The sequence below is a fragment of the Lentzea sp. JNUCC 0626 genome (genome assembly GCF_043632865.1).
Classification (GTDB): domain Bacteria; phylum Actinomycetota; class Actinomycetes; order Mycobacteriales; family Pseudonocardiaceae; genus Lentzea.
Genome location: NZ_CP171635.1, coordinates 5224267 through 5279818 on the forward strand (window position 1 = coordinate 5224267; position 55552 = coordinate 5279818).

Annotated in this window: 59 protein-coding genes, 1 tRNA gene and 1 pseudogene (1 of these 61 cut by a window edge); 24 read left to right on the forward strand and 37 right to left on the reverse strand. The window is 68.4% G+C overall.

Going from position 1 to position 55552, the window contains the following annotated elements:
• A protein-coding gene (locus JNUCC0626_RS23215) for an acyl-CoA dehydrogenase family protein (protein WP_394621873.1) crosses the window boundary here: on the reverse strand, positions 1-996 show its 5' portion. Its footprint begins 84 nt before the window's first position; only the first 996 of its 1080 coding nucleotides appear in the window; the start codon lies at positions 994-996; its stop codon lies beyond the left edge, outside the window.
• 23 nt (positions 997-1019) lie between these two features.
• Positions 1020-1445: a nuclear transport factor 2 family protein gene (locus tag JNUCC0626_RS23220; RefSeq protein WP_036013177.1), complete on the reverse strand. Its 426-nt coding sequence runs from the start codon at positions 1443-1445 to the stop codon at positions 1020-1022.
• Positions 1446-1605: 160 nt separating this feature from the next.
• Here JNUCC0626_RS23220 and JNUCC0626_RS23225 point away from each other — a divergent pair, with 160 nt between their 5' ends.
• Entirely contained in the window at positions 1606-2088 is a 483-nt protein-coding gene (locus JNUCC0626_RS23225) for an SRPBCC domain-containing protein (RefSeq protein WP_051768599.1), read from the forward strand.
• Between the two features lie 98 nt (positions 2089-2186).
• Here JNUCC0626_RS23225 and ilvN read toward each other — a convergent pair whose 3' ends face one another.
• The 3 genes and pseudogenes from ilvN to JNUCC0626_RS23240 form a co-directional block, all read right to left on the reverse strand.
• A complete protein-coding gene (gene ilvN / locus JNUCC0626_RS23230; RefSeq protein ID WP_394621874.1) occupies positions 2187-2453 on the reverse strand; it encodes an acetolactate synthase small subunit in 267 nt (88 codons plus the stop codon).
• Positions 2453-4171 (reverse strand): annotated as a pseudogene (locus JNUCC0626_RS23235) (acetolactate synthase large subunit); the annotation flags it as partial. The gene ilvN and the pseudogene JNUCC0626_RS23235, both read right to left, overlap by 1 nt.
• Positions 4172-4179: 8 nt before the next feature.
• On the reverse strand, positions 4180-4995 hold the full coding sequence (locus tag JNUCC0626_RS23240; protein ID WP_030474542.1) for an AfsR/SARP family transcriptional regulator: 816 nt from the start codon (positions 4993-4995) through the stop codon (positions 4180-4182).
• Between the two features lie 544 nt (positions 4996-5539).
• Between JNUCC0626_RS23240 and JNUCC0626_RS23245 the strand changes: the two genes are divergently transcribed.
• Positions 5540-6502 carry a sensor histidine kinase gene (locus JNUCC0626_RS23245; protein ID WP_394621875.1) on the forward strand — a complete coding sequence of 321 codons (963 nt, stop codon included), beginning with the start codon at positions 5540-5542 and terminating at the stop codon, positions 6500-6502.
• 50 nt (positions 6503-6552) lie between these two features.
• Here JNUCC0626_RS23245 and JNUCC0626_RS23250 read toward each other — a convergent pair whose 3' ends face one another.
• The 3 genes from JNUCC0626_RS23250 to JNUCC0626_RS23260 all read right to left on the reverse strand — a co-directional run bounded on the left by JNUCC0626_RS23250 (position 6553) and on the right by JNUCC0626_RS23260 (position 8785).
• Positions 6553-7158, reverse strand: coding sequence for a response regulator transcription factor (locus JNUCC0626_RS23250; protein WP_093600134.1), 606 nt, complete (start codon positions 7156-7158; stop codon positions 6553-6555).
• A gap of 286 nt (positions 7159-7444) precedes the next feature.
• Positions 7445-8128, reverse strand: a complete 684-nt coding sequence (locus JNUCC0626_RS23255) for an SDR family NAD(P)-dependent oxidoreductase (RefSeq protein ID WP_394621876.1) — start codon at positions 8126-8128, stop codon at positions 7445-7447.
• A gap of 66 nt (positions 8129-8194) precedes the next feature.
• Positions 8195-8785, reverse strand: coding sequence for a TetR/AcrR family transcriptional regulator (locus tag JNUCC0626_RS23260; protein ID WP_394621877.1), 591 nt, complete (start codon positions 8783-8785; stop codon positions 8195-8197).
• Between the two features lie 89 nt (positions 8786-8874).
• On the opposite strand from JNUCC0626_RS23260, the gene JNUCC0626_RS23265 reads away from it, so the two are divergent.
• From JNUCC0626_RS23265 to lipA, 3 genes are all read left to right on the forward strand, one after another.
• Positions 8875-9183, forward strand: coding sequence for a hypothetical protein (locus JNUCC0626_RS23265; protein ID WP_394621878.1), 309 nt, complete (start codon positions 8875-8877; stop codon positions 9181-9183).
• Complete coding sequence (locus JNUCC0626_RS23270) at positions 9180-10070, forward strand: oxidoreductase (protein ID WP_394621879.1); 891 nt, start codon at positions 9180-9182, stop codon at positions 10068-10070. The genes JNUCC0626_RS23265 and JNUCC0626_RS23270 overlap by 4 nt, the downstream gene beginning before the upstream one ends.
• A gap of 97 nt (positions 10071-10167) precedes the next feature.
• Positions 10168-11169, forward strand: coding sequence for a lipoyl synthase (gene lipA, locus JNUCC0626_RS23275; RefSeq protein ID WP_394621880.1), 1002 nt, complete (start codon positions 10168-10170; stop codon positions 11167-11169).
• A 69-nt stretch (positions 11170-11238) separates the two neighbouring features.
• Here the strand turns inward: lipA and JNUCC0626_RS23280 are convergent, their stop codons facing one another.
• From JNUCC0626_RS23280 to JNUCC0626_RS23320, 9 genes are read right to left on the reverse strand one after another with little or no spacing between them, the layout of a single operon-like run.
• Complete coding sequence (locus JNUCC0626_RS23280; RefSeq protein WP_394621881.1) at positions 11239-11778, reverse strand: alkaline shock response membrane anchor protein AmaP; 540 nt, start codon at positions 11776-11778, stop codon at positions 11239-11241.
• Complete coding sequence (locus tag JNUCC0626_RS23285; protein ID WP_394621882.1) at positions 11775-12293, reverse strand: DUF6286 domain-containing protein; 519 nt, start codon at positions 12291-12293, stop codon at positions 11775-11777. The genes JNUCC0626_RS23280 and JNUCC0626_RS23285 overlap by 4 nt, the downstream gene beginning before the upstream one ends.
• Positions 12290-12619: an Asp23/Gls24 family envelope stress response protein gene (locus tag JNUCC0626_RS23290; RefSeq protein ID WP_394621883.1), complete on the reverse strand. Its 330-nt coding sequence runs from the start codon at positions 12617-12619 to the stop codon at positions 12290-12292. The genes JNUCC0626_RS23285 and JNUCC0626_RS23290 overlap by 4 nt, the downstream gene beginning before the upstream one ends.
• Before the next feature lie 2 nt (positions 12620-12621).
• Complete coding sequence (locus JNUCC0626_RS23295) at positions 12622-12798, reverse strand: hypothetical protein (RefSeq protein ID WP_089922533.1); 177 nt, start codon at positions 12796-12798, stop codon at positions 12622-12624.
• Between the two features lie 11 nt (positions 12799-12809).
• A complete protein-coding gene (locus tag JNUCC0626_RS23300) occupies positions 12810-13253 on the reverse strand; it encodes an Asp23/Gls24 family envelope stress response protein (RefSeq protein WP_394621884.1) in 444 nt (147 codons plus the stop codon).
• Between the two features lie 57 nt (positions 13254-13310).
• On the reverse strand, positions 13311-13604 hold the full coding sequence (locus JNUCC0626_RS23305) for a hypothetical protein (protein WP_394621885.1): 294 nt from the start codon (positions 13602-13604) through the stop codon (positions 13311-13313).
• The gene (locus tag JNUCC0626_RS23310) at positions 13598-13945 is read right to left on the reverse strand and encodes an Asp23/Gls24 family envelope stress response protein (RefSeq protein WP_394621886.1); all 348 of its coding nucleotides are present in this window, start codon (positions 13943-13945) and stop codon (positions 13598-13600) included. The genes JNUCC0626_RS23305 and JNUCC0626_RS23310 overlap by 7 nt, the downstream gene beginning before the upstream one ends.
• Before the next feature lie 4 nt (positions 13946-13949).
• Positions 13950-14492, reverse strand: coding sequence for an Asp23/Gls24 family envelope stress response protein (locus JNUCC0626_RS23315; RefSeq protein ID WP_382439643.1), 543 nt, complete (start codon positions 14490-14492; stop codon positions 13950-13952).
• Positions 14483-15040 carry an RNA polymerase sigma factor gene (locus JNUCC0626_RS23320; RefSeq protein WP_394621887.1) on the reverse strand — a complete coding sequence of 186 codons (558 nt, stop codon included), beginning with the start codon at positions 15038-15040 and terminating at the stop codon, positions 14483-14485. Before JNUCC0626_RS23320 ends, JNUCC0626_RS23315 begins: the two co-directional genes overlap by 10 nt.
• A 187-nt stretch (positions 15041-15227) precedes the next feature.
• On the opposite strand from JNUCC0626_RS23320, the gene JNUCC0626_RS23325 reads away from it, so the two are divergent.
• Positions 15228-15434, forward strand: a complete 207-nt coding sequence (locus JNUCC0626_RS23325) for a CsbD family protein (protein WP_394621888.1) — start codon at positions 15228-15230, stop codon at positions 15432-15434.
• A gap of 124 nt (positions 15435-15558) precedes the next feature.
• Here JNUCC0626_RS23325 and JNUCC0626_RS23330 read toward each other — a convergent pair whose 3' ends face one another.
• From JNUCC0626_RS23330 to JNUCC0626_RS23350, 5 genes are all read right to left on the reverse strand, one after another.
• On the reverse strand, positions 15559-16584 hold the full coding sequence (locus JNUCC0626_RS23330; RefSeq protein WP_394621889.1) for a saccharopine dehydrogenase family protein: 1026 nt from the start codon (positions 16582-16584) through the stop codon (positions 15559-15561).
• A 10-nt stretch (positions 16585-16594) separates the two neighbouring features.
• Positions 16595-16888 carry a hypothetical protein gene (locus tag JNUCC0626_RS23335; RefSeq protein WP_394621890.1) on the reverse strand — a complete coding sequence of 98 codons (294 nt, stop codon included), beginning with the start codon at positions 16886-16888 and terminating at the stop codon, positions 16595-16597.
• 76 nt (positions 16889-16964) lie between these two features.
• Positions 16965-17468: a GNAT family N-acetyltransferase gene (locus tag JNUCC0626_RS23340; protein ID WP_394621891.1), complete on the reverse strand. Its 504-nt coding sequence runs from the start codon at positions 17466-17468 to the stop codon at positions 16965-16967.
• Positions 17469-17481: 13 nt separating this feature from the next.
• The gene (locus tag JNUCC0626_RS23345) at positions 17482-18684 is read right to left on the reverse strand and encodes a cytochrome P450 (RefSeq protein WP_394621892.1); all 1203 of its coding nucleotides are present in this window, start codon (positions 18682-18684) and stop codon (positions 17482-17484) included.
• 47 nt (positions 18685-18731) lie between these two features.
• Positions 18732-19094, reverse strand: coding sequence for a hypothetical protein (locus tag JNUCC0626_RS23350; RefSeq protein ID WP_394621893.1), 363 nt, complete (start codon positions 19092-19094; stop codon positions 18732-18734).
• 365 nt (positions 19095-19459) lie between these two features.
• Here JNUCC0626_RS23350 and JNUCC0626_RS23355 point away from each other — a divergent pair, with 365 nt between their 5' ends.
• On the forward strand, positions 19460-20014 hold the full coding sequence (locus JNUCC0626_RS23355) for a hypothetical protein (RefSeq protein ID WP_394621894.1): 555 nt from the start codon (positions 19460-19462) through the stop codon (positions 20012-20014).
• 37 nt (positions 20015-20051) lie between these two features.
• On the opposite strand, the gene JNUCC0626_RS23360 is transcribed toward JNUCC0626_RS23355, so the two are convergent.
• The 3 genes from JNUCC0626_RS23360 to JNUCC0626_RS23370 form a co-directional block, all read right to left on the reverse strand.
• Positions 20052-20126 (reverse strand) — tRNA-Val (locus tag JNUCC0626_RS23360).
• Positions 20127-20164: 38 nt separating this feature from the next.
• The gene (locus JNUCC0626_RS23365; protein WP_394621895.1) at positions 20165-20629 is read right to left on the reverse strand and encodes a peroxiredoxin; all 465 of its coding nucleotides are present in this window, start codon (positions 20627-20629) and stop codon (positions 20165-20167) included.
• A 75-nt stretch (positions 20630-20704) separates the two neighbouring features.
• Positions 20705-21136 (reverse strand): DUF3052 domain-containing protein, encoded by a 432-nt coding sequence (locus tag JNUCC0626_RS23370; protein ID WP_394621896.1) that lies wholly within the window; start codon positions 21134-21136, stop codon positions 20705-20707.
• A 319-nt stretch (positions 21137-21455) separates the two neighbouring features.
• Between JNUCC0626_RS23370 and aceE the strand changes: the two genes are divergently transcribed.
• Positions 21456-24215 (forward strand): pyruvate dehydrogenase (acetyl-transferring), homodimeric type, encoded by a 2760-nt coding sequence (aceE, locus tag JNUCC0626_RS23375; RefSeq protein WP_394621897.1) that lies wholly within the window; start codon positions 21456-21458, stop codon positions 24213-24215.
• 45 nt (positions 24216-24260) lie between these two features.
• Here aceE and JNUCC0626_RS23380 read toward each other — a convergent pair whose 3' ends face one another.
• Genes JNUCC0626_RS23380 through pnuC form a run of 3 tightly spaced genes read right to left on the reverse strand, consistent with a single transcriptional unit; the run spans position 24261 to position 26827 of the window.
• Positions 24261-25016: a GNAT family N-acetyltransferase gene (locus tag JNUCC0626_RS23380; protein WP_394621898.1), complete on the reverse strand. Its 756-nt coding sequence runs from the start codon at positions 25014-25016 to the stop codon at positions 24261-24263.
• Between the two features lie 18 nt (positions 25017-25034).
• Positions 25035-26207, reverse strand: coding sequence for a M14 family zinc carboxypeptidase (locus tag JNUCC0626_RS23385; protein ID WP_394621899.1), 1173 nt, complete (start codon positions 26205-26207; stop codon positions 25035-25037).
• The gene (gene pnuC, locus JNUCC0626_RS23390) at positions 26204-26827 is read right to left on the reverse strand and encodes a nicotinamide riboside transporter PnuC (protein ID WP_394621900.1); all 624 of its coding nucleotides are present in this window, start codon (positions 26825-26827) and stop codon (positions 26204-26206) included. Before pnuC ends, JNUCC0626_RS23385 begins: the two co-directional genes overlap by 4 nt.
• A 55-nt stretch (positions 26828-26882) precedes the next feature.
• Between pnuC and JNUCC0626_RS23395 the strand changes: the two genes are divergently transcribed.
• Positions 26883-27971 (forward strand): phytase, encoded by a 1089-nt coding sequence (locus tag JNUCC0626_RS23395; protein ID WP_394621901.1) that lies wholly within the window; start codon positions 26883-26885, stop codon positions 27969-27971.
• A gap of 9 nt (positions 27972-27980) precedes the next feature.
• On the forward strand, positions 27981-29024 hold the full coding sequence (locus JNUCC0626_RS23400) for a winged helix DNA-binding domain-containing protein (RefSeq protein WP_394621902.1): 1044 nt from the start codon (positions 27981-27983) through the stop codon (positions 29022-29024).
• Here JNUCC0626_RS23400 and JNUCC0626_RS23405 read toward each other — a convergent pair.
• From JNUCC0626_RS23405 to JNUCC0626_RS23415, 3 genes are all read right to left on the reverse strand, one after another.
• Positions 29021-30070, reverse strand: coding sequence for a glucose-1-phosphate thymidylyltransferase (locus JNUCC0626_RS23405; protein ID WP_394621903.1), 1050 nt, complete (start codon positions 30068-30070; stop codon positions 29021-29023). The two genes, JNUCC0626_RS23400 and JNUCC0626_RS23405, sit on opposite strands and share 4 nt — an antisense overlap.
• A 178-nt stretch (positions 30071-30248) precedes the next feature.
• Positions 30249-31025 carry a mechanosensitive ion channel family protein gene (locus JNUCC0626_RS23410; protein ID WP_394621904.1) on the reverse strand — a complete coding sequence of 259 codons (777 nt, stop codon included), beginning with the start codon at positions 31023-31025 and terminating at the stop codon, positions 30249-30251.
• A 233-nt stretch (positions 31026-31258) separates the two neighbouring features.
• On the reverse strand, positions 31259-32815 hold the full coding sequence (locus JNUCC0626_RS23415; protein ID WP_394621905.1) for an alpha/beta hydrolase: 1557 nt from the start codon (positions 32813-32815) through the stop codon (positions 31259-31261).
• Positions 32816-32934: 119 nt separating this feature from the next.
• On the opposite strand from JNUCC0626_RS23415, the gene JNUCC0626_RS23420 reads away from it, so the two are divergent.
• From JNUCC0626_RS23420 to fabF, 5 genes are all read left to right on the forward strand, one after another.
• On the forward strand, positions 32935-34143 hold the full coding sequence (locus JNUCC0626_RS23420; RefSeq protein WP_394621906.1) for a PucR family transcriptional regulator: 1209 nt from the start codon (positions 32935-32937) through the stop codon (positions 34141-34143).
• Between the two features lie 194 nt (positions 34144-34337).
• Entirely contained in the window at positions 34338-35267 is a 930-nt protein-coding gene (locus JNUCC0626_RS23425) for an ACP S-malonyltransferase (protein ID WP_394621907.1), read from the forward strand.
• Positions 35267-36256 carry a beta-ketoacyl-ACP synthase III gene (locus tag JNUCC0626_RS23430; RefSeq protein ID WP_394621908.1) on the forward strand — a complete coding sequence of 330 codons (990 nt, stop codon included), beginning with the start codon at positions 35267-35269 and terminating at the stop codon, positions 36254-36256. The genes JNUCC0626_RS23425 and JNUCC0626_RS23430 overlap by 1 nt, the downstream gene beginning before the upstream one ends.
• Positions 36257-36296: 40 nt before the next feature.
• The gene (locus JNUCC0626_RS23435; protein WP_030465146.1) at positions 36297-36533 is read left to right on the forward strand and encodes an acyl carrier protein; all 237 of its coding nucleotides are present in this window, start codon (positions 36297-36299) and stop codon (positions 36531-36533) included.
• Positions 36530-37765 carry a beta-ketoacyl-ACP synthase II gene (gene fabF / locus JNUCC0626_RS23440; protein WP_394621909.1) on the forward strand — a complete coding sequence of 412 codons (1236 nt, stop codon included), beginning with the start codon at positions 36530-36532 and terminating at the stop codon, positions 37763-37765. Before JNUCC0626_RS23435 ends, fabF begins: the two co-directional genes overlap by 4 nt.
• 537 nt (positions 37766-38302) lie before the next feature.
• Here fabF and JNUCC0626_RS23445 read toward each other — a convergent pair.
• Positions 38303-38875 (reverse strand): hypothetical protein, encoded by a 573-nt coding sequence (locus tag JNUCC0626_RS23445; RefSeq protein WP_394621910.1) that lies wholly within the window; start codon positions 38873-38875, stop codon positions 38303-38305.
• Positions 38876-39478: 603 nt separating this feature from the next.
• On the opposite strand from JNUCC0626_RS23445, the gene lanKC reads away from it, so the two are divergent.
• The 4 genes from lanKC to JNUCC0626_RS23465 all read left to right on the forward strand — a co-directional run bounded on the left by lanKC (position 39479) and on the right by JNUCC0626_RS23465 (position 45722).
• Positions 39479-42037, forward strand: a complete 2559-nt coding sequence (gene lanKC / locus JNUCC0626_RS23450; RefSeq protein ID WP_394621911.1) for a class III lanthionine synthetase LanKC — start codon at positions 39479-39481, stop codon at positions 42035-42037.
• A 40-nt stretch (positions 42038-42077) separates the two neighbouring features.
• Positions 42078-42245, forward strand: coding sequence for a SapB/AmfS family lanthipeptide (locus JNUCC0626_RS23455; RefSeq protein ID WP_382439618.1), 168 nt, complete (start codon positions 42078-42080; stop codon positions 42243-42245).
• Between the two features lie 142 nt (positions 42246-42387).
• A complete protein-coding gene (locus tag JNUCC0626_RS23460; RefSeq protein WP_394621912.1) occupies positions 42388-44004 on the forward strand; it encodes an ABC transporter ATP-binding protein in 1617 nt (538 codons plus the stop codon).
• A complete protein-coding gene (locus JNUCC0626_RS23465; RefSeq protein ID WP_394621913.1) occupies positions 44004-45722 on the forward strand; it encodes an ABC transporter ATP-binding protein in 1719 nt (572 codons plus the stop codon). Before JNUCC0626_RS23460 ends, JNUCC0626_RS23465 begins: the two co-directional genes overlap by 1 nt.
• A 49-nt stretch (positions 45723-45771) precedes the next feature.
• Here the strand turns inward: JNUCC0626_RS23465 and JNUCC0626_RS23470 are convergent, their stop codons facing one another.
• Entirely contained in the window at positions 45772-46275 is a 504-nt protein-coding gene (locus tag JNUCC0626_RS23470; RefSeq protein ID WP_030474501.1) for a DUF3145 domain-containing protein, read from the reverse strand.
• A gap of 200 nt (positions 46276-46475) precedes the next feature.
• Positions 46476-47798 (reverse strand): S8 family serine peptidase, encoded by a 1323-nt coding sequence (locus JNUCC0626_RS23475; protein ID WP_394621914.1) that lies wholly within the window; start codon positions 47796-47798, stop codon positions 46476-46478.
• Between the two features lie 143 nt (positions 47799-47941).
• Here JNUCC0626_RS23475 and JNUCC0626_RS23480 point away from each other — a divergent pair, with 143 nt between their 5' ends.
• The 3 genes from JNUCC0626_RS23480 (at position 47942) to JNUCC0626_RS23490 (ending at position 51085) form a co-directional block, all read left to right on the forward strand.
• Positions 47942-49174: a hypothetical protein gene (locus JNUCC0626_RS23480; RefSeq protein ID WP_394621915.1), complete on the forward strand. Its 1233-nt coding sequence runs from the start codon at positions 47942-47944 to the stop codon at positions 49172-49174.
• 12 nt (positions 49175-49186) lie between these two features.
• Positions 49187-49546 (forward strand): VOC family protein, encoded by a 360-nt coding sequence (locus tag JNUCC0626_RS23485; protein WP_394621916.1) that lies wholly within the window; start codon positions 49187-49189, stop codon positions 49544-49546.
• Between the two features lie 186 nt (positions 49547-49732).
• Positions 49733-51085 carry a dihydrolipoyl dehydrogenase family protein gene (locus JNUCC0626_RS23490; RefSeq protein ID WP_394621917.1) on the forward strand — a complete coding sequence of 451 codons (1353 nt, stop codon included), beginning with the start codon at positions 49733-49735 and terminating at the stop codon, positions 51083-51085.
• Here the strand turns inward: JNUCC0626_RS23490 and JNUCC0626_RS23495 are convergent.
• From JNUCC0626_RS23495 to JNUCC0626_RS23505, 3 genes are all read right to left on the reverse strand, one after another.
• The gene (locus JNUCC0626_RS23495) at positions 51056-51694 is read right to left on the reverse strand and encodes a TetR/AcrR family transcriptional regulator (protein ID WP_394621918.1); all 639 of its coding nucleotides are present in this window, start codon (positions 51692-51694) and stop codon (positions 51056-51058) included. The genes JNUCC0626_RS23490 and JNUCC0626_RS23495 overlap by 30 nt on opposite strands.
• Before the next feature lie 94 nt (positions 51695-51788).
• Entirely contained in the window at positions 51789-52007 is a 219-nt protein-coding gene (locus JNUCC0626_RS23500; protein ID WP_394621919.1) for a DUF6343 family protein, read from the reverse strand.
• A gap of 1 nt (position 52008) precedes the next feature.
• Positions 52009-52611 carry a hypothetical protein gene (locus tag JNUCC0626_RS23505; protein WP_394621920.1) on the reverse strand — a complete coding sequence of 201 codons (603 nt, stop codon included), beginning with the start codon at positions 52609-52611 and terminating at the stop codon, positions 52009-52011.
• Positions 52612-52746: 135 nt separating this feature from the next.
• Here JNUCC0626_RS23505 and JNUCC0626_RS23510 point away from each other — a divergent pair, with 135 nt between their 5' ends.
• On the forward strand, positions 52747-53175 hold the full coding sequence (locus JNUCC0626_RS23510) for a MarR family winged helix-turn-helix transcriptional regulator (RefSeq protein ID WP_394621921.1): 429 nt from the start codon (positions 52747-52749) through the stop codon (positions 53173-53175).
• 91 nt (positions 53176-53266) lie between these two features.
• A complete protein-coding gene (locus tag JNUCC0626_RS23515; protein ID WP_394621922.1) occupies positions 53267-55534 on the forward strand; it encodes a HelD family protein in 2268 nt (755 codons plus the stop codon).
• Positions 55535-55552 lie beyond the last annotated feature (18 nt).

A 55552-nucleotide genomic window follows, 5' to 3' on the forward strand; every position in this document is an offset into this window, starting at 1 on the left:
ACGCCAGAACCGTTGCAGCGCACCGCCTTCCGCGAGTCCGCTGGTGCCGGAGGCCCGCACCAGGCCCCCCACCGCGTCGACCAGGACCTCGGCCACGTAGGCGACGTTGCGCTCGTTGCGCGCCATCGCGGCCGGGGTGAACTCGCGTTCGTCGAGCACCAGGGCGTTCTGCTGCACGAGCAGACGCGCCGACTCGACCTGACCCGACGCGCGGACCAGGTCGACCGCGTTCGTCACGGACTGCTTCTTCCCCGACAGCACCGCGATGCACGCGTCCAGTGCCCCCATCGCCGCACCGACGGCCGGAGCGACGAACGTGAGGCCGCCGACCGCCTGGAACGGGACGTTGTGGCTCGGCACCGGCGACCAGCTGGTGCCCTTGAGCAGATCCACCCGGTCGAACGAGAGGTGCGCCGGCACGAACACGTCGTCCACCACGACCGAATGACTGCTGGTGGCCTTCATGCCGACGCTGTCCCACGTCTCCAGGACGGTGAAGTCCTTGCGCGGCAACGCGAAGAAACGGCCTTCGTCGCCGACCATGCCGCACAGCAACGCCCAGTCGGCGAAGTCCACGCCGCTGACGTAGAGCCAGCGGCCGCTCAGCCGGTGGCCACCGTCCACGACGGTGCCCTTGCCCATGGGCGGCTGGCCGGTCACGACGAACGCGTCCGGGCCGTTCGCCCAGATCTCGTCGTGGCCCTCCACCGGCAGAAGTCCCGCGAACCGCGACGACAACGCGGACAGCGACGCGCACCACGACGTGGACGCGCAGCCCTGCCCGACGGTGAAGACGGCCTCGGTCAACTCGGCGAAGGAACCTTCCGCACCACCGCGTTCGGCTGCGACGAAGTGCCGCGCGAACCCGGCGTCGCGCAGTGCCTCCACGACCTCGGGAGCCAGCTTGCGGGTGGCGTCGGCGTCGGCCGCGTGTTCCGCGGCGATCAGCTTCACCTTCTCCGCGGCCGCTGCCAGCCCGGTGTTTTGAGCAGTCACCTCGTCACCTCCTGGAGAAACGATTACGCGGCCTGGACCGGAAGGTCGCGGTGGATCGTGCGGGACTTGGTGTAGAGCTTGCCGTCGATGCGCACGAGCACGTCCTCGATGGAGAACGTCGGCTCGAAGCTGACGACGCCCTCGGCGGTCGTGCGGGTGACGAGCGAGGCGTAGCTGACGTTCAGCGTGTTCTCGTCGACCTCTTCGATCAGGTAGTGGTCGTTCCAGTGCCGCACGGCGACGCCCTTGTAGCGGGGCAACGCGGCGCTGGCGCCGGCGATCAGGGCCGCCCGGCCCTCGACCTTCTCGCTCCGGTGGGCGTGGTCGGTGACCCCGTCCTCGGTGAACGTCTGGGCGTAGCCCTCCACGTCCAACGCGTCGAGCAGCCGCATCTGCTGGGCGTAGAACGTCTGGACCTCGATGTGGACCGCAACATTGACAGGGGACACGACAACTCCTCGGTCTGCCGGTTTGGCTACCGCGAATATGGGTGCGGCCGCTTTACATCCGGTCGAGCCGTCCTGGTTCGACCGCCGTTTGAGGTCGCGTCGAGACGGCACCGGCACGGTCTGGGAGACATCTCCCTTTCTATTGCGCGAGGAGGGCCACATGGCCTCAACTCCCGATGTCGCCAAGTCGGTGACGGTCGAGGCGACGATCGAGCAGGCGTTCGCGATCTTCGCGTCGAAGCCGATCGAGTGGTGGCCGGAGTCGCACGTGTTCGTCAAGGACCGGCAGGCCATCACGATCGAACCGTTCGTCGGCGGGCGCTACTTCGAGCGCGGCGCGGACGGCGAGGAGATCGCCTGGGGCACCATCACCGAGTGGGATCCGCCGAAGCGCCTGGTGATGACGTGGCGGGTCGGCCCGTACTGGCAGCCGATCTTCGACGACGAGAAGGCCTCGTTCATCAAGGTGGACTTCGAGGTCGTCGGCCCGACGACGACGAAGGTCACGCTCACGCACGCGGACCTGCACCGCCACGGCGACATCGCCGAGGGCATCCACAAGGCGCTCGACGGACCGTCGCCGGGCGAGACGCTCGAGACGTACGCGCGCGTGATCGAGAAGCACATCCCGAAGGCTGCCTGACGAACCTCAGGGCACTGTGTTTGATTCCTGCAGGATCCCGTTCAGGCAAACGAAAACGGCCGCCCCAAGCCTCCGGGGCGGCCGTTTTCTCGTGTGTTCTAGGCGCCGAGTTCGAGCGCTTCGTCGTGGGTGCGGTCGACGACGTTCTTGACGTCGACGATCCGGCCGAGCTGCTTGATCAGCTGGCTGACCGTGCGGCCGTCCTGGAGCTCGACCACGACGTCGAGGCGGGAGAGGTCGCCTCGTTCGGCGGGGGCGAGGCTCAGCGACTCGACGTCGACGCCGCGGCTGGAGAACAGCACCACGATCCGTGCCAGCGCCCCCGGAACGTTCCGCAGCAACAGGGAAAGCGAATGTCTGGTCATCACACTTCCTCGTCGAACAGGGGCCGGATGCCCCGCGCGGCCATGATCTCGTCGTTGCCGGTGCCCGCCGCGACCATCGGCCAGACCTGGGCGTCCTGCCCGACCACGAAGTCGACGACCACGGGCCGGTCGTGGACCGCCATCGCCTCCAGGATCGTTCCGTCCACTTCGGACTTCGACTCGCAGCGCAACCCGACGCAGCCGAGCGCGTCGGCGAGCTTGACGAAGTCGGGGTGGCGGTTGTGCGTGCCGAGCCTGGTGTTGGAGTAGCGGCCCTCGTAGAACAGGGTCTGCCACTGGCGGACCATGCCGAGGTTGCCGTTGTTGATGATCGCGACCTTGATCGGGATGCCTTCGGCGGCGCAGGTCGCGAGTTCCTGGTTGGTCATCTGGAAGCAGCCGTCGCCGTCGATGGCCCAGACCGTGCGGCCGGGCGCACCGGTCTGCGCGCCCATCGCCGCCGGCACCGCGAACCCCATCGTGCCCGCGCCACCGGAGTTGAGGAACGAGCCGGGACGTTCGTACTTCACGTACTGGGCGGCCCACATCTGGTGCTGGCCGACGCCCGCGACGTAGATGGCCTCGGGACCGGTGAGCTTGCTGATCCGTTCGATCACGTACTGCGGCGCCACCATGCCGTCGCTCGGCCAGTCGTAGCCCAGCGGGTACGTGGTGAGCAGGCCGCCGAGGTAGTTCCACCAGTCCGTGAGATCGGTCTTCCGCGTGATGACCGCTGAGAGCGCGGCCATGACGTCGCGGCAGTCGCCGACGATGCCGACGTCCGCCTTGCGGTTCTTGGAGATCTCGGCGGGGTCGATGTCGGCGTGGATCACCGCGGCGTGCGGCGCGAAGTCGGGCAGCAGGCCGGTGACGCGGTCGTCGAACCGCGTGCCGAGCGCGATCAGCAGGTCGGCTCGTTGCAACGCGGCGACGGCGGGCACCGTGCCGTGCATGCCCGGCATGCCGAGGTGCAGCGGGTGCGAGTCCGGGAACGCGCCGCGGGCCATGAGCGTGGTGACGACCGGGATGCCGGTCTTCTCCGCGAGCTTCTGCAGTTCCCCCGCCGCACCGCTGCGGATCACGCCGCCGCCGATGTAGAACACCGGCCGCTTCGACGATCCGATCAGCTGGGCGGCGTTGCGGATCTGCACCGGGGAGAGCACCGGGCGGGCCTGCGCGGTGATCTTCGTCGGGGTGTAGGTGGTGGCGGTGGCCAGCACGTCCTTGGGCAGGTCCACCAGCACCGGGCCCGGCCGTCCGCTCGCCGCGAGCTGGAACGCCTCGGCGATCACGCGGGGGATGTCGGCCGGGTCGTGCACCTGGTAGCTGTGCTTGGTGATCGGCAGCGTGATGCTGCGGATGTCCGCCTCCTGGAAGGCGTCCGTGCCGATCACCGACCTCGCCACCTGACCGGTGATCGCGACGATCGGCACGGAGTCCATGTAGGCGTCCGCGAGCGGCGTGACCAGGTTCGTCGCCCCCGGCCCCGAGGTCGCCATGCAGACGCCCACCCGTCCGGTCGCCTGCGCGTACCCCTGGGCGGCGTGCCCGGCGCCCTGCTCGTGGCGCACCAGGACGTGCCGGATCTTCGAGTCGAACAGCGGGTCGTAGGCGGGCAGGATGGCCCCGCCGGGCATTCCGAAGATCACCTCGCAGCCGACGTCCTCAAGCGCCTTGATCAACGCACCTGCACCGGTGGTGTCCACGGTTGCTCCCCGAACTTCGATCAGCCCGCGAGCTGGCGCTCCAGCTGGCGCGGCGACAACGGCTTGTCGAGCGACGGCTCAGAGCTCAGGATGGCGCGCTGCAACTGACGGAGCCTTTCGGACGGCTCAAGCCCCAGTTCCTCGATCAGCGTGTCGCGCAGGGACTGGTAGGCCTCCAGCGACTTCCACTGCCGACCGGCCCGGTAGAGCGCGAGCATGTACTGCGCGCACAGGTTCTCGTGCATCGGGTGCTGCGCGGTGAGCACCGAGAGCTCACTCAGCAGCGACTGGTGCTTGCCCAGCTGGAGGTCGGCCTCGATGCGCGTCTCCAGCACGCCGAGCCGGCTCTCCTGCAAACGGGTGACCTCCATGCCGAGGCGCACGCCGATCTGGACGTCGACGAGCACCGGCCCGCGCCACACCTCGGCGGCGCTGCGCAGCAGACGGCTCGCGGATTCCAGGTCGCCGATCTCGAACGCGCGCTGACCGGCACTCGCGAGCCGCTCGTAGCTGCGGACGTCGACGCTCTCCGGCGGCACGTCCAGCATGTAGCCGCCGTAGCGGGTCACCAGAACGTTCTTCGCGACACCGGGTCCCTCACCCGGCATGGCCGCCTCGATGCGCCGGCGGACCTGCAGCACGTAGGTCTGCAAAGTCGTAAGAGCGCTGCGTGGCGGTGTCATTCCCCAAAGCTCTTCGATCAACGTCGGGACCGTGACGACGTGACCGGCCTGAAGGCCGAGCAGCGAGAGCACCTGCCTGGGCTTCACCGCGCTCGGTGCGATCGAAACGCCGTTCTCCCGTGCCTCCAGCGGTCCCAGAACCTTGATCTCCATTGGAGCCTCCCCTGCTCAGCGGCGGTCGACTTGGTCGTGCCATCAAGTTCACCTGAGCCGGGCTATCGGACGCCACGTATGCCGCCATGACTCTCGGATGGCGAACTACTGCGCCCGGCGTGAGAAATTCATATGCTCAAACGAACCCAAACCGTCCCGTGCCGTAATCGTCCGACCACATGCTGTGACGGTTACTCAAAAATACTCGTCCATTGGCGTGACAGTTCACTGCCGGTCAATGCGAATTCGCATTCTGAACCGATACAGTTGCCGTCCCGAACTGCCCTCGCTTGTCTAGTATTCGGCCTGGGCGCGCGCCGTGCGAGGTGTTTGACCGGCGTTGACGGTCAGACTTTGCTCTGGAGCAGCTGCTCTTGGGGGGCACGTGAATGCTTCGCCTGCGATACCGAGATACCGCGCGATCATCGTGGCGGTCTTCGCAGCGGTGTGCCTGACCGACCTGACCCGCGCTCTACTTCTCGCCGGCGAGATCACCGAATTGGCGGTGTCGGTCATTGATTTAGCGGTACTTGTCCTGCTGCAAGTGTCGTATTTCAGGCATCTGACCGCACTCCGCCGCCACCTCGTGCTGGCAGCCCAAGCGGCCCTGCTGGTCTTACCGTACGTCCTCTTCGGCCATTCCTGGGCGGGTGTCGCGGGCCTTGTCGCGGGCAACGCGCTGCTGGTGCTGCGACCTGTTTTCGGCTGGTCCGTCTTCGTCGCGACGGTGGTCGCCACCGGGCTCGCGCAGGCCGTTCACGGTGAGGCGATGATGGCCACCGCGGCCACCGCCCTGCTGCTCGCGGGCCTCGCCACCGGCTTCGCCACCCACCGCGACTGGCCGGCGGCCCCTGAGCCCGTCGCCGCCGCTCCACCGGCCGTCGACGTCGTCGTCACCACGACCGCGGCCGTGACCGCCGAACGCGTCCGGGTGGCCCGCGACCTGCACGACCTGCTCGGCTACAGCCTGAGCGCCATCAAGCTCAAGAGCGAACTGGCGAACCGCATCGTCGCCGACCGGCCGGACCACGGCTGGGAGTTCATGCAGGAGCACATCACCGATATATTGGATATCACCCACCACGCCCTGGCCGACGTGAGGTCCCTGGCGCGCTCCTACCGGCCGTTGTCGCTGGCGGACACGTCGGACTCGGCCAAGGCGATGCTGGCGGCCTCCAACATCGACGTCCGCGTCGAACTGGCCCACGACCCGCTCCCGGAGCCCGTCGAGACCGTCCTCGCCGCCGTCCTCTGCGAGGCCGTCACCAACGTCCTGCGCCACAGCGACGCCAGCACCTGCACCATCGGCGTGCACCAGCGCGGCGCGTCGATCCTGCTCGACGTCATCAACGACGGCGCCGCCGACCGCGCGCTCTCGATGGACTGCAACGGCGTCCGCAACCAGGCCGAACGCGTCAAGGCGGCGGGCGGCACGTTCAGCGCCCGCCACATCGGCGACGGCTCGTTCCACGTGCACGCGTCGATCCCGGCGGCCCCTGCGTCCTGACCCGCCAGATGAAAGCCCACAGGTCAGACGCAGGCGACCAACCAGATGACTCAGAACCAGCCGGACTTGCGGGCGATGCGGACGGCGTCGACGCGGTTGCGCGCGTCGAGCTTGGCCGTCGCCGCCGTCAGGTAGTTGCGCACCGTCCCGACCGACAGGAACAACGTCGTCGCGATCTCCATCGCGTCCGCGCCGTCCGACGCCAGCCGCAGCACTTCGAGCTCACGCGGCGTCAGCGGGCACTCGTCGGTGTCCCACGCGGAAAGCGCGAGCTGCGAGTCGATCACGCGCCGACCAATTGAGACGCCGCGAATGGCGTCAGCGAGTTCTCCAACCGGAGCATCCTTGAGGATGAACCCGTTGACGCGTGCGTTGAGCGCGCGCCGCAGAGTTCCCGGTCGACCGAGGCTCGTGAGAATGAGCGTGCGCGTCTCGGGAGCGGTGTCGTGGATCACCGTGGCGGCGGAAAGACCGTCCATACCGGGCAGGTCGATGTCGAGCACCGCGACGTCCGGTTTGTTCTTCTCGACCGCCGCGATGATTTCGTCACCTGTTGCTACCGATGCGACGACCTCAATATCCGGTTCGAGATTCAACAAGGCGACCAAAGCACCGCGGACCATTTGCACGTCCTCGGCTAGTAGCACTCTGATCATCCGACCCCCTTGCTTGCCCCCAGGTCACCATTTCGAGTCTTACACTCGGTGACCATGCAGGACAAGCATTGAGTCCGGCTACGGTGAGCGTTACTCCGAATGCGCTAGGAGCAATTAGTAAGGGTAATCGGCGCATGACTTGGGGTCACCACTCGCTCACAGATTGCTGACGAACCGAATCGCTGACCGGGCGGCTCCAGGACGACACGAGCACAAAACAGTACAAGCGATTCGATCCGTGCGGCAGGGTGCGAACAACCGACAGAGCCGATCTTCAGGCCGTCGTTCAGCGCGTCTCGCCCCACCGCTCCAGCAGTTCGAGTCCACCGTCGACGGTGATCACCTGACCCTGAATCCACGCCGCCTCGTCGGTGCACAGCAACGAAACCGCGTTCGCGATGTCCTGCGGCAGCGTGACGCGACCGGAGGGGCTCTTGATCGCGAGCCGGTCCACCAGGTCCGGGTCGATGTTCATGGGTCCGTTGTCCACGACGGTGGTGACGACGGCGTTCACGGCGACCCGGTACCACGCCATTTCCAGCGCGAGCGTCCGGATCACACCGTGCACCGGGGTGACCGTGTAGCCGGCGACGACCACGCGGCCACCGTCCACCAAGGCCTTCGCGAGCGGCTCCACGATGTTCAGCAACGGCGTGAGGTCCGGTGACACCGCGTGGTGCACGAACACGTCGAGCTGTCCGCGCTCCTGCTTGACCTGGTCGAGCAGCAACCGCACCGAGTGCTCGTCGTGGATGTTGAGCTGGGTGACGGTCACCGAGCCGGGCTTGCCGGCGAGCACGGTCTTGGCGCGCTCCAGGTCGACGTTGTCACCATCGGAAGTCGTCAGGATGACGTGGGCGCCGTTGTCGCAGAGCTTGCTCGCGATGGCGAGACCGAGCCCGTGCGTACCCGACGTGACCACTGCGATCTTGCCGTCGAGTCCCAGGCGCGTGTTGACAGGTTCGATCATGATGCTGACCACCTCGTTGTCCGCGTGGTGATCGACGTTCCGCCCGGCCACTAGGGCCGAACTCGACTACTTCTTGCGCAAACCCTCCAAAACACGCAGGATCGCGCGTTCGACCTCGCGCCCGGTGCGCTTCGGATCGGACGAACTGGCGATGGTGCTCGCGCCTGCGGACAGTGCTCCGAACAGCAGCCGCGCCATGATCTCCACCGGCGCCTCCTCGATCTCGCCGGCGTCGACGAGCAACTGCACGGCCGTGCGGAGAAGGCCGAAGCTGAACTGCTCCTCCGCTTCACGCCAGCGTTCCCAGCCCATCACCACCGGCGCCTCGTGGACGATGATCCGCTGGTATTCGGGTTCCAGGCACTTGCGGACGTACGCGCGCAGGCCCGCGACGGCGGTCTCCCAGGCGTCGCCGTCGGCCGTGATCAGGGCGGTCAGCGACGTGATCGACTTGGTCTCGACCTGTGCGAACGCCGCTTCGAACAACGCCTGCTTGCCACTGAAGTGGTGGTAGAGCGCGCCTTTCGTCACGCGGGCGCGCTTGACGACCTCGTCGAGCGAGGTGCCGGCGTAGCCGCGTTTGGTGAAGAGGTCGACGGCGCTGTCCACGAGCGCCTGCCTGGTCGACTCCGAGTACTCGGAACGTCGTGTTCGCACGACCGAAACGTATCTCACATACCGACGGTACGTACCGGTGGTATGGTCGTGTCATACCGAGGGTATGCGAGAAACCGGGGGTACGAGACATGGGCTGGGCAGACCACTACCGCCGCCGTGACGCGATCGACGCCGTCCTGCGCGACGCCCGCCGCGACCCGTCCGCGCCGCTGATCGTGGATCCGGACGTCTTCGGCTCGCTGCACGAACTGCTGCTGGCGCTCGACCACCGCTGGCAGAACAAGCTGACCGCACGCATGGAGAACGCGTCACTGGAGGGCCACGTCGACGAGGGCCGCATCACCGCCGAACTCGCCGCCGAGGAGCCCGTGTTGCGAGCGGTGCTGGACACACACCTATCGCTCGGCAGTTACCGGGCGGTAGGAATGACCCCATGAGTCGTTGGACCGAAGCCGACATCCCCGACCAGACCGGCCGCACCGTCCTCGTGACGGGCGCCAACTCCGGTCTCGGCCTGCGCACCGCCCAGGTGCTCGCAGCCAAGGGGGCCCACGTGCTGATGGGTTGTCGTTCGGTCCAACGCGGTGATGCCGCACGTCTGTCCGTGCCCGGCTCGGCTGAGGTGCTCGAACTCGACCTCGCCGATCTCGCGTCCGTGCGCGCCGCCGCAGGAAAGGTCGAGAAGCTCGACGTCCTCGTCAACAACGCGGGCATCATGGCCGTCCCGAACGGCCGGACCGCCGACGGCTTCGAGCGTCAGTTCGGCACCAATCACCTCGGGCACGCCGCGCTGACGTTCCTGCTGCTCCCCGTGCTGCGACGGAGCCCCGACGCGCGCGTTGTCACCGTGTCGTCGTTGATGCACCAGTACGGCCGCATGAACCTCGACGACCCGAACTGGGAGCGTCGTTCGTACAGCGCCCGTGGTGCGTACAGCCAGTCCAAGCTGGCCAACCTCTTGTTCATGCGCGAGCTGCAACGCCGTTCGCCGGACGTGACGTCCGTCGCGGCGCACCCCGGCATGACGGCCACCGACCTGGCCAACAACATGGCCGACGCGCACAAGTCCGCCGTGATGCGGGCCGGCAGCAAGTTCTTCGGTCTGTTCTCCCAGTCCGTCGAGATGGGGACGTTGCCGCAGCTCTTCGCCGCGACGTCGCCCGACGCCCACGGCGGCGCGTACTACGGTCCCGGCGGGTTCAACAGCCTGTGGGGCTACCCCGCCACGTCGGGGATGACCGCCGCGGCCCGTGACGACCTGGCCGCGAACCGCCTCTGGGAGCTCACGATCAAGCTGACCGGAATCGCTCCAGACCTTCCGTAGGCTTGTCCGCGTTCGAGCGGAAGCCAGTTCTGGACACTTACCCTGACCTGCGCATGCGTGACCCCGGACACTTGAGTGCGCAGCGTAGGGTGGGGACGTGACTGTGGTACCTGAGGGTCGAAAGCTGCTGCGGCTCGAAGTCCGCAACAGCCAGACCCCGATCGAGAAGAAGCCCTCGTGGATCAAGACTCGGGCCAAGATGGGCCCCGAGTACCGGGAGCTCAAGGGCCTCGTCAAACGCGAAGGTCTGCACACGGTCTGCGAGGAAGCGGGCTGTCCCAACATCTACGAGTGCTGGGAAGACCGCGAGGCCACGTTCCTGATCGGCGGCGAGCAGTGCACGCGGCGCTGCGACTTCTGCCAGATCGACACGGGCAAGCCCGCCGACCTCGACCGCGACGAACCGCGCCGCGTCGCCGAGTCCGTCCAGGCGATGGGGCTGCGCTACTCCACGGTCACGGGTGTCGCCCGTGACGACCTCGCCGACGGCGGCGCGTGGCTGTACGCCGAGACGGTCCGCCAGATCCACGAGATGAACCCGGGCACGGGCGTCGAGCTGCTGATCCCGGACTTCAACGCGGTCCCGGAGCAGTTGGCCGAGGTGTTCGAGTCCCGTCCCGAGGTGCTCGCGCACAACCTGGAGACCGTCCCGCGGATCTTCAAGCGCATCCGCCCGGCGTTCCGCTACGAGCGTTCGCTCGAGGTGATCACCAAGGCCCGCGAGTTCGGCCTGGTCACCAAGTCGAACCTGATCCTCGGCATGGGTGAGACCCCCGAAGAGGTCACGGAGGCGCTCTCCGACCTCTACGACGCGGGCTGCGACATCATCACCATCACCCAGTACCTGCGCCCGTCGCCGCGGCACCACCCGGTCGAGCGCTGGGTGAAGCCCGAGGAGTTCGTGCAGCACAAGGAGACGGCCGAGGAGATCGGTTTCCTCGGGGTCATGGCGGGCCCGCTGGTCCGTTCCTCGTACCGCGCCGGCCGCCTCTACGCGCAGGCGAAGCAGAAGCGCGGCGAGGAGCTCCCGGAGAACCTCCAGCACCTGCTGACGGTCTCGGCGTCCCAGGAGATCACGAGCCTGCTGGCCCCGCGTTAGAACCTCTAACCAACGCGACAGCTGGTCACCCTTGCGAGGGTGACCAGCTGTTTTGCGTTGACCGATATATCAGCGCACTCGCGCTTCGGCCTTCGTCGTCGACATCCGGAACTCGACGTCGGCGTGCAGGTCGGGTGCGTCGAGGGCTTCGCGCAGACGTGGCAGGCCCTCGTCGTCGATGCGGCGGCGGATCCCCCGCAGATCGGCGTCGCCGTGGGCGCGGACGACGAGGGCCAGGCGCGGGGCGGTGTGCGGGCCGGTCAAGGTGGCCTCGACCTTGCGCACGCCGGGGTACGCGGTGACTTCGTCGGCGAACGGCGCGGTGGCCGTCGCGGTGGAGAGGCGGGTGGCGCCCGCCTCGTCGGCCCAGCGCCACGCCGTCACCTTGCGGCGCGGAACCTGGGCGGTGAGCCAGCGCAGGCAGATCAGGGCGATCACGACGGCGCCGGCCGCGACGACCCACAGCACCCAGGTGGGTGGCAGTGCGGTGCCGGGCACCACCGGGTCGGAGCGGTCGACCCAGTGCACCAGGTCGAGGTTCACGACCAGTGCGGCGGCACCCGCGAGCAGCAGGACCAGGCCCAGCAGGCCGAGCAGGAATCGGTTCATCGCGCGCTCCTGAGTGCCTTGACCCGCACCACGACCTGCGGTGGCCGGGCGAGGGCGAACTCTCCGACCCGGCTTTCCACTGCCGTGCGGACGGCGTCGTCCAGACCGTCGACCACGGCGCGACGGGTGCGCACCACCGTGCGGACCCGACGGCGGCGCACCTTCACGGCCGCGGATTCGACGCCGTCGACGACCGCGGCCGAGCGCAGGGCGTTGCGCAGGCCGCGCACCGACACGGCGGTGTGCTGGTCCAGTGCTGCGGTGCGCGGGCGTCCGGGCACGACCGCGACGAGGAGCAGCAGGAGTCCGATGGCCGCGGCGACCCCGCCCGCCACGGCCACCTCCCTGGCTGACCAGGGCGTGCTGTGCAGCCGGTCGACCAGGGAGTCGTAGGGCAGCCACGGCGGTTCGCCGAGCGCCAGTTGGACGGCGGTCACCGCGACCAGCACCGACGCCGCGAGCAGCACCAGCGAGGTGAGCGTGGCCGGGAGGGCCCGGCGGGAGCGGCGGGTCACTGCACCCTCCTCACCTGCGGGGTGTCCGAGCGCAGCACGCCGACGGACACGTCCACCACGGAGACGCGCAGGCCCGTGAGGGCGGCGACCCGTGCCACCAGGTGCGCGCGAACGCTTGCGGCCGTGGACGCGACCGGCGCGGGGTAGCGCAGGTCGAGGCGGGCGTCGAGGGTGGCCACTCCCCCGGTGACCCGTGCGGTGACGGTGCAGTCGAGCACGTCCGGCACCTCCACGGCGGCCCGTGCGGCGATGCGGCCCACCGCGCGGTCCGCGACGGTGGTCAGACCCGGTTGTTCGGGACTCTGTTGTGCGGTGAGCGTGGTCATCGTCAGTCCCTGTCCCTGCCCAGGAGTTGCGCGAGGTCGAGCTTGCCCTCGGCGACCCGGCCCGCGATGAGGCCGAGTGCGCCGAAGACGAGCACGAGCAGGAACGCGCTGAAGCCCCCGAACGCGGCGGCCAGGCCGAGCGCGAGCCCGGTCAGCAGGCCCAGTGCGGTGGTGCTCATGGCGTTTCCCCTCACTGCACGCGCGCGGGTTCGGGCTTCTCTTCGCCCTCGTTGTCGCTCGGGATGTGCACGTCGTTGACGTTGATGTTGACCTCGACGACCTCAAGGCCGGTGATCTGCTCGATCGCGGTGATCACGTTGGTGCGCACGGACTTCGCGAGGTCCGCGATCGGCACGCCGTACTCGACGACGAGCTCCAGGTCGACGGCGGCCTGCTTCTCGCCGACCTCGACCGACACGCCCTGGCCCGCGCTCGCGGTGGCGCCGGGGATGCGGTCGCGCAGTGCGCTGAGCGCCCGCGTCGCGCCGCCGCCGAGGGCGTGCACGCCGCGGATCTCCCGCGCGGCGAGGCCCGCGACCTTCTGCACCACGACGTCCGCGATGGTGGTGGAACCCTTGTCGGTCACCAGCTTCCCGTTCGCGACGTTGACCTTCTCCACAGCCTGCGTGCTCATGGCGTTCCCTTCCTTCAAGGTGTTCACATCAGTTCGACACGGGTGGTGCCGGAAACGTCACGACCCGTTCAGGTGATCAAGCGCACGTTTGTCCACATCGGTCACAACGATGCGCACGACCGCGTTTTCCCATTGCGTGCCAAGCAGAACTGACCGCAGAGCCGCACCGGCCTCGTCGAGCGCCAGCGGCAGGCGGGTGGCGACGACCCGGACGCACACCAGTTCGTCCTCGACGTCGACGGCCAACGTGTCGACGTCCCAGGAGATCCACGACCGCGCGGGTTCCGGCACCGACGGCCGCAGTCCGTCGATCTTCTCCAGCGCCTTCAACAACTCCGTCACGATCACCATGCGACGTCCACCACCGTGACCACCACGGACTCCACCTCGACACCGGTCAGTTCCGGCACGAGCGCGCACACGGACCGTTGCACCGCACGGGCCACAGCCGCGGCCTGGTCCATCCCGGAGATCACCACGTCCACCTCCAGCTGTGCGACGGCACCGGTCCATCGCACCCGCACGCCTTCCACCGGCGCGGGCTGCAGTCCCTTGATCTGCTGCCGCGCCGCGCGCACCACCGAACTCACCAGGCCCGCCATCCCGGGCTGCACCCGCACGCCCGCGACTGTCTCGGCCGCGTGCACCGCGACCGCCGCCACCGCCGAAGCGGACACGACTGCTTCGATCACTAGCTCATCCTTCGAGAACGTCGGCCACGACGAGGTCCAGGCGGGCGAGCCGCACACCGATCCGGGCGGAGGCCGCGGCCAGCACCCGGCGCCGCACCTCCTCGTACGCCGCGTGCGTGACGAGGGACGCCGTGATCGCGATGCTCAGCTCCACCTCGATCACCGGGTCCAGTCCCGTCGACTCCGGCGCCTCCACGACGCGGCACCCCCGTGCCCGCACGCCGTCGACGCCGTCCGCCGCGTACCGCAGCACGGCCGCGACCGCGCGCGTGCTGATCCGAGCGAGCCCATCACCGGGCAGCGGCACGACGTCCGAGCGCCGCACGTCCGCCCGCACCGCCGACATCACCCGGCTGACCAGGTCGAACGGTGGCTCGACCTCTTCGCGTGCCATCTCGTCGGTCGCCGCGCGCAGCACCAGCAGGCTCTCCCGCACGGCCGCGCAGTGCGGACACGACCGCGTGTGCTCGTCCGAGAGATCGATCGCCTCCCAGACTTCTTCGACGTCCCGCCCGCACGGCAGGACGTAGTCGGACGTCACCGCCACGGCGCCATCACCTCCGCGAGTTGTGCCCGTGCCCGCGCGAGCCTGCCGCGCACCGACTGCTGGGTCGTGCCGATCGCCTCGGCGATCTCGTCGTAGGACCGGCCGTGGACCTCGCGCAGCACCCAGCACGCCCGTTGCTCGGGAGTGAGCCCGCGCAGTGCGGCCTGCAGCGCGTCGAGCTGCGCGTTCACCTCCACCGCGCGGTCGGGCCGAGTCCGCGGCGCCGGCGACTCGTGCTCGTCGAGCTCGGTGTCGGCGTGCGGTTTGCGCTTGCGCAGCACGTTCAGGCACTGGTTGGTGGTGGTGCGGTAGAGCCAGCCGAGGAACGCCCCGTCGTCGTTGAGCTGCCCGAGCCGACGCCACGCGGTCAGGAACACGTCCTGCACCGCGTCCTCGGCGTCGCCCTTGCTGCCCACGATGCGCAACGCCAGCCGGTACATCGGACCCTGATAACGCCGCACGAGCTGCTCATACGCCCTCATGTCGCCGTCACGGGACCTTGCCACCAGCGTGGCATCGTCGAGTGCGGCCGCCTCAGCCACGCTCATGCGCACACCCCCGCCCACTTTTTGCTTGGTCGCCCGAAGGACACGTTCGATCGCGGAACGTCACGCGGTTTGTCGATTTCCCACCCGTGACGACCCTCACCCGGTTTTCACCCGACGGTGGCGTGACGAAGTGGCGGGACGGGGTATCGAACAAGCGTCAGACGAACTCAGGCTTCAGGAGGACGCGATGTCGCTGTCGGACAAGATCGGCAACAAGGCGGAAGACCTCGGCGGCAAGGTCAAGGAGACCGCGGGCGAGGCCACCGGCAACCAGGAGCTCGCCAACGAGGGCCGCGCCGACCAGGCGAAGGCGGCCGTCAAGGACGGCGTGGAAAAGGTGAAGGACGCCGTCGGCGGAGTCGTCGACAGCGTCGCGAAGCACCTCAAGAAGTGAGCATCGCCCGTCAGGGCGTCACAACAGTGAGAGCCTCTAACCCGCCACGGGTTAGAGGCTCTCACTGTCACAACCGCTAGACCCTCTAACCATCGCGACACTCACGACTGTTAGAGCCTCTAACTCACGTGAAGCGGACCTCGCTCGCGACGACGCCGTCGAGTTCGCGCACGAAGTCGGCGCCGAACGCGCTCGACGGGGTGTGCGCTCCGGGCGCCACACCGTTGATCTTGGCGATGGCGCGGAGCACGGAGTCGGCGGTGAGGCTGTAGGCGTTCGGGGTGGTGATCGCGCACTCGACCTTCGTCTGCGCGTCCCACGCCTCGCCGAAGACCTCGGCCCTGGTGTTGGCGCGCTTGCGCTCGTCGGGGCCCTTGACCTTGCCGGCGACGGACTTGGCGACGTTCTGCACGAGCGGCGTCTGCAACACCGGCGCGAACACCTGCTGCAACTGGCCGAGCACGCCCGGCACGGTGGTGAAGGTCGTGATGTTCGGGATGCCGGTCGACCGGTAGGCGGTGCTCACGTCGCCCCACGGGATGCTGCCGACCTCGCGCGGCCCCGACCGGAAGTACGCGGTGCGGCGGCGATGGCCGATGCGGACGCTCCTCAGGTCGCCGTTCACGCGGATGCGCCCGCCCACGGCGGCGGCCTCGACGGACGTCTTGGTCGTGCCCGCGCTCGCCCCTCCCCCGACGACGAACGCCAGGTCGAGGTGGGTCGCGGACGGCAGCGCGTTCTTCAGGATCGCGGCGACGCAGTCTGTGGGGACGACGTCGAACCCGGCGCCCGGCAGCAGCACGACGCCCGCCTTGCGCGCGTCGACGTCCCTCAGCGCGACGGACTCGAAGACGTCGATCTCGCCGGTGATGTCGAGGTAGTGGGTGCGGGTCTTCAGGCAGGCGTCGACCATCGCGGTGGACGTGTGCGCGAACGGTCCCGCGCAGTGCACGACGGCGTCGACGTCCTCGAGGTGCGTCCGCGCCTCGCCGAGGTCGAACGCCCGGCACTCGAGTCCGAGCGCGGCGGCGATGGGCTCGACCTTCTCGTACGAACGCCCGGCGAGGACCGGCCGCTCCCCGCGCTTGACCGCGAGTTCGGCGATGAGACGTCCCGTGTAGCCGTTGGCGCCGTAGACCATCCACGTCATGCCGCGCACCTTACCGGCGAGTAGCCCCGCGGGAACCGACCAAAGAGCCGATCAGCAGCAGCACGCCCACCCCGAACACGGGCAGCCCCCAGAGCAGCCGGCGCTGCTTCAGGTCGGCGCACACGTCCACATAGGCCGGACCGATGGCGGAGACCCCGGTCTCGTCGAACCCGAGGCCGAGGCTGTTGCCGCACGGGATCAGCGACCCGCTCGGAGACTCGATGGCCAGCATCACCCCCAGGATCGCTCCCCCGCCGAGCAGGAACGCGAGACCGACCACGACGGCGAACGTGCGCACTGACATGAGCAAAAGTTACGTCTCAAATGGACTTTGGGATAGCCCTGGTCAGACGCATTGGGGTTGATCCCCTAATCCCCAGCTAAACGCTCTCGCGCCCCAGTTCCCGCGATGCGGGCGAAAACGCGTACCGCTGCTCCACACGGCCGTGGCGAGGATGCGGCACAGGGTCGCCGACCTTGATCCATCCGAGGCGTTCGTACAAACGCACCCCGGGAACGTTGTCGACGAAGACGAGCAGCTCGACCGTCTCGTATCCGTTCTTGATCAATGCGTCCGGCAGCTCCCGCAGCAACGCCTCGCCGACACCCCGCCCCTGAGCGTCCGGGTGCACCCCGACGTAGTTGAGGAACGCGCGGCGCACCCCGTCCGTCTCATGTGGACCGCCGGCCACGAACCCCACCGCACGCCCCTCTTCCACCGCGAGCAGCAGGAACGACCGCTCGTCGATGAGAGCGTTCTCCACCCCGGGCCGAGCCTCCGCGAGCGTCGGCACCTCGTCATACCCGTCGCGCAGAGCGACGGCATGCGCCCAGATCATCGCGGCGTCGTCGACGTCGCCAGGTCCCCCATGAACGATCTCCACACACCCCAGCGTGTCAGCGCCGCAACACGACCGGAAGCGATTTAAGGCTGGCCATGATGTCGTTGTGCGTCACCGCAGGCTGCTCGACGCCGGCGTAGGTGGTCCCCGGAAAGCGAGCCGCCAGATGCCGGACGACGGTCTCCGTCTCCAGCCGGGCAAGCCCCGACCCCAGACAGAAGTGCGGCCCGTGCCCGAACGTCGCGTGCCCGGTCGTCTCACGATCGAGCCGGTACTCGGCAGCGTCAGCGTGCGCGCGCGGGCACCGTCCGGCGGAGCCGAGGTTGATGAGCAACAGCGTGTCGGCAGGCACCACGACTCCGCCGATCTCGACCGGCTCAGTGGTGATCCGATGCGTGGCGCTGCGCACCGGCGAGTTGTGCCGCAACGTCTCCTCCACGAGCTGCGGCACCAACGCGGGGTCCGCCCCCGCCTTCGCCCACAGCCCGTTGTCCAACGCGTCGTGCACCACGTTCGCAATGAGGCTCGCCGACGTCTCATGCCCCGCCACGACAAGAAGGAACGCCATAGCCATCAACTCGTCGTGGCTCAAGTGGTCGCCGTCGTCGTCAGCAGCCGTGGCCAACGCACCGAACAACGACCGCGGATCCAGGTCGTTGCCCGTGAGCAGCCCGTGGAAGTACCCGCCCAACTCGTCGCTGGCGGGCTGCGACACCTCGGGCTCCATCGACATCATCGTCTCGATCAACAAGCGAACGCGCGCCTGATCCTCCGCCGGCACCCCGAGCACCTCGCCGATGACGTGCATGGGCATCGGCACCGCGAGCTCCTTGACGAGATCGATCTCCTCGCCCACCGGCAGCCGCTCGACCAACTCACCGGTGATCTCCTCGATGCGCGGCGCCAACTGCTGCACCGCCTTGCCGTTGAACGCCTTCACCGCAAGCGCCCGCAACCGAGCGTGCTGCGGGTTGTCACTGTTGAGCATGCTCGGCCCGAATAGCCCAGCAAGGTTCTCCTGCGTGCTCCCCAAAGCCGCGAGCTGCCGCTTGATCTCCCGCTGCAACGCCGCGCTGTCCTTGGACAGCCGCTGATCGGTCAGCAACTGCCGGGTGAGCTCCAACCCAACCGTGACGACCTGCATCTCCACACCGTTGGGCAACGTCACAACGTGCAACGGCCCTTCTTCACGTGCGCAGTCCTCAACCCGATGGTGCTCACGCGCGCGCAATTCGCCGCCGACCAACAAGTTCGACATACAGGTCTTCGCCTCCGTTTGGGTTCGACTAAGACCGTTCTACCGCCCTATTGGAGCGCGTCCAACGCCCGAATCGTCTCGACCGCGGGCAACCTCGGCGGCTCAGCGGCAATGGCCTTCCGCCCCAACACCCACTCCGGCAGATGCTGCCGCAACGCGGTCCGCCCCTGCGCCGTGATGTCGACAGGAGCCGCCATCCCGTGCCCGTCCGGCTGCTCCCACACGATCCACTCCCGCAACCGCAGGATCTCGAGGTCGTCCGCGTCCCACTGCTTGGCGGGCCGGTGCTCCAGGTACCAACTCGTGGCCCCGCGATGCACACCGCCCTGCTCCACGAGGGCGAGCAGCTTGACCTGCTCCTGCGTGACGGTGGTCGGGACGGTTCTCACGGCCTTGGCCTTGCGTCTCACAGGTCGTCGTCCTCGTAGGTAGCGGGCCCAAACGTCCCTGACGAACTCGAACAAGGTACGGCACCGAAGAACGACCTTCAAGCAACCGCAAGACAGCCCACAACCTTGCGCCCGCAAGCGTCTGCCGCAGTTCAGCAAGAGGATGCTCGGCTGAACGTGCCGCAATCTCGTGACGTCTTGCGGTCGTGGCGTGAACGTTGCCCGCAACAGGCCGAGTTGGTCCAACCGGGTGGCACTACAGAGCTGGCGTAACAAAGCCCCAGGCCCTACCCGATGACTCCACCAAAAGGAGCAGCCCAGCCTCATCCACTTCCGATGACACGCCTGTCCTGCCCCGAGCCAATCGCGGCCGAAAGGACTAGGCGATGGTCAAGCTTGCCGAATTTTCGGACTACGTTGTCTTCTACGGCATAGCTGCCCTGTTCGGCATTTTTGGAGGCCTGATCGGGGAGCTCCTCAAGGGCGAAAAAGGTCGCTTCAAAGCCTCTCACTGGGTAAAGAACAAGGCAAAGTCAAAGATTCTGTTCGCCGACTTCGGAGGCTGGGCCAGCCTTCTTGTCGGCGGCGCGGCAGCCATGGCGGTGTGGTGGCTCCTCCCACCAAAAGAGACCGCCGTACCTGGCCAGGACCCCACCTACTCCTACAGCGTGTTCGCCCTCGTGAGCCTGTCGATTGTCGTCGGCTCGGCGGGCAGCGCCTTCTTGGCCGCCTTCCAGGCCAAAGCACTGGCGACAGTGCAGGAGGTCAAGGTCAAGGCCGAGGCCACCAGCCGTGCAAGAAAGTCATTGGAAGAAGTCGCCGCCACGGCCGAGAGCGGTGCCTCAAAGGAGGATGTTCGCAAGAAGGCCGAAGAGGAGAAAAAGAAGTGGCAAGACTTCAGGGACAGCGGCATTGGCGATCCAGACGAAGAGGACCTCTAGAGTTCGTTTGCTCTCCGTGGTGCGAACAAATCGTGAGTGGTGGGCGCGACAGGGATCGAACCTGCGACCGCTCGGGTGTAAACCGAGTGCTCTTCCGCTGAGCTACACGCCCCATCCCAACGGCACCAAGACCGCAGGGGTACAGCTACATCATGCCCGAAGCGCCGCCACGGCCTTCTGCCAGCCCGACTGATCGCGCGCCTCACCCGGAGCGTTCACCTCGGCGAAGCGCACCACGCCGGCGAGATCCACCAGGAACGTGCCGCGCACTGCCATGCCCGACGAGGCGTTGAACACGCCGTAGGACTGCGCCACGGCCCCGTGCGGCCAGAAGTCGGACAGCAGCGGGAACTGGTAGCCCTCCTGGTTGGCCCAGGCCTTCAGGGCGAACGGGGAGTCCACGGACACCCCGAGCACCTGCACGGCCGCGTCCTCGTACACGCTCAGCTCGTCGCGGAGCTGGCAGAGCTCGCCCCGGCAGGTGCCGCTGAAGGCGAACGGGTAGAAGACCACGAGCACCGCGCGAGAGCCTCGGAACGACGACAACGTCACGGGCTGCTTGTTGTAGTCGTTGAGCGTGAAGTCCGGGGCTTCCGAACCGACCTCGACCGCCATGTGACAAACCCCTCCAGCCGGACATCGGGAACCCACGGCCGCCACAAAGCGGCCGCAGGTCGACCCCACGTCAGCTCAGCGCTTCACCTTGGCCGACTTCGGCCACACCAGGCGGATGCCCGCCCAGTCGTCGGCGACGCTGATGTTGGAGGTCTGCGAGAGGCCGGCGGTGGGCACGGCCTCGGCGACGTCCGACGGCTCCACGTGGCCGGGGCGGCCGGTCTTCGGGGTGAGAACCCAGATCACGCCGTCCTCGGCGAGCACGCCGGTGGCCTCGAGGAGGGCGTCGACGAGGTCGCCGTCGTCCTCTCGCCACCAGAGCAAGACGACGCTCACCGTCTCGTCGGCATCCTCGTCGAGGAGGTCGCCCCCGATTCGCTCCTCGACAGCGGCACGCAAGGCGTCGTCAACGTCCTCGTCCCAGCCGAGTTCCTGGACGACCATGCCTGATTCGATCCCGAGCTTGTCGGCGACGCCGAGCTTGCCGGCGTCTTCCGCGGCGACCACGGTTTTCACTCCTCCAACTACGCAAGAGCGACAGCCTCAAAGACTGCCGCCAAGTCCGTTACTCCGGCTAGCGAACACTGTCAGCTACCTCCGGCGCAACTGTTGACCACGTGACACGCCGTAACACGCACCCCTGTGAAGACACCTACACTGGCATGACGCATGCTCTACATACCTCTTATCGCGCGCGCGTGAGCGACACGATCCAGAACTACCGACCGGTAGCGATGACGAAGTCGCCACGCAAGGACAACGATAGGAGCGCGTGGCACGGTTTCCGGGCCAGCGCGTGTACCGCCAACGAAGCCGAGGAGACACCTTGAGCCCGCAGAACACCGGCCCCGAGCGGGTGCGTGTCATTCGTGACGGCATGGCCGCTCACCTGCCGGACATCGACCCCGAAGAGACCTCCGAATGGCTTGAGTCGTTCGACGAGGTCCTCAAGGGCGGCGGGCAGCAGCGTGCGCGTTACCTGATGCTGCGGCTGTTGGAACGTGCGCGCGAGAACCACGTCGGCATGCCGTCGCTGACCAGCACCGACTACGTCAACACCATCCCCACCGAGCGGGAGCCGTGGTTCCCCGGTGACGAGGAGGTGGAGCGTCGTTACCGTGCGTGGATCCGCTGGAACGCCGCGATGACGGTGCACCGCGCGCAACGGCCTGGTGTGGGTGTCGGTGGCCACATCTCCACGTACGCGTCCAGCGCGTCGCTCTACGAGGTCGGCTTCAACCACTTCTTCCGCGGCAAGAACCACCCGGGTGGTGGCGACCAGGTCTTCATCCAGGGCCACGCCTCGCCTGGCGTGTACGCCCGCGCGTTCATGGAAGGCCGGCTGAGCGAGCACCAGCTCGACGGCTTCCGCCAGGAGTACTCGCACGCCGGTCTGGGCGGCGGCCTGCCGTCGTACCCGCACCCGCGCCTCATGCCGGACTTCTGGGAGTTCCCCACGGTCTCCATGGGCATCGGCCCGATGAACGCCATCTACCAGGCGCGGTTCAACCGCTACCTGCACGACCGCGGCATCAAGGACACGTCCGACCAGCACGTGTGGGCGTTCCTCGGCGACGGCGAGATGGACGAGCCCGAGTCGCGCGGCCTGCTCCAGCTCGCCGCGAACGAGCAGCTCGACAACCTCACGTTCGTCGTCAACTGCAACCTGCAGCGCCTCGACGGCCCGGTGCGCGGCAACAGCAAGATCATCCAGGAGCTGGAGTCGTTCTTCCGCGGCGCCGGCTGGAACGTCATCAAGGTCGTCTGGGGCCGCGAGTGGGACTCGCTGCTGCACGCGGACCGCGACGGCGCGCTCGTCAACCTGATGAACAACACGCCCGATGGCGACTACCAGACGTACAAGGCCAACGACGGCGCGTACGTCAAGGAGCACTTCTTCGGCCGTGACCCGCGCACGAAGGCTCTCGTCGACGCCATGAGCGACGACGAGGTGTGGAACCTCAAGCGCGGCGGCCACGACTACCGCAAGGTCTACGCGGCCTACAAGGCGGCGACCGAGACCGTGGGCCAGCCGACCGTCATCCTCGCCAAGACCATCAAGGGCTACTCGCTCGGTCCGCACTTCGCGGCCCGCAACGCGACGCACCAGATGAAGAAGATGACCCTCGACGACCTCAAGGGCTTCCGCGACAGCCTGCGCATCCCGATCTCGGACGCGCAGCTCGAGGCCGACCCGTACCTGCCGCCGTACTACCACCCCGGGCAGGACTCGCCGGAGATCCAGTACATGCAGGAACGCCGTCGCCAGCTGGGCGGGTTCGTACCGGAGCGCCGCACCAAGTCCAAGGCCCTGGTGCTGCCGGGCGACAAGGTCTACGAAGGCCTCAAGCGCGGCTCCGGCAAGCAGGAGGTCGCGACGACGCAGGCGTTCGTCCGGCTCGTCCGCGACCTCGCGAAGGACCCGGAGATCGGCCCGCGCATCGTGCCGATCATCCCGGACGAGGCACGAACGTTCGGCATGGACTCCATGTTCCCGACGCAGAAGATCTACAACCCGAACGGCCAGGCGTACACCTCGGTGGACGCCAACCTGATGCTCGCCTACAAGGAGTCCGAGCAGGGCCAGATCCTGCACGAGGGCATCAACGAGGCGGGTTCCACGGCGTCGTTCACGGCGGTCGGCACGTCCTACGCGACGCAGGGCGAGCCGATGATCCCGATCTACATCTTCTACTCGATGTTCGGTTTCCAGCGCACCGGTGACGGCCTGTGGGCGGCGGCGGACCAGATGGCACGCGGCTTCGTGCTCGGTGCCACCGCGGGCCGCACGACGCTGACCGGTGAGGGCCTCCAGCACGCCGACGGCCACTCGCTCCTGCTGGCGCACACGAACCCGGCCGTGATCGCGTACGACCCGGCGTGGTCGTACGAGGTGGCGCACATCGTCCGCGACGGTCTGCGCAGGATGTACGGCGAGAACGCCGAGAACATCTTCTACTACATGACGGTCTACAACGAGCCGTACGCGCAGCCGGCCGAGCCGGAGAACCTGAACGTGGAGGGCCTGCTGCGGGGCCTCTACAAGTTCCAGGACAGCGCGCAGACCGGTGGCCCGCGCGCCCAGATCCTCGGCAGCGGCGTCGGCCTCCCGTGGGCGCTCAAGGCCCAGCAGATGCTGGCCGACGAGTGGGGCGTCTCCGCGGACGTGTGGTCCGCGACGTCGTACTCGGAGCTGCGCCGCGACGCCGTCGAGACCGACCGCCACAACCTGCTGCACCCGGACGCCGACCCGCGCGTGCCGTACGTGACGCAGGTGCTCAAGGACGTGCAGGGCCCGGTCGTCGCCGTGTCCGACTGGGCGTCGGCGATCCCGGACCTGATCCGCCCGTACGTCCCGACCGACATGACGACCCTGGGCACGGACGGCTTCGGCTTCTCCGACACCCGCCCGGCCGCGCGCCGCCACTTCCTGGTGGACGCGGAGTCCGTCGTCGTCGCGACGCTGGCCGCCCTGGCCCGGCGTGGCGAGGTCGAGCAGTCGAAGGTCGTCGAGGCGGCCCGCAAGTACCGGATCGACGACGTGCAGGCGGCCGGTCCGTCCACGGGCGACGCCGGTCTCGCGTAGCTAGTCAGCCGAGAAGGGCCGCCCTGGTTTCGGGGCGGCCCTTTTTCACGCCCTGAGCGCGTACTCGGTGAACTGACCGGCCGCGGTGAACCCGAGACGCCGGTAGACGGTCTCGCCGTCCTCAGAGGCTTGTAGGACGGCAATACGGCACTCCTCAGCGCGTGCGGTGCGCAACGCCGCCGCGGTGATCGCACCGCCGTAGCCGCGCCGCCGGTCCGTGGCGAGGGTCGCGATGTTGTAGATCCCGGCCACACCCGCGTGCAGGAACACCTCCGCCGTGCACACCGCACGGCCGTCGACGTACCCGACGAGGTAGCGCGCGTTGCTCACCAACGCATGTGGCGCAGCCATGGCGTAGAAGCGGCGAACGGTCTCGGCAGGCGGGTCCCAGTTGGCCGCCAGCACGGCGGCGTAGTCCGCGAGTTCCTCCGATGTGGTGACGCTGCGGATCTCCAGCCCCGCGGCGTCCGGCGAGGGCAGGGTGCCGTCGAGGTCCAGCCACATCGAGACCTCGGTCCCGGACGGTTCGAGCCCCTCCGCCGTCAGCCGTTCGCGCAGGCCGGGGTCGTCACCGACCCACCACGAGAACGGGCGGCCGGTGGCGCGGATCGTGCGCACCGCCTCGGCCACGTCAGCGGACTCGCGGGCCGCCGCGACGATGTTGAACGTGTCGTCGGGCAGCCCGCTGTCCGCGATCAGCAGGTCATCGGACTCGATGACGGTCGCGCCGGACAGGTGGCGGTGCAGATGGCACGCGTGCTCGGCGAGGTTGCGTTCCATCCGGTCGGGAAGATCGATCACACCGCCATCTGACCACGGTCAGCACTGCACGAGAGGCTGCCCGGCCGTCAGCGGTCCGTCGGCGCGGGCGTCCAGCAGCAACGGGATCAGAGCGCGCGCCTCCTGCTTCAGCGGCACGATCCGGTCACCGCCCCGCAGGTACTGCGACTTGATCCCGTGCAACGCCAGTTCGTCCTGCACCTCGGTGTACTGCGCCCCGGTCAGCACGTAGGCGCACGGCGCGGTGATCACGTCGGACGGGTCCGGCGCCTGGTTGTCGGCACCGCCGAAGTAGATCGGGCCCGACCGGACCGCTCGCGAGGCCGCGTTGGCCGCTTCGATGCCCGCGCGGTTGTCCCGCACGAACGACTGGGTGCCGTCCAGGGCCTTCAGATGCGACTCCACGCGGTACGCCGGGGTGTTGTCGACGTTGGTCTCGACCAGCAGGCCCATGCCGTGCTTGAGGCCGCCGGTGTTGCGCAGGATGCGTTCCTGGCCGTCACCCGCGACCTGGCGGACGGGCTCGCCGGTCACCGGGTCGACGTAGATGCCGTAGACACCGGACGTCCGGCCGGCCGCCTCGACGGAGGTCCGCACGTACGACCGCGACAGCGACTCCGACAGGTCGTGCACGCCGTCGGCGACGTTGAGGTTGCGCGGCCACAGCCAGAGGACGTCCTTCACGTAGTAGGGCGCGGAAGGACCGAACTCGTGCAGGTCGTGGATGACGTCGGGCTGCCAGTCGCGGATCACGGCGGCCATCGCGCGGGCTTCTTCCGAGCGCAGCAGCAGGTGGTCGCGGTTGATGTCGGTGCCGGCGGAGTTGCCGCGGGTGTCAAGAACGCGGCCGTCCGGGTTGGCGTTCGGCACGAACAGGTAGGTGACGGACGACGTGCGCGGCAGCGAGCGCATGCGGATCAGGCACGCCTCGCGTCCGGCGGGTTCGTCGCCGTGCTGGGAGCAGATGAAGAGAACCACGGTGCGCGCGGTGCGGGTGCCCACGCGCACGAGCTGGATCGGGCGGCCCTGGGCGGTCGTCCCGATCTGCGTCAGGGGCAGGCCGGTCGCGCGCAGGTAGGCCTGTTCCTCGGCCTCGGTGGTCCACTTGCCGGTGAGCTCGAACCCGGTGCGCAGGGGTGGTGCGGCCTGAGCAGCAGGGATGGCTACCAGCGACGAGACAGCGGTCAGCAGAGCGATCAACAGTCCCCTCATAGAGGAGACTTTGCCGCCTGTGTCAACCGCCGGGCCGTGCGGTTCCAGTCGATGAAGCCGTGGATCACCAGGCCCGCGAAGATGATGTAGACGAACGCGCTGAAGTACAGGCCCGACTGGATCTGCAACGGCACGCCGACCGCGTCGACCACCAGCCAGACCAGCCAGAACTCCACCAGACCGAGGCCCTGCAACGCGAACGCGAGGATCGTGCCGACGAAGATCGCGGCGTCCGGCCACGGCGCCCACGAGGCGTCCAGCGCGTCCAGCACCAGCGCGAACGCGGCGGTGCCGACGACGAACGTGGCGGCCACGGCGATCCGTTCACGCCAGGAACCCTTGCGCACCACCACGCCGAACACCGGGTCCCGCCGGCGCACCCAGGCGTACCAGCCGTAGACGGCGATCGCGCCGACGACCACCTGCCGCGTCGCGAGCCCGCCCAGGTGCGCGGACACGTAGACGGTGAACAGCAGGGCGACGGAGGCCAGCTGAACGGGCCAGGTCAAGAGTGAACGGCGTTGCGCGAGGAACACCACCGCGAGCGCCAGCACCTGCCCGACCAGCTCCGTGTACGCGATCTTCTGCCCGAAGATCGTCAGTCCCACCTCGTGCCACACGGCTTGTTCCTCCGCGGTTCAGTCGCAGTACACCGGTGTTTCCTACGGTCCCACCATGTCATCTTCCTTAGCACTGGCGCTCGTGCCTTTGTTCCTCACGGCGCCCACGACGCCCGTCATCACACCGACGGTCATCACGCAGACGTTCGGCGAGCCTGCCGACGCGGACGACCCCGCCATCTGGGTCAATCCCCGCGACACCGAACGCAGTGTGGTCCTCGGCACCCTCAAGGAAGGTGGCCTGGCGGCGTTCGACCTGAGGGGCCGCACGATCGGCGTGTACCCGGCGCCGCAGCCGCCGACCCCGGACGCGAAGCCGGGCCGGTTCAACAACGTCGACGTGCTCGGGGACCTCGCGTTCGTCAGCGACCGCGGCCGTGACCGCATCCGGGTGTTCCAAGTGGACGAACGCGGCGCGAGGGACGTCACGAACCCCGCCACCAGGCCGGTGTTCAGCAAGACCGAGGCCGAGGTCGACGACCAGCACACCGTCTACGGCCTGGCCGCCGGGCACGTCAACGGCAGGGACGTCGTCGTCACCAGCCGCCGCAGTGAGACGAGCATCGCGCTTCTGCACGTCCTGAAGGGCAAGAACTACGACACCAAGAAGGTGTCCACTCTGGACCTTCCGAGCACCTTCACCCTGCCCAACGGCAAGCAGTGGACCGTGTGCGGCGAGCCCGGCGAGGGCCCGCAGGTCGAGGGCATGGTCATCGACGAGCGCACCAACACCCTGTACGCCGCCCAGGAGGACGTCGGCATCTGGCGCATCCCGTTGCGCTCCAACGGCTTCGGCAAGCCGCAGCTGGTCGACAAGGTCCGCACGTGGGGTGCGCCGCAGAAGTACAACCCGGAGACCGAGGAGTGCGAGGCCGACGGCCCGAACCCCGGTTTCGGTGGCAAGTGGCTCGAAGCCGACGCCGAGGGCCTCACGATCGCGAACGACGTGCTGCTCGCGTCGAGCCAGGGCGACTCGCGGTTCGTCGCCTACCGCAAGGCGGACATGAAGCAGCTCCGGGACTTCCGGATCAAGGACGTCGAGCACTCGGACGGTGCCGACATCGTGCTGGGCAAGCTCAACCTGCTCGTCGTGCACGACGGGGAACGCCCTGATGGCACCGGATTCGCGTTCATCAGGTTCTAGTCTGTCCCGATGGGGACGACGCTGAGCTTGACCGAACTCAACCGAGCACTGATCGAACGCCAGATGCTGCGCGAGCGCGCCGACCAGAGCGCGCTCGCCACCATCGAGCACCTCTTCGGCATCCAGGCCCAGGAACCGAAGTCGCCCTACATCGGTCTGTGGACGCGCCTGCGGAACTTCCAGCCGCAGGAACTCGAAGACCTGCTGACGAACCGCGAAGCCGTGCGGATGCTGCTGATGCGCGGCACGATCCACCTGGTCAGCGCTCGCGACGCCCTCGGCCTGCGCCCCCACACCCAGCTCAAGCTCGACCGCGAACTCCAGAGCGGCCCGTTCGCGGCGAGGCTGCGCGGACTCGACTTCGACGAGGTCGCCGAGGCGGGCCGCAAGATCCTCGACGACACCCCGCAGGGCACCGCGGACGCCGGCAAGCAGCTCAAGGAGCGCTGGCCCGACCGCGACCACACCGTCCTCGGCAACGCCCTGCGCAACAAGCTCGCCCTCGTCCAACTGCCGCCGCGCGGCCTGTGGCACCAGAGCGGCCGCGCGGTCTGCACGACCGTCGAGAACTGGCTCGGGCAGCCGCAAGAGGCCATCAGCAAAGAAGAAATCGTCCTGCGGTACCTCAGGGCGTTCGGCCCGGCGACGGTCATGGACGCCCAGCAGTGGTCCGGTCTCACCAAGCTCACCGAAACGTTCACCGCCCTGCGCCCGCAGCTGATCACGTTCCGGAACGAGGCGGGCAAGGAGCTGTTCGACCTCCCCGACGCCCCGCGCCCCGACCCGGAGACGCCGCTGCCGGTCCGGCTGCTGCCGGAGTTCGACAACATCCTGCTCGCCCACGCCGACCGCCGCAGGGTCATCGCCGACGACCGGCTCGGCGTCGTCATCGGTGGCAAGCCCACCGTTCTCGTCGACGGTTTCGTCGTCGCCACCTGGGCGATCACCAAGGAACGCACGATCACCGTCGAGTACATCGACGCACAACCCAAGAGCAGGCAGAAGGCGGTCGCCGAGGAGTGCGACCGCCTTCAGGACTGGATCAGGAGTTAGGCAGCGACGTCGACGTGCGCGCCGTCGCCGACGACCAACCGGTGCTGGCGCGCCGACCCGACCCTGGCCCCGCGGCCGATCAGCGACGTCTCGATGCCCGACACGTTGTGCACCGAGGCCTCGTTGAGCACGATCGAGTCGGCCAGGCCGGACTCGACGATCCGGCAGTCCGCGCCGATCGACGTGTACGGGCCGATGATCGACTCCTCGACCAGCGTGCCGGCGCCGATGATCGCGGGCCCGACGATGCACGACCGCACCACGCGCGCGCCCTCTTCGACGACGACGTCACCGATGAGGCTCGACTCGTCGTCGACGATGCCCTGGATGTCTCCGCGCAGCCCCATCAGCAGTTCGCGGTTGCACTCCAGCACGTCCTCGACCCGGCCGGTGTCCTTCCAGAACCCGGAGTACATCCGCGCCCGCACGTCGCGTTCGTGCGTCACCAGCCACTGCAGCGCGTCGGTGATCTCGAACTCGCCGCGCCACGACGGCTCGATCGCGTCGACGGCCGCGTGAATCGCGGGGGTGAAGAAGTAGACGCCGATCAGCGCGAGGTCGCTGCGCGGCTCCTGCGGGTGCTCGATCAACCGCGTCACGCGCGAGTTCTCGTCCACCTCCGCGACGCCGTACAGGCGCGGGTCCTCCACCTTGTCCACCAGCACCTGGGCGGACGGCCGCAGCCGCGCGAACTCGTCGGCGATCTGCCCGATGCCCTCGACGAGCACGTTCTCGCCCAGGTACAGCACGAAGTCGTCGTCACCGAGGAACGGGCGGGCGATCCGCACGCAGTGCGCGACGCCCAGCGGCACGTCCTGCTGGATGTAGGTGATCGACACGCCCAGGTAGGACCCGTCGCCGAACAGTTCGGAGATCTCCTGGCCACCGCGGTCGTCGCCGACGACGATGCCGATCTCGGTGACGCCGACGTCCCGCAGGTTCTCCACCACGTACTCGAGCACCGGCTTGTTCGCGATGGGGACGATCTGCCTGGGTAACGAGTATCCGGCCGGGCGCACGCCCGCGGACAGCACAAGGGCTTTCATTGGTCCTCCACCGCGACGGAACGATTCGGGTGCAGACGAGACTCCGGCGGGGCGCTGGATCGAAACTGGAGAACCCCCAGAACACGAGGAAAGGGCCCCGCGCAGGAAGTTTGCGCGAGACCCTTTCCAGGAGGTGAGAGCCTCTAACTAGCGTGAGTCAGACCCTCTAACTCCCGTTTCAGCCCATCTGGGTGCCCGACGGCGGCGTCGGCGCGTCACCCATGCGAGCCCCGACGTTCTGCCGCATCTCCTGGGGCATCTCCTGGGACGCGCGCGGCATCGGGGACTGGGCCTGCGCCTCGTCCTGCACGCGGGTCAGCCAGCCCTCCCAGCGCGCCTGCATCGGGCGGACCAGGCCGCCACCCACGCCGATGACGATGACGCCGGCGACGGTCGCGAGCACGGCGATCAGGACCGGCATGGTCACCGAGATCGCGATGCCCAGCTGGTTCAGCGCGGCGATGATGCCGAGCGCCATCACGAAGCCGTAGGTGATGTTGCCGAGCATCTTCGTGTAGGTGCGCTGGCCCAGCGCCCCCATCACGAGGCCCTTGAGCGCGGTGCCGATGGCCGACGCGACGATCACGAGCACCAGCGCGACGACGATGCGCGGCAGGTAGGCGATGACCTCGTTCAGCAGCGTGCTGACCGGGTTCGAGGCGCCGAAGACGCCGAACGCCAGCTGCAGCGCGATCAGCAGCACGAAGTAGTAGACGATCTTGGCGATCAGGCCGGAGGCGTCCATCGACGACTGCCGCATCGCGCCGTTGAGGCCCGACTTGTCGACGAGCTTCTCGAAGCCGACGCGCTTCAGCAGGAACTGGACGCCCTTGGCGAGCGCCTTGGCGATGAACCAGCCGATGACCAGCACGAGCAGGAAGCCGAGCAGCTTCGGCACGAACGTGGCGATCATCGCCCACGCCTGGCCCAGGCCCTCGGTGATTTGCGAGCCCACGGGCCCTCCAAGATCAAAAGTTGCGGTGAGTGAAGATCCGACCAGTTGATCGTTTCGTGGATCACACCGCTCCACAACTTCGACACCGCTACACGAAAGGGTGGCTGACGTGGATTTTTGTCGCAATACAGTCCAGAGTGGAACTACCGGTGGGGACCGGGGAGAGGGAAGCGCCCGCCACGCTCCGTGGCGGGCGCTTCCACATTTCAGGGGGTCGTCTCAGGGCCGCCGGATCAGGGCCGGGCCGAGAAGCCCCGCCCGTCCAGGTAGGCCTGGATCCCCTCTGCCGACAACGCCGGCGCGGTGCCGGGCTGGCCGTCCTTCGGCACGTCCGGGCGCGGGTCGCCGGCGCACTCGGAACTGCTGCCGGGCAGCGCCCCGTCGATCAGGTACCGGTTGACCTTGCCGTCGACGCAGGCGTTGCCGCCGTTGTAGAGGCCGTGCTTGCCCTCGTCGGTGACGGTGATCAGGTTGTGCCCGAGCCGCTGCGCCATCGCCGGTCCGCTCGCGTACTGCGTCTGCGTGTCGCCCTCGGACTGCACGACGATGCCGATCGGGTAGCCGTTGCGGCTGATCTTGACCGGGTCCTCCGGCGGCGTGAACGAGCGGAACGTGCAGGTCATCGGCGCCGCGCGGACGATGCCGAAGCCGTACGGGTAGCGCTCGCGGAACATCCGCATGTCCTCGTAGTAGACGCTCACGTCGGTGGGCCAGTCCGACTCGCAGGTGACCGTGTCGAACACACCGGACCGCAGCTCGTCCAGACCGGTCTTCGCGAGCACCTGACCGGCCTTGGCGCCCTCGGCGTTCGCGGGCTTCTCCCCCGACCGCAGCTTCGTGACGATGGCCGCCAGGTCCGACCACAGTGGACGGTAACGGGCACCGACACCCAGTGCGCCGTCGAAGGAAGACCGGTTGTGCTCGCCGACCGGCGTCACGTGCAGCTTGGCCGCGACCTTCTCGACCTCGGCCAGCACCTCGTCGCGCGACTTGCCGAGCCCGAGCTTCTCGTTGCGCTCTCCCGCCCACGTCGCCCAGGCCTCGACGTCCATCCGGTACGCGATGGCCTGCTGGCGGAACTGCTCGTGCCAGATCCACTCGGGGTGCACCGCGGAGTCGAGAACGCTGCGGTCGAGTCGGTTCGGGAACAACGTCCCGTAGACCGCGCCCAGGTAGGTGCCGTACGAGTACCCCAGATAGTTGATCTTCTGCTCGCCCAGCACGGCCCGCACGACGTCCATGTCCCGCGCGGTGTTCGCGGTGCTGATGAACTGCCGGATGCCGCCGCCGGACTTCTGACAGGACTCCTCCGCCTCGCGCGCCTCGGCCGCCCACTTGCCGAACTCGCTGTCGGCGGGCCGCGACTCGGGCGCGGCGATCGCGGCCGCCGCCCGGCAGTTCAGGGCCGTGGAACCCCCGACGCCGCGCGGGTCGATGCCGATCACGTCGTAGACCTGGGAGAGCTCGGACTTCGTCAGGAACAGCGGCAGGCCGAGCCCGGAGCCGCCGGGTCCACCCGGATTGGTGAACAGCACGCCCCGCCTGCGGTCGGGCGCCGTCGCCTTCTTGCGGCTGATCGTCAGGTTGATCCTGTCGCCGGCCGGTTTGGTGTAGTCGAGCGGCGCGACCAGCGTGGCGCATTCCAACTCGGCGAGCTTTCCGCTGCACGGCGCCCACTTGGCGGCCTGGGAGACGAACTCGGCCAGCGGATCTGGTGGATCGGCGGCCGCGGTCGTGCTCGTGGTGAGCAGAGCGACGACCCCTAGGACGAGTGCCGGAAACCTGCGCAAGACGAACCTCCACGCCGTGCCGAAAGATCTCTGCCGACCGACGGTATGGCCGTTCAATGAGGCCGATGGGTTCTGTCACCCGTCCCGGTGATGTCACTCCACTGGCCTAAGCTGCGGGTATGACCAGCAGCAAGCCCGCGAAGGCGAAGGAGGAGCACCCGCCGACGATCTCCGCCCGCACCATGCGCAAGATCGAACGCGCGTCGGGTTCCCTCGCGACGGCCAGCGTGGCCGAGATGGAGCGGCGGCTGTCGTGGTTCGCCCGGATGCCCGCCGACCAGCGGGCGAGCGTGCTGCTGCTGATCCAGAACGGCGTGGCCGGGTTCGTCGAGTGGCTGCACGACCGGCAGCAGGCGATCCGGCTGAGCGCGGACGCGTTCCGCAGCGCCCCCAAGGACATGTCGCGCTGGGTGAGTCTGCGCCAGACCGTGGAACTCGTCCGGATCGCCCTGGAGCTGTTCGAGGAGCAGATGCCGGAGATGGCGGCCGACGAGACCGAGCGCGCGCTGCTGATGGAGGGCGTGCTGCGGTACGGCCGGGAGATCGCCTTCTCCGCCGCCACCTCGTACGCGGCCGCCGCCGAGGCGCGCGGTGCGTGGGACGCGCGTTTGGAAGCGCTGGTCGTCGACGGCATCGTGCGTGGCGACCCCGAGGAGTCGCTGCTGTCCCGCGCGGCCGCGCTGGGCTGGGATCCGACTTTGGAAGCGACGGTCCTCGTCGGCAATCCGGGTGGTGAGGACCCGCCCGCGATCATCTACTCGGTGCGCAGCAAGGCCGCCCGCGCCGGCCGGCCGGTGCTGCTGTCCGTGCAGGGATCACGCCTGGTCGTCGTGCTCGGCGGGCCGACCGAGACCGGCGAGGACGTGCTCGGCAAGATCGCCGAGGGGTTCGGCGAGGGGCCCGTGGTGGCCGGGCCGACCGTGGCGTCGCTGTCCGAGGCGCACCGCAGCGCCAGCGACTCGTTGAGCGGGCTGCGCGCGGTCGTGGGCTGGCCCGCAGCCCCGCGACCAGTGCGTTCGCTGGACCTGCTGCCGGAACGGGCGCTCGCCGGTGACCCGGAGGCGGAGTGGCAGCTCGTCGACAGAGTCGCCCGGCCGTTGGAGGACGCGGGCGGCGCGCTGCTGGAGACCGTGGACGCGTTCCTGGAGGTCGGGGGCGTGCTGGAGACGTGCGCGAAAAGACTGTTCGTGCACCCGAACACGGTCAGATATCGCCTTCGGCGCGTTCAGGAAATGACGGGAAGAAATGCACATGACGCTCGAGACGCACTTGTGCTTCGCGTCGCATTGTCTGTAGGACGCCTAGCGCGCTCCCGGGGCCTGTGGTAGCGAACGGCCTGTGACGGACTTCGCACACAACCGTTAGGGTGAGGGCCAAACGACCCCTCACCGCGCTGAGCTGCGGTTACGTCGGAGGGTGCGCACAAGACTGGCGCTTTTGTAGGGTCTCTACAAATACGATCGCCGTACTTCGTTCTTTGCGGCATGGGGTACCAGTGGGTGAACCAGCTTTAGTAATCGGCGTGATCGCACTCCTCGCGCCCGGACAAGGGTCCCAGACGCCCGGCATGCTCACCCCCTGGCTCGAACTGGAGGGGGCGGAGAAGCAGGTCCGGACGTGGTCGGAGATCACGGGCCTCGACCTCGTGCGTCTCGGCACCACCGCGGAGGCCGACGAGATCGTCGACACCGCGATCACCCAGCCGCTCGTCGTGGCGCTCGCCGTGCTCGCGTTCGGTGAGCTGCGCAAGCGCGTCGAACTGCCGCCCGCCGTGATCGTCGGCGGCCACTCCGTCGGTGAGCTCGCCGCGGCCGCGGTCGCCGGTGTCATCAGCGCCGACGACGCCGTCGCGCTGGCCGCCGTGCGCGGTGCCGCGATGGCCGAGGCGTGCGCCCTGGAGCCGACCGGCATGGCCGCCGTGCTCGGTGGCGACGAGCCGGAGGTCCTCGCCCGCCTGGAGGAACTCGGCCTCGTGCCCGCGAACCGCAACGGCGCCGGCCAGATCGTCGCGGCCGGTCCGCACGCCGCGCTCGACGCCCTCGTGGAGAACCCTCCCGGCCCGGCCAAGATCCGCAAGCTGGCCGTCGCGGGCGCGTTCCACACCAAGTACATGGCGCCCGCCGAGGACGCGGTGCGCGCGCGTGCCACCCAGGTCACCACGCACGACCCGTTGCTGCCGCTGGTGTCCAACAAGGACGGTCAGGTCGTCACCGAGGGCACCGAGGTGCTCCGGCGCCTGGTCTCCCAGGTCACGAGTCCCGTCCGGTGGGACCTCTGCCAGGCCACCCTCGTCGAGAAGGGCATCGCCGGTTCCGTCGAACTGCCGCCCGCCGGCGTGCTGACGGGTCTCGCGAAGCGCGCGATGAAGGGCACGGCGACCCTCGCCCTCAAGACCCCCGACCAGTTGGAGAAGGTCTCGGAGCTCATCGAGACCGTTGGAGCAACGCAGTAATGATTCCTTCTGGGACAGCCTTCCTGGCCCCGCAGGCAGCAGCGGGTAGCCGCATCCTCGGCCTCGGCAGCTACCAGCCCGAGACCGTGGTGAGCAACCACGACCTCGCCCAGCGCATGGACACCTCGGACGAGTGGATCCGCGATCGCGTCGGCATCGTCAACCGGCACGTCGCGGCCAAGGACGAGGGCGTCGTCGACATGTCGGTGCTCGCCGCCACCAAGGCGATCGAGGACGCGGGCCTGACCGCCGCCGACATCGGCGGCGTGATCGTGGCGACGTGCACGATGCCGTCGACCATCCCGAACGCCGCCGCGCAGGTCGCCACGAGGCTCGGCATCCAGGCCGCGGCCGCGTTCGACCTGAACGCCGCGTGCGCGGGCTTCTGCTACGCCGTCGCGACCGCCGCGGACATCGTCCGCGCGGGCACGGTGCGCAACGTCCTCGTCGTCGGCGCGGAGAAGCTCACCGACTGGACCCACCCCGACGACCGCTCGACCGCGATCATCTTCGCGGACGGCGCGGGTGCCGTCGTGGTCGGCGCCAGCGACACGAACGAGATCGGCCCCGTCGCGTGGGGCTCGGACGGCACGATGTCCGAGGTCATCCGCATCGACGACCGCGACTCGTTCATCCACCAGGAAGGCCAGACGGTCTTCCGGTGGGCGACGACCCAGGTCGCTCCGGTAGCGATCCGTGCCGCCGAACTCGCGGGTGTCGAACTGTCCGATGTGGACGTGTTCGTCCCGCACCAGGCCAACCTCAGGATCATCGAGGCCATCGCCAAGCGCCTGCGCAAGAATGGTGCGCGCGAGGACATGAAGGTCGCTCGAGACATCATCGAATCCGGCAACACGTCCTCGGCCTCGGTCCCCATGGCGCTCGACCACATGAGGACCGCGGGCGAGGTCTCGTCCGGAGACGTGGTGCTGATGGTCGGCTTCGGCGCCGGCCTGTCCTACGCGGGACAGGTCGTCAGGGTCCCGTGACCCCAGGTTTTTCCACTGTTTCAATCGAAAGGGAACTTCAGTGAGCGACAACGTCCTGTCCGGTCTTGCCGAGATCGTCGAAGAGGTCGCCGGCGTTGCCGCCGACGACGTCACCGCTGAGAAGTCCTTCGTGGACGACCTCGACATCGACTCGCTGTCGATGGTCGAGATCGCCGTCCAGGCTGAGGACAAGTTCGGCGTGAAGATCCCGGACGACGAGCTGGCCAACCTCAAGACCGTTGGTGACGCGGTGAACTACATCACCAGCAACAAGTGACTTCGGGCATCGAGGTCGTCATCACCGGGCTGGGTGCCACCACCCCGCTCGGTGGTGATGTCACGTCCACCTGGGACGCGTTGCTGGCCGGCAAGAGCGGCGTGGGTCCGATGACCCACGACTGGGTCGAGAAGTACGACCTGCCGGTCAAGATCGCGTCGCAGCTCGTGGTGGACCCGACCGAGGTGCTCCCCCGAGTCGAGGCACGACGCCTGGACCGCTCCGAGCAGGTCGCCATCGTGGCGTCCCGCCAGGCGTGGTCCGACGCGGGCCACAACGACGACACCGTCGACCGCCAGCGTCTCGCCGTGATCATCGGCACGGGCATCGGCGGCGCGATCACCCTGCTCACCCAGGACGACCTCCTGGAGCAGCACGGCCTGCGCAAGGTGTCGCCGCTGACCGTCCCGATGCTGATGCCGAACGGCCCGGCCGCGCACGTGGGCCTGGAACTGAAGGCTCAGGCGGGCGTGCACGCCCCGGTCTCCGCCTGCGCGTCAGGCGCTGAGGCCATCGCGTGGGCCTACCGCATGATCATGTCCGGCGAAGCCGACGTGGTCGTCGCGGGCGGCGCCGAAGCGTGCATCACGGCCATTCCGGTCGCGGGCTTCTCGCAGGCCCGCACCATGAGCACCCGCAACGACGAGCCGCAGAAGGCCTCGCGACCGTTCGACACGGCCCGCGACGGCTTCGTCCTCGGCGAGGGCGCGGGCGTCATGGTCCTGGAACGCCGCGAGTTCGCAGAAGCCCGCGGTGCGCGCATTTACGGCCGCCTGGCAGGCATCGGCACCTCCGCCGACGGCTACCACATCACGGCCCCGGACCCCGAGGGCGTGGGCCAGTCGCGCGCCATCGCCGCGGCCCTGCGCTCCGGCAACCTGGACCCGTCCGACGTGGGCCACGTGAACTGCCACGCCACCTCCACCCCGGTGGGCGACGTCGCGGAAACCGTGGCGATCCGCAAGGCGATCGGCGACCACCCGGTCCTGACCGCCCCGAAGGGCGCACTCGGCCACCTGCTGGGCGCGGCAGGAGCGGTAGAAGCGATCGTCACCGTCCTGTCGATCCGCGACGGCATCGTTCCCCAGACGCTCAACCTGGAGAACCTCGACCCGGCCGTCACCCTGGACGTGGTGGCGGGCGAGCCGCGCAAGATCAAGCTGGACGCCGCCGTGAACGACTCGTTCGGCTTCGGCGGCCACAACGTGGCGCTGGCCTTCACCCCGGCCTAGCCACACCGCACGCGCACGCGCATAACCACGAGGCCCCGGTCCGCAGCTGCGGACCGGGGCCTCGTGGTTATGCGGGTAGCAAGGCGGACCCGGCAAGGCAGCAGAGCTCAAGGTCGCCGAGCGCGGGGTAGCCAAGAGTTCGGTAGCCAAGAGCTGAGCGACCAATGGCTTGAGGAGAACGAAGCCGCAGGCGAGGCGTCCTTCGTTTCTTGGCTCAACGCGCACCCGAGCTACGCAAAGCCGAAGGCGAGCCGACACTCTTGGCTACACCGATCAGCCGGTATCGGTGACGTACCAACGCAACCCAGCCACGCTGCAACGGGATTGGGGCTTGACTTTGGGTGCGAGATGCTACCACTCGTGGCTCGGCCGGGCGCTTTTCAGCCCGGCCCTTTCCGGCCGACCAGCGCCTCGCAAGGGCCCCGAAGTCAAGCCCCAATCCCTATCGACGCGCCAGCGGCGATGCCCGGACCACGCCCGTCGAAAGTCCTTGCACCCCAACGCAACCACCGCACTGGTGACACGCGCCCCAAGGGATCAGCACTTCTCCATCTGCGGCGTCCGGCTCTCCGGAGCGTCATCCACCTTCAACGCCCCACCCTCCCAGGTCATCACGTACACAACCCGCCACCGGATACACCCCTCCGGCAAAGCAGGCGGAGCCTTCGCCACATCCTGAGTGGACACGAACGAGATCAACACCCGCAACCGCCGCCCCAGCACATCGGACTCGATGCGCTGCACCACCATCCCACCGTCCCGAGTGCTCGCATAGGCAGCCATCCAGGTCTCCTCGCGCTGGGTGGAAACCCTCTTAGCCGACACCACAGACCGCCACCCGGCGAAGTCCAGCGTGTTGATCGAGTCGAAGTAGGCCTGCAACACCCGCTGCACCGCGGTCCGGTCGGGATGGGTGAAGGAGTCGGGGCTCAACCGCACCTCGGCCGACCCGGGCAAGGGCCCGACGACGGAAGAAGACGGCACCGCGGGAGACCCCACGGCCTCGGCGGGTCGCGTGTAGACCGTGCGTCCCACCATGCCGGCGGCGACTGCGGCACCGGTGATCACGACCACGGCCGGCACCAGCCAGCGGCTCGCCACGCTCCCCACGTGGCAAGCCTAGCCGCACGACACGCCCGGCAGCAGAGGGCCGCTCACAAAACGTGTCGCGTTACATCAAAACACCGATTTCACTCGAACGATTACATCACACCTAGAAAAGGCAAGTTGCATGTAGCAAGACAATGTTTGGTACGTAATTGGCGATAGGCAATCTCATCCTAAGAATGAGTTCTTATGGGCGACTCCGTACCGCCATTCGGCCGTATCAAACACGCAATGGGAGCCAATTGTGGCTTCACCCGTAAAGAGCAGCCGCCACTGCGCGTACACAACGTTTGCACCCACCTAACTATACGTCGTGATCCACTTGGAATACCGCAGCTCACGGGCACCCAAGATCAGGAACGCCCGAGTGCCGTTTAGCGGAAACCGGGCAGATCGCCGAACACGCCCCACCTAGCAAACCTCTCAATCGAGTGAGATGGGCCCAAACCTCATCACCGCAAGTCACATACGCGCCGGTAACCGAGCATCCTTCGGACACGAACGGGCGACCCATATGACTCTAACGGCGGATTCCACATAGCCTCGGATTTGTGCGGGAATATGCGGCATCGAAGAAAGCAAAAACGAACCAAGGGAGGGAATTCGGTGGACCTCAGATACGAGGCGTACTGCTTCGCCGATCGGCAGTTCTACGATCTGCAGAGCAGCACCGAAAGCACCTCCAAGGACGACTTTTCCACCGAACTCCCCGTGCTCCCACCCGACTGGAGCACGGCTGAGCGCAACGTGTGGCGGCACCACCACCCGAAGGGGGTACAGCTCCCCAACCAAGGGTGGAAGATTCACGTTTCCGCTGGACTCGACAACGCCGGCCGGGTATTGAAGGCGACTTTCGACTACTGCGTCGAGCGTCGCATCAGCTTCAAGTACCTGCGGACGATGTCCATCGTGCTGGCCCGCAACTCCAAGTACGCACCCCGCGAGGGCAGCGGCAAGCTGGTGACGATCTACCCGCTCGACGCCGCCCACCTGGAGCTCATCCTCACCGAGCTCAGCACCACACTCGCGAACGAGCACGGCGCGTACATCCTCAGCGATCTGCGCTTCGGCAAGGGACCGCTGTACGTGCGCTACGGCGGGTTCGCCGAGCAGTGGCTCGAGGTCGACGGGCAGCAGGTGCTCGCGATCGAGGGGCCCGACGGCGAGCTGATCGCCGACAAGCGCAAGCCCGTGTTCAGCCTGCCCGAGTGGATCGAGCTGCCGGCGTTCCTCAAGCCGCACCTCGACGAGCGCAACGCCGGCGACCCCGAGCAGTTCCCTTACCGCATCAAGAGTTCGCTGCACTTCTCCAACGGTGGCGGCGTCTACCTCGCCGATCGGAAGAGCGACGGCAAGGAGGTCGTCCTCAAGGAGGCGCGGCCGCACGCCGGGCTCGACCGCGAGGGTGACGACGCCGTCAACCGGCTCGACCGCGAGTACGAGATCCTCACGAAGCTGCAGGGCGTCAAGGGTGTGCCGGAGGTGTACGACCGCTTCACCGAGTGGGAGCACCTCTTCGTCGCCATGGAGTTCATGCCGGGGCGGTCGCTCGGGCAGTGGCTCGGCAGGCACTACCCGTTGACGCACAAGGACGTCAGCGACGAGACGATCACCGAGTACAAGGCCCGCGCCCTCGCGATGGTCGACCGGGTCGAGAGCCTCATGGCCCAGGTCCACGAACGCGGCGTCGTCTTCGGCGACCTGCACACGCTCAACATCCTCGTGGACGACCAGGACGAGATCTCGCTCATCGACTTCGAGCTCAGCTCGACGATCGACGACGTCCGCAAGCCCACGCTCGGCGCGCCGGGGTTCCAGGCGCCGCGGGACCGCGACGGGTTCGACATCGACGCGCACCCGCTGGCCGCGCTCCGGCTCTGGATCTTCCTGCCGCTCAACACGGTGCTGGAACTGGCGCCGGCGAAGATCCGGCAGCACGTCAAGGTCATCCAGGAGCGCTTCGGACTGACCGACGAGTACTGCGCGCCGATCATCGACGTGCTGACGCCGAGGACGGATCCGCCGACGGACCCCGCCTTCACCGAGTTCGACGAGGAAAAGCCGGACTGGGCGTTGGTGCGCAAGGAGATCGCCACCGCGATCCTGCACAGCGCCACCCCGCACCGCCACGATCGCCTCTTCCCCGGCGACATCGAGCAGTTCGAGACGGGCGGCGCGAACTTCGGCCACGGCGCCGCGGGTGTGCTGCACGCGCTGGCCGAGTCCGGTGAGGGCCGCTTCCCCGAGCACGAGCAGTGGCTTCTCGACGCGGTCAGAAGAGAACCGCCGAAGCAGCCTGGTTTCTACACGGGAGCCCACGGCATCGCGCACGTGCTGGAGAACTTCGGCCACCACGACGCGGCGGCCGAGATCGTCGAGAGCTACGCCGAGCTCGTACCGTCCACACAGGACCACGGGCTCAGCGCGGGACTCTCCGGCATCGGCCTGAACCTCCTGCACTTCGCGGACAACCGCGACGACGACAGCTACGCCGCCCAGGCCGAACAGCTCGCGGAACGACTCGCGAGCCGGCTCACCGACGCACCACGCAACGAGAAGGCCAGGGCAGGCCTGCTGCACGGCTGGTCCGGACCGGCGTTGTTCTTCCTGCGGATGTTCGAGCACACGGGCGAACGCCGCTGGCTCAAGCTCTCGGAACAGGCGCTCGAACGCGACCTGGCCGAGACGATGATCGCGCTGGACGGCTCGCTGCAGGTGCGCGACGGCACGCTCAGAAGCCTTCCCTACGTGGGCATCGGCGGCGCCGGCATCGCGTTGGTGCTGACGGAGTTCGCGAAGCACGCGCCCGAACGGCCGTGCGTCGAGAAGCTCCCCGAACTGCTCAGCGGCTGCACCGGCGAGTTCGTCATCCAGCCCGCGTTCACGCTGGGCCGGGCCGGACTCCTCGCCACCCTGGCGCACGCGACCAGGCACCAGCCGAACGAACGGTTCGACCGCGCCATCGGGCAACACCTCAAGGCTTTGGGCTGGCACGCGGCACGGTACGGCGGGGGCCTCGCGTTCCCCGGTGTGCAGCTGCGCCGGCTCTCCATGGACCTCAACACCGGCGGTGCGGGCGTCCTGCTCGCCATCGCGTCCACTGTGGACGAGAAACCGCCACTGCCCTTCCTGGGCTCACGAACGCCGGTTCTCGCGGACCGGTAGCAAGAAAGAGATCGATCCCTCGAAATTAGGAGATAGGGTCATGGGCTTCATCCTTGACATGCAGGACCTCGAGACCCCCGAGGCCCCGGCCAACGTGATGGCCGGCGGCGGCAGCGGCCACGGTGGCGGCGGCGGTTCCACGACCGCGTCCAGCGCCTCGCTGCTGCTCCCGTGCAGCCACAGCAGCGCGTCCCTGCTGCTGTGCTGATCTAGCTCCACCAGCACGTGAACGGCCGGTGAGCGGCATAGGCGAAGTATGCCGCTCACCCGCCTGAAGAGGGCTCGGCAGCCGGCCAGCTGCCGGGCCCTCGCTTCATGATGGGCCTTGCAGACCCCCGGAGGAACAGCCGATGACCAAACCCGGTGACCAGCTGTTGTTCTCCACCGTCAAACGCGACTACCGACCGTGGTTGCTGCTCGTGAACGCCGCCGTGGCGACCACCGGCGGCCTGCTCCTCCCCGCCGCACTCGCCGGCGCCGTCGACATGGCCCTGAGCGGAACGTTCGTGCTGGCCACGATCGTGTTCCTGCTCGTCCTCGCGGGTGTCGAGATCTTCGCGGACGCCATCGGCATCGTGCTCGCCGCGAGCATCACCGCCCGCGCCACGGCCTGGCTCCGCCGCCGCCTGTCCCAGCACCTGCTCACCCTCGGTCACCCCGCGCCGTTCGCCGCAGGAGACGCTGTCAGCAGGGTCACGGGCGACTGCGGCAACGCGGGCACCATCGCGACGACCGTGATCGGCCTCCTCGTCACCGTCGTGTCGTCCGTCGGCTCGGTGATCGCGCTGGCGTTGCTGGACTGGCGACTCGCCGCGGTGTTCCTGATCAGCGCTCCGCTCGCCGCCCTCCTCGTCCGCACGCACATGCGTCTCACCGCCGACGACGTCCTGGCGTACCAGGAGATCTCCGGCGAAGTGAGCGCCAGGCTGCTCGACTCCGTGTCCGGTCTGCGCACGATCGCGTCCGCCGGCATCGCCGACCGCGAGGCGGGCCGCGTGCTGGAGCCTCTCCCCCGGCTCGCCGCGGCGGGCGCCGGCATGTGGCGCACCCAGGCGAAGATGATGTGGCGCGCCGGACTCCTGCTGCCCGCCGTCGAGGTCGCGGTGCTCGCCGCCGCCGGTTTCGGCGTGATGCAAGGACGTCTGAGCACCGGTGACGTGCTGGCCGCCCTCGGCTACGCGGCGCTCGGCATGGGGATCGTCGGCCAGATGACCCAGCTGACCGTGCTCGAACGCACCCGCGCGAGCGCCGGCCGGATCGCCGAGGTCCTGGACACCGCACCACCGAAGCGTCCCAGGGCCAGGCGGGCCAGCGGCGTCATCGAACTCCGCGACGTCAGCGTCGACGGCGCCCTGCACGGCGTGAACCTGATGATCCCGGCCGGCACGTTCGTCGCGGTCGTCGGCAGCTCCGGCGCCGGCAAGTCGACGCTCGCGGCCGTGCTCGGCGGACTGTCCGCTGTGGACTCCGGCGAGGTCTCCGGCCTCGACTCCGTCGGCTACGCCTTCGAACGCCCGGCGCTGCTCGGCACGACAGTCGGCCGTTCCATCGGGTACGGCACGGACGCCGACGAGGTCCAGGTGCGCGACGCCGCCGTCGCCGCCCAGGTCCACGACGTGCTGATCCGGTTGCCGCAGGGCTACGAGACCCCGATGGCCGACGCCCCGCTCTCGGGCGGCGAGGCGCAACGGATCGGGCTCGCCCGCGCGATCGTCCGCGACCCGGACGTGCTCGTGCTCGACGACGCCACCGCCAGTCTGGACACCGTGACCGAGGCCAAAGTGGACAAAGCACTCGTCACCGCGCTGCCCGGCAGGACGCGGATCGTGGTGACGCACCGGCCCGCGACGGCGTCCAGGGCGGACTTCGTGGTGTGGCTCGAGAAAGGCCGGATCAGGGGTACGGGTTCGCACCGGGCGCTGTGGCACAACGAGGACTACCGCGCCGTGTTCACCGGAGGCGAGTGATGCGTTTCTACCTCTCCGCGCTGGCCGGACACCGCAAGGGCGTGCTGGTCCTGCTCGGCTGGTCGATGCTCGAAGGCATCCCGGCGTTCTTCGGCGGCAGGCTCGTCGGCAGCGCCGTCGACCGGGGTTTCGCCGCGGGGAAGCCGCTGGCCGGCGTGCTGTGGCTGCTGTCGTTCGCGGTGCTCGCGGTGGTGGGGGCGTGGGGGCAGCGGCAGGTGTTCGCCCGGCTCGGCGAGGTCGTCGAACCGATGCGGGACGCACTGGTCACGCGAGTGGTCAAGGGCGTGCTGAACGACCCGTCGCACCGCCGCACCCCGGACGCCAGCGCCGTCGCCATGATCACGCGGCACGTGGAGGTCGTCCGGGACGCCACGGCGGGTGTTCTGGTGCAGGCACGTGCCCTTCTGGTCACCACGGTCGCCGCGCTCGTCGGTCTCGCGACGACCGCGGCCGCGTTGATCTGGCTCGTCGTGCTGCCGATCGTGGCGGCGCTGGTGCTCTTCGGGTTGATGCTCCCGTCGTTGGCGAAACGGCAGCGCGACGCCGTGATGGCCGACGAGAGCACCGCCGAGGCGTCCGGGCGGGTGCTGACCGGACTGCGCGACGTCGCCGCCTGCGACGCCGCGACCGAGGCCTATCAGGACGTCGCCCAGCAGATCAACCGGCAGGCCAGGGCCACGATCACGGTCGCCTGGGCGAACTCGTTGCGCGCCACGGTGATCGCGATCGGCGGGTTCACCCCGGTCGTGCTGCTGGTGGCGTTCGCTCCCCCGCTGGTCGCGTCCGGCCAGCTCACGACGGGTGCGGTGCTCGCGGCCGTGGTCTACCTGACCAACAGCGTCAACCCCGCGCTGCACGGCCTGGCCCGCACGACCAGCACGGTCGTGATGCGCCTGATGGTCGCCCTCAAACGACTCCAGGAAGCCGCACCGCGCACCGACCGGACGCCGGGCACCGAGACGCCGTCCAACGGCACGTTCGTGCTGCGGGACGTCACGTTCGGCTGGAGCCCCGACGCGGAACCCGTGCTGCGCGGCCTGTCCCTGAACCTCCGCCCCGGCGACCACCTCGCCGTCGTCGGCCCGTCCGGCATCGGCAAGTCCACAATGGCCAGTCTGCTGACCGGTCTGATGCCGCCCGGCAACGGCTGCGTGCTGTTCGGCGGTGCCTCGGTCGACCGGGTGACGCCGGAGATCCGCCACCACGCGATCGCGTTGATCCCGCAGGAGACGTACCTGTTCACGGGCACTGTGCGAGAAAACCTCGCACTTCTCGCTCCGTGGGCGACAGACGAAGAGTTGATAGCCGCGGCCACAATGGTTGGCGCCAAACCACTTTTGGACACCCTGGGCGGCCTGAACGCGTCGCTCGGCCACGGCGGTGAAGGACTTTCCGCTGGTGAGGCGCAACTTCTGGCGCTCGCCCGGGTCTACGTCACGTCCGCGGGAGTGGTCATCCTGGACGAGGCGACCTCGCACCTCGACCCCGCCGCGGAGGCGCGTGCCGAACGGGCTTTCGCGCAGCGGAACGGAATCCTGGTGGTGATCGCACACCGGCTGAGCTCGGCGTTGCGGGCCAACCGGGTGCTGGTGATGGACGGCGGCAAGCCGTTGCTCGGCACCCACGAGCACCTGCTCAGGTCGTCCGCGATGTACGGACAGCTCATGCAGGCCTGGGATCCCACGCACCGGAAAGAAACCCCGCTGCCCAAACGGTGAGCGGGGGTCCACTCCGGACTAGACGGTGCGTTCAGCCGACATGGCGCGTTCAGCCGACACGGTGCAGCCAGGTGACCGGTGCTCCGTCGCCCGCGCGGCGGAACGGTTCCAGCGCGTCGTCCCACGCCGCACCGAGAAGTTCGTCGACACCGTGCGCGAAAGACTCACCGCCACGTGCTCTGACCGCCAGAGAACGCAGCTGGTCCTCGTTCACGACGATGTCGCCGTTGGCCGACGTACGCGCGTGCCACAGGCCCAGAACGGGCGCGAAGCAGAAGCGTTCGCCGTCCTGACCGGAGGAGGGTTCCTCCGTGACCTCGAAGCGAAGCATGGGCCACGCGCGCAGCGCAGCAACAAGCTTGGCGCCGGTGCCGGCGTCTCCGGTCCATGCGCATTCAGCGCGCAACTGGCCTGGTGCCGCGGGTTGCGCTGCCCACCTGAGGTCTACCCGGACACCGAGGGTGCCCGAGATCGCCCACTCGACGTGCGGACAGACCGCAGACGGCGACGAGTGGACGTAAACCACGCCACTGGTGCTGCCACGGGTGCTCACTGCTGACCTCCGCTACTCGACGAGGGACGTCTTCCCCTACGCCTTCTTCGAGAGTGAGGTGATCACCGCGAAACCCGTTCGCTGCATTCTGCCTCGACTTGAGGCATGTCCGCCATAAGAACCAGCTCGATCATCACCCGACCGGGGCAGATACAGGTCTTAAGTCCCGATCTCCCGGCCGAGTGATGCGTGATCGTGATCTACAGAGCGTTTACCGCGGCCACCACGTCGACTAGCCCGGTTCCCCGGTCGAACGACGAGGTGTACGGGCCCGCCGGCACGTAACCGGTGCCGTACTTGTGCGCCGTCGACTTCAGCGCCCGCTCGATGTCGGCCGGGGTCGCGGAAGGCTTGGCCTGGAACAGCTGCGCGACGATGCCCGCGATGTGCGGGGCCGCCATCGACGTGCCGAGGTCGAGCAGCCCGGGGCCGTTCTGCGGCTTCAGGCCGGTCGCGCAGATCGGCAGGTAGAGCCGGCACGACGAGGCGATGTTCTCGCCCGGTGCGGAGATGTCCGGCCACGTCGCGGAGTCCGTCGCGAGACCACGCGATGAGAAGTCGGACACAGCCCCGTCGCGCGTGCCGGTCTCCTGGTCGTTGTAGGACGCCACGGAGATCACGCCGGGGGTCGGGTCGATGCCCGGCGGGTTGGACAGGTTCGCGGATCCGTCGCCGCCGTCGTTGCCGTTCGCCCACACCACGACGACGCCCTCGGCCACGAGCTGTCGTTGCAACTTGACAGTGACCGACTCAGGGTCGAACGCACCGCCGCCAGACGGCCCATAGGAGTTGTTGATCACCTTGATCGGCGGGCAGGTCGACGCGGGCACGCCGGCGCCGCACGGGGCGTTGTGGTTCTCCAGCACCCAGTTCAGCGCGGCGTCCGCGCCGAGGATGAGGATCGCCGCGCCGGTCGAGATCACGACGCCCTTCGCACCCGGTGCCGCGCCGCGGATCACGGGGCCGCCGCCGGTGGTCTGCACGTCGCCGCCGATCGCGATGCCGGTGACGTGCGTGCCGTGGCCGCCCAACGACGTGGTGTCGGTGTCGAGGAAGTTCGGCACCGGCACGATGCAGTTGGTCTGCGTGCTGCCGTCCAGGCACAGACTCTTGAGGTTGCGCACGATCCGGCCGCCGAACGACGGGTGCGTCGGGTCGACGCCGGAGTCGATCACCGCGACCGACACGCCCGCGCCGGTCAGCCCGAGGCTGTTGCGGGCGTCCAGGCCGCGCGTCGCGGTGTGCGAGGTCGAGCCGAGGAACCTGATCGGCTTCTGGACCTCGACGCGCGTCACGCCCGTTTTGGCCCTGGCGGAGGAGATCCGCGCGGAGTCACCCCGCGCGGCGACGACGCCGATCTTGCGGAAGCTGGTGAGCTTCTGCAGTCCAGCGGCTTCGACGGCCGCCTCCGCCGCGGCGATGTCGGTTCCGTGGACGTAGACGGTGGAGGTCGGCGCCGCCGTCGCGACAGGGGAAGCGGCGGCCACCAGGAGCACAGCGAGCAGTGCAGCGCGTTTGTACATGGACCCTCCGTGAACATTGGCTGGCAATCCAACTAACGAGTGATCCACATAACGGTGACGGCCATCACGCAATGTCTCGACCGAGTGCGGTTGACCAACCCCGGACCGCTACGGTGTCCCCCCGTGCGGAAAGGTAGGGACTCGTGCGGCTGATCCGTCTGGGCGCTGAACCTTCGGCCATTGGGGCGGACGTCCGTGCCGCCCTCACGGCCTGCGGCGTCGGCACCGAGGTCCTGGGTGGCGTGGCGCTGATCGGCGTCCAACCCCCCGACTGTCCTGTTCCCCTCGACGCGATCGTCGTGCTGCCCAAGGGCGTTCTGGTGATCGTCGGCGTCGACCTGCCGGACCCGGCGGTGAAGCTCGAGGCGCCGCTCGGCGGGCAGTGGAAGATCGACGGCTGGCCGCTCGTGTCGCAGGACGGCGCACCAAACCCGGCGACGGAGGCCGTGGCGGCGGCGACGGCGGTGGCGCAACGCATCCAGGCGATGCGCGCGGAACCGCTCCCGGTGAGCACGGTCGTGGCCGTCGGCCCGTTCGTGAGCCAGGTCGTGCAGCCGACGGTCGACCTCAACCGCGGCGTGCGGGTGCTGCACCCCAAACCGTCCACTGTGCTCAGTGCGGCGCGCGAACTCGCGACGTCGACGGTGCCCTGCACGGCCGACCACGCCGTGAAGCTGCTCGCGATCCTCCAGACCACCGGCACGCCGCCGGACGCGCGGTCGCTGCTGTCCGAGGGCTTCCCCGACGCCGTGTCCGACCTCGCGGCCGCGAACACGATGCTGATCCCGAAGTCGGCGATCAAGCCGTTGATCGCGCGCAAACGCTTGCCCGGCAAGCTGACCTGGCCCTACCTGGCCGGTGCGGCGCTGGTCGCGTTGATCCTCGTGGTGTGGCTCGTGGTGGCGCTGCCCGGCGACGACGAACCGGCCGTCGCGACCCCTGCGCCCACCTCGACGCAACCGACCACGGTGGTCGTGGACGGCACGACGTTCGTGCCGAAGGACATGAAGAAGGACGCCGACTGCCAGACGCAGGCGTTCGGCGACGTGAAGGCGTGGCTGATCGCGAACGACTGCGGCGTGCTGCTGCGCGCCATCTACGAGACGACGGTCAAGGACAAGAAGGCCACCGTGATGGTCGCCGACATGGACGTGTTCGACGCCCCGAGCGCGAAGGCGTTGCACGCGGTCGTGGCGTTGCCGGGGTCGGGTGGCATCAGCGGCCTCGACGGCAAACCGCTGGAGAACGCGGCGTTCGCCAACGCCACCAAGGGCAGCCACGTGACGCTGGCGTTCGCGGTCTGGTCCGGCGGGGCGGGTGATCCGGCGCTGGAGCCGATCGCCAAGCAAGCGCTGCGGTTGCCCGTCACCCGTTAGAGAATCGCGGGCATGGTCGGACAACTTCGTTCTGTCGTGCTCGACTGCCCGGACCCCTCCGCGCTGGCGTCGTTCTACGAGAAGCTGCTGGGGGCTTCCCGGTTGGAGGGCGGCGACGACACGTGGGTGGTGATCGTCGCTCAGGGCACCCGTGTCGCGTTCCAGCTGGCGCCGGAGTACCAGCCGCCGGTGTTCCCCGATCCTGCCGGGTCCCAGCAGTTCCACCTCGACGTGCTGGTGGACGACATCGAGGAGGCGGAGCCCGCGGTGTTGGCCCTCGGGGCGAAGCTCGTGCAACGCGACAACGACGACACGTTCCGCGTGTATTCGGACCCGGTCGGGCACCCCTTCTGCCTCGTGTGGCTTCCCTGATCGAGGTAGGCCCTGCATCGCAGGTCTCGTTCGATGAAAGTCACGGCTGAGGTGGTTCCTGGCGGTGCGGGCGGCTGACCTGCATACCGGTGTTGTATTCGGGTCAGCCGCCCGTGCCGTCAGGGGCCGCCTCAGCCCCGGCTTTCGCGGACACGGACCTGCGACGCAGGGCCTAGGCTGGCGCGCATGGACTTCGATGTCATCGTCATCGGCGGCGGAGCAGTGGGCGAGAACGTGGCCTGGCGGACGGCCGCGGGTGGCCTGTCCACCGCCCTGATCGAGAAGGAACTGGTCGGCGGCGAGTGCTCGTACTGGGCCTGCATGCCGTCCAAGGCACTGCTGCGTTCCGGGCACGCGCTCGCTGCGGCCCGCAGGGTCAAGGGTGTGGTCGGCGGGTCGCTCGACGCCAAGGCGGTGCTGGAGCGGCGCAACGGTTTCACCTCCAACTGGGACGACGCGAGCCAGGTCAAGTGGGCCGAGTCGGCGAACATCACGGTCGTGCGCGGCGACGGGGAGATCACCGGCGAGCGCGAGGTCACCGTTTCCGGTGCGGACGGGCAGACCGTCTACCGCGCCCGGCAGGCCGTCGTGGTGTGCACCGGGTCCGTGCCGAAGATGCCGCCGCTCGACGGTCTCGCGGACACTCCCGTGTGGACTTCCCGGCAGGCGACGTCGGCGCAGGAGGTGCCGGAGTCGCTGGTCGTGCTGGGTGGCGGGGTCGTCGGCGTCGAGCTCGCGCAGGCGTGGTCGCGGCTCGGGTCGAAGGTGACGCTCGCGGTGTCGGGCGACCGGCCGTTGCCGAAGTACGAGGACTTCGTCGGGCCGATGGTCGCGGACGGGTTGCGCGAGGACGGCGTCGAGATCGTGCTGAACGCGCGGGCGTCGTCGATCGCGCCGGGTGCGCTGACGTTGCAGGACGGCCGGGTGCTGAAGGGCTCGGAGATCCTCATCGCCACCGGCCGGGTGCCGGCGACCAAGGACGCCAAGCCGCTGACCATCGACGACACCGGGCTGGTGTCCGGTGTGGACGGACGCTGGCTGTACGCGGCCGGTGACGTCACGGGCCGGGCGTTGCTGACGCACCAGGGCAAGTACCAGGCGCGGGCGGTCGGGACGGCGATCCTGGAACGGTCCCGCGGTTTCGAACCCAAGGAGCGGTCGGCGGGGCAGGCGTGGGCGGACCACGTGGCCGTGCCGCAGATCGTCTTCACCGACCCCGAGGTGGCGTTCGTCGGGCACACCGCGGCGGAGGCTCGTGCCGCCGGGCGCGACATCCGGGTCGTGGACCTCGACATCGCCGTCGCCGGGTCGTCGTTGCAGGCCGACGGATACCAGGGCAAGGCGCGGATGGTCGTGGACGAGCGGACGCGGACGCTGGTCGGTGTCACGTTCGTCGGTCAGGACGTCGCCGAGATGCTGCACGCGGCGACGGTCGCGATCGTCGGCGAGGTCACCGTGGACCAGTTGTGGCACGCGGTGCCCTCGTACCCGACGATGAGCGAGGTCTGGCTACGGCTGCTGGAGGCTTACGGGCTCTGAGCTGTTCCCGGGCTCCAGCACGGAGCCGAGCATGCCGGTGAGCAGCTCGTTCGCCGTGCCGACCACGTACGCGCGTTCGTCCTCGTCGACCCGTTCGGCGAGCTTGAACAGGGCGTCCGCGGTCTGCACGGCGATCCGGAAGGTCAGCATGACGGGGGCGTCGCCGTGGGCGCCGAACCGGTTGACGAACATCTCCGCCAGCCGTTCGGCCATCAGCTCGTACTGGTCGACGCTCGAGTCGAGGCGGTGGCTGTCCAGCATGTCGCTGAACCGCACCCGCCCGAACCCCGGCACGTCCGTCAGCATCCGCATGTACACCGCGACGATCTGCTTCATGGCCTCGCGCCACGTGTCCGCGATCAGATCGGAGACGAACAGCTCCTCGACCTCGCGGAGATAGTTCTCCATACCGCGCAGTGCGAGAGCGTGCACAACGGATCTTTTGTCCGGGAAGTACTGATAGAAGGAACCAATGGGTACTCCGGCGACATCGACGATCCGGGCCGTCGTGATGTCGTCGTAGTCGTATTCGTTGAGCAGGCTCGCACAAGCGTCCAGGATCGCCGAAACAGTGGCCGCGCCGCGTTGTTGCACCGGTTGCCGGCGCATCACCCTCGCTAACCTGCCTTTGGCCGGGTCTTCATGCACGACGACATCTTTATCCATATGTGCGCTTAAGCCCAAGCACAGGTTCCCGACAGGTTCAGCCGGGATCTCCGCGACGTTTGCGGTGCGCCACCCAGGCGAAGTCGGCGAGACAGACCACAGCGAGTAGCAAAAGCACGATCGCGAGCCAGATCAGGTCAGCTCGCCAGGCCAGCCACCCGGCCACCGAGTTGAAGACGAGGCCGAATCCGGCCAGCCACAACCTCAGGGTCAGCGCACTGCGCGGTGGCGCAGGGGGTGGCAGGTAGTCGCTCACCTCACCCGGTTTCCCGCAGCAACGGCACGTCAACCGCCCTGAGCTGACGTGGCGGTTTCGTCACGTAGGGCCTGATGAGACGGGTGAGGGCCAGTCCGACGGCGATCAGCGGCACCACGGCGGTGAGCACGGCCGCGGTGATGCCCGCCCGGACGACGTCTTTTGGCATGACGGCGACGCGGTCGACGACGAACGCCCGGCGCCCGGTGATCGACACCGCCGCCAGGACGAGCAGGAACACCACCATGGTGAGCATCGCGCGTTGCACCGCGTGCTCGTACCCGGCCGCCTCCCCCGCGACGAGCACGGCGAACCAGCCGGCGAGCGCGGGCAGCTGACCGCGTTCGGTGGTGGCCGCCCAGCTCAGCCCGCCGAGGGTGGCGAGCCACGCGAGGACGTCCGCGCGCTCCCTCGCCCATAGGGATGCCGAATCGAGGGGAATGCCGGTCCAGGCCAGTAGACCGAGCGGACTCGGGGGGTCTTCGGCGAGCTGGCCGAGCACCCAGGCGAGCGTCCACGCGGACAGCAGGACCGCGACGACGAGTTGCCATCGGGGCCGGCGCACCACACAACGGGCGAGCCGGACGATCTCCGCACGCGTCATACCCCCACCTTGCCGCTTCCAGGTGGTTTGCGGAGAAACGTCACCCCATCGCTCACCCTGTCGGCCCTCGTCCGGGCGTGTTCCTCACGCAGCGCAATCCACTTTCGGGGGACGGATCTTTCCTAGACTTGGTACATGAGCATTGATCAGCTTCTGCGTCTGCCCAGCTACCTGATGCTCGGGCTGGTGCGCGAAGCACGCAGGATCGGCCGCGCGGACCTGCGGGGCCCTCACCTGACCGTGCTCGCGTACCTGTCCGAGCAGGAAGCGGTGGCGCAGAAGCGGATCAGCGACCGGGTGCGGATGGACCCGAGCGACCTGGTGTCGGTGCTCGACGACCTCGAAGGGTTCGGGTTCGCGCAGCGCAGACGGGACGAACGCGACCGGCGGCGGTTCACGGTGTCGATCACCGACGGGGGCAGACAGGCGCTGACGGAGAGGCTGCGGGCGGCTCAGGAGCACGAGGAGGAGCTGCTGGCGCCGTTGACACCGCACGAGCGGGATACGTTGGCCACACTGCTGCGGAAGGCGTACCTGCACCACGCCGATATGCGTGTAGATTAGACAGTCTGCGCTCAGGCGACCGGAGTGCGGGCAGGAATGTGCGAAACGGTATTTTCTACCGACGTCGCATTGTAACGAGAAAAGAGGCAAGTTGTCAAGCCCCTCCGATGACCTCCGGCTCGCCGAAATGGAGCCGGAGCAGGAATACGTGGCCATGTTGTACGGCCGGCTCGACGACCTCCGCGAACAGACGTCGAAACGACTCGCACAATCGTTGCGACAAACCGGCGGCACGCACCAGATGCGGTCGGAGCGCGACACGTCCGTCGCGATGTACACGGATCAATTGGCCCAGTACAGCGCTGTCGAGAACGGGCTCGCGTTCGGCCGGCTCGATTTCCACAACGAAGACCGCTTCTACATCGGCCGAATCGGTCTCTTCGACGAGGACAAGGAATACGAGCCGCTGTTGATGGACTGGCGGGCGCCCGCCGCCAGGCCGTTCTACCTCGCCACCGCCGCCTCCCCTGACGGCGTGCGGCGGCGCAGGCACCTGCGGACCCGTTCGCGCAAGGTCATCGGCCTCGACGACGAGGTGCTCGACATCAACTCGGTCGACACGACGCACAGCGCGTCGTTGACCGGCGAGGCGACGCTGCTCGCCGCGTTGAACGAGTCGCGCACCGGTCAGATGAGCGACATCGTCGCGACCATCCAGGCCGAGCAGGACAAGATCATCCGGTCCGAGCTCAACGGCGTCGTCGTCGTGCAGGGCGGTCCGGGCACCGGCAAGACCGCCGTGGCCCTGCATCGAGCCGCATACCTGCTGTATACACACCGTCGACAGCTGGCGAAACGCGGTGTCCTGGTCGTCGGACCGAACACGACGTTCCTGCGATATATCAGTCAGGTCCTCCCCTCTCTGGGTGAGACGGGCGTGCTGCTGTCCACGGTCGGCGAGCTGTACCCGAACCTGACAGCGACGGGTCGCGAGTCGGCCGCGGCCGCCGCGGTCAAGGGCAGGCTCCAGATGGCGGACGTGATCGCCGCGGCCGTGCGCGACCGGCAGGAAGCGCCGCCATTCGTCGAGATCCGCTTCGACAACGACGTGCTGCGCCTCGACCGCCGTGCCATCGCCGAGGCCCGGGGCCGGGCGCGCCGCACCCGTCGCGCGCACAACGAGGCCCGCCGCACGTTCGCCCGCGAGATCATCGCGATGCTGTCGAACCAGGTCGTCGGGCGCCTGGGCGGTCACCTGCTCGACAAGGCGGACGTCGACGACATCCGCCGCGAGCTGCGCGAGTCCGACGAGGTGCAGGCCGCGATCTCGTCGCTGTGGCCGGTGCTGACGCCGTTCTCGCTGCTCTCCGAGCTGTACCGGAACCCGAAGCGGCGCAACCGCGCGATGGCGAAGTTCACCCGCGAGGAACGCGATCTGCTCCAGCGTTCTTCTGACGACTGGACGCCGGCGGACGTGCCGTTGCTGGACGAGGCCGCGGAACTGCTCGGAGAGGACGACACCGAGGCCAAGGCCCGCGCCGAGCGCCAGCGCCGCCAGGCCGTCGAGTACGCGCAGGGGGTGCTCGACATCCTCGACCTGGACGACGACGCGGACCCGGACCTGCTGATGGCGTCGGACCTGATGGACGCGTACAGCCTGGCCCAGCGCCACGGCGTCGACCGCTACGAGACGGCGGCGGAACGGGCCGCGGCGGACCGCACCTGGACGTTCGGCCACATCATCGTGGACGAGGCGCAGGAGCTGTCGGCGATGGCGTGGCGGACGCTGATGCGCCGCTGCCCCAGCAAGTCCATGACCGTCGTGGGCGACATCGCGCAGACCGGCGACATCGGCGGTGCGACCTCATGGGGTGCCGTGCTGTCGCCGTACGTGCAGAACCGTTGGCGCCTAACGGAACTCACGGTCAACTACCGGACGCCCGCAGAGATCATGGAGGTGGCCGCAGACGTGCTCGGCTCCGTCGACGCGTCCCTGGTGCCGCCGACGTCCGTGCGCGAAACCGGTGTGCCGCCGTGGGTTTCGGCCGTGGCGTCGTACGAGGCCGAGGTGCCCGCGCTGATCTCCCGCGAGGTCGCGGCGGTCGGCGACGGCAAGATCGCGGTGATCGTGCCGGGCGCTTTGCTGCCCTCGGTGGGCTCGTCGATCTCTTCGGGGGTCCCGGGTTCGTCGGTGGGCAACGAACTCGAGGAGGCGCAGGTCGTGGTGCTCGGCGTGACCGACGCCAAGGGCCTGGAGTTCGACTCGGTGGTCGTGGTGGACCCGGAGGGCATCCTGGCGGAGTCGCCGCGCGGGGCGTCGGACCTGTACGTCGCACTGACCCGTGCCACGCAACGACTCGGCGTAGTGCACACCGGAACGCTGCCCGATGTGCTATCCCGTCTGAAGGACGTTTCGTAACGAACGTTCGGGTCCTGG

Bases quoted from the DNA above. Each gene is read 5' to 3' on its own strand.
- JNUCC0626_RS23225 (WP_051768599.1), top strand. From the start codon at position 1,606: ATGGCCTCAACTCCCGATGTCGCCAAGTCGGTGACGGTCGAGGCGACG.
- ilvN (WP_394621874.1), bottom strand. From the start codon at position 2,453: ATGACCAGACATTCGCTTTCCCTGTTGCTGCGGAACGTTCCGGGGGCG.
- JNUCC0626_RS23240 (WP_030474542.1), bottom strand. From the start codon at position 4,995: ATGGAGATCAAGGTTCTGGGACCGCTGGAGGCACGGGAGAACGGCGTT.
- JNUCC0626_RS23250 (WP_093600134.1), bottom strand. From the start codon at position 7,158: ATGATCAGAGTGCTACTAGCCGAGGACGTGCAAATGGTCCGCGGTGCT.
- JNUCC0626_RS23255 (WP_394621876.1), bottom strand. From the start codon at position 8,128: ATGATCGAACCTGTCAACACGCGCCTGGGACTCGACGGCAAGATCGCA.
- JNUCC0626_RS23265 (WP_394621878.1), top strand. From the start codon at position 8,875: ATGGGCTGGGCAGACCACTACCGCCGCCGTGACGCGATCGACGCCGTC.
- JNUCC0626_RS23270 (WP_394621879.1), top strand. From the start codon at position 9,180: ATGAGTCGTTGGACCGAAGCCGACATCCCCGACCAGACCGGCCGCACC.
- JNUCC0626_RS23280 (WP_394621881.1), bottom strand. From the start codon at position 11,778: ATGAACCGATTCCTGCTCGGCCTGCTGGGCCTGGTCCTGCTGCTCGCG.
- JNUCC0626_RS23290 (WP_394621883.1), bottom strand. From the start codon at position 12,619: ATGACCACGCTCACCGCACAACAGAGTCCCGAACAACCGGGTCTGACC.
- JNUCC0626_RS23295 (WP_089922533.1), bottom strand. From the start codon at position 12,798: ATGAGCACCACCGCACTGGGCCTGCTGACCGGGCTCGCGCTCGGCCTG.
- JNUCC0626_RS23300 (WP_394621884.1), bottom strand. From the start codon at position 13,253: ATGAGCACGCAGGCTGTGGAGAAGGTCAACGTCGCGAACGGGAAGCTG.
- JNUCC0626_RS23305 (WP_394621885.1), bottom strand. From the start codon at position 13,604: ATGGTGATCGTGACGGAGTTGTTGAAGGCGCTGGAGAAGATCGACGGA.
- JNUCC0626_RS23320 (WP_394621887.1), bottom strand. From the start codon at position 15,040: ATGAGCGTGGCTGAGGCGGCCGCACTCGACGATGCCACGCTGGTGGCA.
- JNUCC0626_RS23325 (WP_394621888.1), top strand. From the start codon at position 15,228: ATGTCGCTGTCGGACAAGATCGGCAACAAGGCGGAAGACCTCGGCGGC.
- JNUCC0626_RS23330 (WP_394621889.1), bottom strand. From the start codon at position 16,584: ATGACGTGGATGGTCTACGGCGCCAACGGCTACACGGGACGTCTCATC.
- JNUCC0626_RS23335 (WP_394621890.1), bottom strand. From the start codon at position 16,888: ATGTCAGTGCGCACGTTCGCCGTCGTGGTCGGTCTCGCGTTCCTGCTC.
- JNUCC0626_RS23345 (WP_394621892.1), bottom strand. From the start codon at position 18,684: ATGTCGAACTTGTTGGTCGGCGGCGAATTGCGCGCGCGTGAGCACCAT.
- JNUCC0626_RS23355 (WP_394621894.1), top strand. From the start codon at position 19,460: ATGGTCAAGCTTGCCGAATTTTCGGACTACGTTGTCTTCTACGGCATA.
- JNUCC0626_RS23365 (WP_394621895.1), bottom strand. From the start codon at position 20,629: ATGGCGGTCGAGGTCGGTTCGGAAGCCCCGGACTTCACGCTCAACGAC.
- JNUCC0626_RS23385 (WP_394621899.1), bottom strand. From the start codon at position 26,207: ATGAGGGGACTGTTGATCGCTCTGCTGACCGCTGTCTCGTCGCTGGTA.
- JNUCC0626_RS23395 (WP_394621901.1), top strand. From the start codon at position 26,883: ATGTCATCTTCCTTAGCACTGGCGCTCGTGCCTTTGTTCCTCACGGCG.
- JNUCC0626_RS23400 (WP_394621902.1), top strand. From the start codon at position 27,981: ATGGGGACGACGCTGAGCTTGACCGAACTCAACCGAGCACTGATCGAA.
- JNUCC0626_RS23405 (WP_394621903.1), bottom strand. From the start codon at position 30,070: ATGAAAGCCCTTGTGCTGTCCGCGGGCGTGCGCCCGGCCGGATACTCG.
- JNUCC0626_RS23420 (WP_394621906.1), top strand. From the start codon at position 32,935: ATGACCAGCAGCAAGCCCGCGAAGGCGAAGGAGGAGCACCCGCCGACG.
- JNUCC0626_RS23430 (WP_394621908.1), top strand. From the start codon at position 35,267: ATGATTCCTTCTGGGACAGCCTTCCTGGCCCCGCAGGCAGCAGCGGGT.
- JNUCC0626_RS23455 (WP_382439618.1), top strand. From the start codon at position 42,078: ATGGGCTTCATCCTTGACATGCAGGACCTCGAGACCCCCGAGGCCCCG.
- JNUCC0626_RS23460 (WP_394621912.1), top strand. From the start codon at position 42,388: ATGACCAAACCCGGTGACCAGCTGTTGTTCTCCACCGTCAAACGCGAC.
- JNUCC0626_RS23465 (WP_394621913.1), top strand. From the start codon at position 44,004: ATGCGTTTCTACCTCTCCGCGCTGGCCGGACACCGCAAGGGCGTGCTG.
- JNUCC0626_RS23475 (WP_394621914.1), bottom strand. From the start codon at position 47,798: ATGTACAAACGCGCTGCACTGCTCGCTGTGCTCCTGGTGGCCGCCGCT.
- JNUCC0626_RS23485 (WP_394621916.1), top strand. From the start codon at position 49,187: ATGGTCGGACAACTTCGTTCTGTCGTGCTCGACTGCCCGGACCCCTCC.
- JNUCC0626_RS23490 (WP_394621917.1), top strand. From the start codon at position 49,733: ATGGACTTCGATGTCATCGTCATCGGCGGCGGAGCAGTGGGCGAGAAC.
- JNUCC0626_RS23495 (WP_394621918.1), bottom strand. From the start codon at position 51,694: ATGCGCCGGCAACCGGTGCAACAACGCGGCGCGGCCACTGTTTCGGCG.
- JNUCC0626_RS23505 (WP_394621920.1), bottom strand. From the start codon at position 52,611: ATGACGCGTGCGGAGATCGTCCGGCTCGCCCGTTGTGTGGTGCGCCGG.
- JNUCC0626_RS23510 (WP_394621921.1), top strand. From the start codon at position 52,747: ATGAGCATTGATCAGCTTCTGCGTCTGCCCAGCTACCTGATGCTCGGG.